The 49,593-nt window shown below is 65.8% G+C and carries 29 protein-coding genes (1 of these 29 cut by a window edge); 24 read left to right on the top strand and 5 right to left on the bottom strand.

What is annotated here, in order from left to right; translation table 11 throughout:
* Positions 1-293: 293 nt before the first annotated feature.
* Positions 294-650, top strand: a complete 357-nt coding sequence (locus tag EJV47_RS15560; RefSeq protein ID WP_126694080.1) for a hypothetical protein — start codon at positions 294-296, stop codon at positions 648-650.
* A 134-nt stretch (positions 651-784) separates the two neighbouring features.
* On the opposite strand, the gene EJV47_RS15555 is transcribed toward EJV47_RS15560, so the two are convergent.
* Positions 785-1,429 (bottom strand): hypothetical protein, encoded by a 645-nt coding sequence (locus EJV47_RS15555; protein ID WP_126694079.1) that lies wholly within the window; start codon positions 1,427-1,429, stop codon positions 785-787.
* A gap of 347 nt (positions 1,430-1,776) precedes the next feature.
* Between EJV47_RS15555 and EJV47_RS15550 the strand changes: the two genes are divergently transcribed.
* The 4 genes from EJV47_RS15550 to EJV47_RS15535 all read left to right on the top strand — a co-directional run bounded on the left by EJV47_RS15550 (position 1,777) and on the right by EJV47_RS15535 (position 6,290).
* Positions 1,777-2,553, top strand: a complete 777-nt coding sequence (locus EJV47_RS15550) for a DUF6683 family protein (protein WP_126694078.1) — start codon at positions 1,777-1,779, stop codon at positions 2,551-2,553.
* 31 nt (positions 2,554-2,584) lie between these two features.
* Positions 2,585-3,313: a hypothetical protein gene (locus EJV47_RS15545; protein WP_126694077.1), complete on the top strand. Its 729-nt coding sequence runs from the start codon at positions 2,585-2,587 to the stop codon at positions 3,311-3,313.
* 28 nt (positions 3,314-3,341) lie between these two features.
* The gene (locus tag EJV47_RS15540) at positions 3,342-4,133 is read left to right on the top strand and encodes a hypothetical protein (protein WP_126694076.1); all 792 of its coding nucleotides are present in this window, start codon (positions 3,342-3,344) and stop codon (positions 4,131-4,133) included.
* Between the two features lie 108 nt (positions 4,134-4,241).
* The gene (locus tag EJV47_RS15535; RefSeq protein ID WP_126694075.1) at positions 4,242-6,290 is read left to right on the top strand and encodes a HelD family protein; all 2,049 of its coding nucleotides are present in this window, start codon (positions 4,242-4,244) and stop codon (positions 6,288-6,290) included.
* 82 nt (positions 6,291-6,372) lie between these two features.
* Here the strand turns inward: EJV47_RS15535 and EJV47_RS15530 are convergent, their stop codons facing one another.
* A complete protein-coding gene (locus EJV47_RS15530; RefSeq protein ID WP_126694074.1) occupies positions 6,373-7,551 on the bottom strand; it encodes a LacI family DNA-binding transcriptional regulator in 1,179 nt (392 codons plus the stop codon).
* 336 nt (positions 7,552-7,887) lie between these two features.
* On the opposite strand from EJV47_RS15530, the gene uxuA reads away from it, so the two are divergent.
* From uxuA to kduI, 13 genes are all read left to right on the top strand, one after another.
* The gene (uxuA, locus tag EJV47_RS15525; protein WP_243651180.1) at positions 7,888-9,141 is read left to right on the top strand and encodes a mannonate dehydratase; all 1,254 of its coding nucleotides are present in this window, start codon (positions 7,888-7,890) and stop codon (positions 9,139-9,141) included.
* A 97-nt stretch (positions 9,142-9,238) separates the two neighbouring features.
* On the top strand, positions 9,239-11,359 hold the full coding sequence (locus EJV47_RS15520; RefSeq protein WP_126694073.1) for an alpha-glucuronidase family glycosyl hydrolase: 2,121 nt from the start codon (positions 9,239-9,241) through the stop codon (positions 11,357-11,359).
* Between the two features lie 44 nt (positions 11,360-11,403).
* A complete protein-coding gene (locus EJV47_RS15515; protein ID WP_126694072.1) occupies positions 11,404-12,231 on the top strand; it encodes an SDR family NAD(P)-dependent oxidoreductase in 828 nt (275 codons plus the stop codon).
* Positions 12,232-12,288: 57 nt separating this feature from the next.
* Positions 12,289-15,393, top strand: coding sequence for a SusC/RagA family TonB-linked outer membrane protein (locus EJV47_RS15510; protein ID WP_126694071.1), 3,105 nt, complete (start codon positions 12,289-12,291; stop codon positions 15,391-15,393).
* 12 nt (positions 15,394-15,405) lie between these two features.
* The gene (locus EJV47_RS15505) at positions 15,406-17,340 is read left to right on the top strand and encodes a RagB/SusD family nutrient uptake outer membrane protein (RefSeq protein WP_126694070.1); all 1,935 of its coding nucleotides are present in this window, start codon (positions 15,406-15,408) and stop codon (positions 17,338-17,340) included.
* Positions 17,341-17,616: 276 nt separating this feature from the next.
* Positions 17,617-19,557, top strand: a complete 1,941-nt coding sequence (locus EJV47_RS15500) for a sialate O-acetylesterase (RefSeq protein WP_126694069.1) — start codon at positions 17,617-17,619, stop codon at positions 19,555-19,557.
* 469 nt (positions 19,558-20,026) lie between these two features.
* Positions 20,027-22,222, top strand: coding sequence for a glycoside hydrolase family 3 N-terminal domain-containing protein (locus EJV47_RS15495; RefSeq protein ID WP_126694068.1), 2,196 nt, complete (start codon positions 20,027-20,029; stop codon positions 22,220-22,222).
* Positions 22,223-22,357: 135 nt separating this feature from the next.
* Positions 22,358-24,247, top strand: a complete 1,890-nt coding sequence (locus EJV47_RS15490; RefSeq protein WP_126694067.1) for an endo-1,4-beta-xylanase — start codon at positions 22,358-22,360, stop codon at positions 24,245-24,247.
* A 142-nt stretch (positions 24,248-24,389) separates the two neighbouring features.
* Positions 24,390-25,937, top strand: a complete 1,548-nt coding sequence (locus EJV47_RS15485) for an alpha-N-arabinofuranosidase (RefSeq protein WP_126694066.1) — start codon at positions 24,390-24,392, stop codon at positions 25,935-25,937.
* 150 nt (positions 25,938-26,087) lie between these two features.
* Positions 26,088-27,188, top strand: coding sequence for an endo-1,4-beta-xylanase (locus EJV47_RS15480; RefSeq protein WP_126694065.1), 1,101 nt, complete (start codon positions 26,088-26,090; stop codon positions 27,186-27,188).
* A gap of 265 nt (positions 27,189-27,453) precedes the next feature.
* Positions 27,454-30,078 carry a glycosyl hydrolase 115 family protein gene (locus tag EJV47_RS15475; protein WP_126694064.1) on the top strand — a complete coding sequence of 875 codons (2,625 nt, stop codon included), beginning with the start codon at positions 27,454-27,456 and terminating at the stop codon, positions 30,076-30,078.
* 434 nt (positions 30,079-30,512) lie between these two features.
* Positions 30,513-31,283, top strand: a complete 771-nt coding sequence (gene kduD, locus EJV47_RS15470) for a 2-dehydro-3-deoxy-D-gluconate 5-dehydrogenase KduD (protein ID WP_126694063.1) — start codon at positions 30,513-30,515, stop codon at positions 31,281-31,283.
* Positions 31,284-31,385: 102 nt separating this feature from the next.
* On the top strand, positions 31,386-32,204 hold the full coding sequence (gene kduI / locus EJV47_RS15465) for a 5-dehydro-4-deoxy-D-glucuronate isomerase (RefSeq protein WP_126694062.1): 819 nt from the start codon (positions 31,386-31,388) through the stop codon (positions 32,202-32,204).
* Between the two features lie 76 nt (positions 32,205-32,280).
* On the opposite strand, the gene EJV47_RS15460 is transcribed toward kduI, so the two are convergent.
* The 3 genes from EJV47_RS15460 to EJV47_RS15450 all read right to left on the bottom strand — a co-directional run bounded on the left by EJV47_RS15460 (position 32,281) and on the right by EJV47_RS15450 (position 34,480).
* Positions 32,281-33,063 (bottom strand): hypothetical protein, encoded by a 783-nt coding sequence (locus EJV47_RS15460; RefSeq protein ID WP_126694061.1) that lies wholly within the window; start codon positions 33,061-33,063, stop codon positions 32,281-32,283.
* Between the two features lie 80 nt (positions 33,064-33,143).
* Positions 33,144-33,554: a hypothetical protein gene (locus EJV47_RS15455; RefSeq protein ID WP_126694060.1), complete on the bottom strand. Its 411-nt coding sequence runs from the start codon at positions 33,552-33,554 to the stop codon at positions 33,144-33,146.
* 5 nt (positions 33,555-33,559) lie between these two features.
* Positions 33,560-34,480, bottom strand: coding sequence for a pirin family protein (locus EJV47_RS15450; protein WP_126694059.1), 921 nt, complete (start codon positions 34,478-34,480; stop codon positions 33,560-33,562).
* Between the two features lie 560 nt (positions 34,481-35,040).
* On the opposite strand from EJV47_RS15450, the gene EJV47_RS15445 reads away from it, so the two are divergent.
* The 6 genes from EJV47_RS15445 to EJV47_RS15420 form a co-directional block, all read left to right on the top strand.
* Entirely contained in the window at positions 35,041-36,468 is a 1,428-nt protein-coding gene (locus EJV47_RS15445) for a carbohydrate-binding protein (RefSeq protein ID WP_126694058.1), read from the top strand.
* 599 nt (positions 36,469-37,067) lie between these two features.
* Positions 37,068-41,321, top strand: a complete 4,254-nt coding sequence (locus tag EJV47_RS15440) for an Ig-like domain-containing protein (RefSeq protein ID WP_126694057.1) — start codon at positions 37,068-37,070, stop codon at positions 41,319-41,321.
* A gap of 94 nt (positions 41,322-41,415) precedes the next feature.
* Positions 41,416-43,293: a cellulase family glycosylhydrolase gene (locus EJV47_RS15435; protein WP_126694056.1), complete on the top strand. Its 1,878-nt coding sequence runs from the start codon at positions 41,416-41,418 to the stop codon at positions 43,291-43,293.
* Positions 43,294-43,501: 208 nt separating this feature from the next.
* Positions 43,502-45,568, top strand: a complete 2,067-nt coding sequence (locus EJV47_RS15430) for a 7TM diverse intracellular signaling domain-containing protein (RefSeq protein WP_126694055.1) — start codon at positions 43,502-43,504, stop codon at positions 45,566-45,568.
* A 533-nt stretch (positions 45,569-46,101) separates the two neighbouring features.
* Positions 46,102-49,209: a SusC/RagA family TonB-linked outer membrane protein gene (locus EJV47_RS15425; protein ID WP_165903782.1), complete on the top strand. Its 3,108-nt coding sequence runs from the start codon at positions 46,102-46,104 to the stop codon at positions 49,207-49,209.
* A gap of 160 nt (positions 49,210-49,369) precedes the next feature.
* Positions 49,370-49,593, top strand: partial view of a RagB/SusD family nutrient uptake outer membrane protein gene (locus EJV47_RS15420; protein ID WP_126694053.1) — the 5' portion only. The gene runs 1,282 nt beyond the window's last position; the window shows 224 of its 1,506 coding nt (coding positions 1-224); its start codon is at positions 49,370-49,372; its stop codon lies off the right edge, out of view.

Here is a 49,593-nt window from a genome sequence, read left to right as displayed (position 1 = left end):
CCCAACGCCCCGCTGCTGGAGGCTGTGCCGGCCGGCTACCGCCCCGTCGACCGCCAAGACACCGTGGAAAGCTACTACGCACCCTACGAAGCGTTTGGGGACAGCACGTTTCAGTTTGGCGCCGCGCACCGGAGCCGGGGGCTGCTGCGGGTGCGCTTCGTGCCCGCGTCGGCCCCCGGCGCCGCGCCGGCCTCGATACGCTCCGGTTTCGCCACCTGCACCCCGGGTTCGAGGAACTCGACCAGACCGGCTATTTCTGGTACTTCCCTCTGCGGCTGGCCCCGGCCGACTCATTGGCCGAGGATGCCCAGGGTCAGCCGCGTCAGCTGTTCTCCACGGCCACTGCCCGCCTGATTCTGACCGAGCAGCGGCGCCGGCGGCGCACCGGCACGACGTATGAGCGCAACGCCTACCTGATGGACTATCCATTTCAACCCGTGGCCCTGGCCAAAGTCAGCGACTCGGTGGCGTACGTGCGCGCCTACCTGCTGCGGGCCCGCGTGCCGCAGCCGTCGGTAGTGTACCCCGATTACCCCAGCAGCCGCCCTAAACGCCGCATTCCCCGCGTCGCCGACCAGCCCGATACCACCCGCCTGGCGACGCTGCGCCTCAGCTTCTACCAGCTCAGCCGCTCCGCCGACGATGACTAACGCGGGCCTGCGCCCGTAAGGCTACGGGTGACAAAGCAGGTGCTTGAGGAGCAGAATGTTGCCCCGCTGCACAAAGCCAGCACCGGGCCGGCGCGGGTCCGACCAGGCTGGCCTGCCTGCGGCGCCGAAGCGCCTTAGTCGGCGCAGAACTGCTGGTGCGTACCGTTGGCGCGGCGCTGGGCCTGCATGTCGTCCCAGCCGGCGCGCAGCATCTCGGCCAGCTGCCCCAGCCCGTCGTTGACTTCCTGGTTCAGGGCCGGCCACTGCTCGGCGGGCAGCAGGGGCCGGCCGGGGTAAATCAGCGCGAAGTCGGGCGGGGAGGGGTTGTCCTGGCGCACCCGCTCGATGGTGCCCAGCCACCGCGGCTGCGAGCAGCCGGCGTAGCCATTGAAGTAGGGCCCGGCCAGCTCCATGAAGGCGCCGTGGGCACTGTTCAGCTCGAAAGCCGGGTCGAACATCTGCCCCACCTGGGCCGGATCGAGCAGGCGGTGGAGCAGGCGGGCGCGGTACTGAGCCTGGTAAAACCAGTACAACCCTTCGTCGCGCTGGCCCAGGTCGAACAGGCGCAGGGCCAGCACGAACAGCGTGGTGGCCGGCTGGTAGGCCAGGGCCGGGCGTAGCCCCTCGGCAATGGGCAGGATGGTGTCGGCGGTGGCGTGCTGCAGCGCCGCACTCAGCGGCCCCACGTTGATTTCGGGGCCTTCCGAGCTGTAGTAGGGCGTGACGTAGATGGGAACGGGGGCCGCCAGGCCGGCGGGCAGTGCGGACGAATCAGCCATAAGACAGCGCGGTGAATTGCTGGCTATACGCAGGGCCGGGCGGCAGGATAAGCTGCGCCGTACCGGAGCCGGCCAGGCGGCGGCTGGGGCAGCGGGGCATGCGAGTGGGCCAACGGGCGCCGCCCCGCCCCGGCGCGCAACGCCGGGCTGCAAAAAGCCGTTAGCCCGAAGACGTTGGCGGCTTTGCCGGGCCGCGGCGGCAGCACTGAGGTCGATGCACATCGGGCGAGGAGCGGCGGCCCGATTCGGTGAAGCTGGACCGGGCTGCCGGGCCCGGGGGCGGGCCGTTTGGGCCGGGCCCCGGCGCGGTGGCGCGGGGTTACTCCGCTCACCTAACCTTCTCCGCCATGAATCGTCCCCGGATTTTTGCCTTGCTGCTGCTCGGCGGCTCGCTCCTGCTTACGGCTCCGGTTGTGCGCGCCCAGATGTCGCCCGACCTGATTATGGAGACGTACAACAGCAACATCTCGGTTATTACCAACGGCGCCATCAACAAGGCCGTGATGCGCGACGCGATGGAGCGCAACGGCAACCCCGGCGTCGGCCGCAGCAGCACGGCTACGCGCCGCGGCACCGCTACCACGACCAGCCGCTCGGCCGCCAGCACCAGCCTGGCCTACACGCCCACGCCGGCTCTGCGCCAGCAAACCGTGCAAAACCAGGTCAACCGCCTGAAAGCCAGCAACCCGGCCGCCTCGCAGGCGCTGGCGGCCACCTTCGGGCCCGGCAAATACGACTACGGGCAGGTGTACCGCGGCATCGTGGAGGACAGCGGCCTGCGCGACAACGACGCGGCCGACGCGCTGGCCTGCTACATGATTATGGGCTGGATGATTGTGCACAATGTGCAGGACGGCAAGGCCGTGACGCCGGCCATGGTACGCAGCGTGCGGGCCCAGCTGGCCCCGCTGCTGACCGGCAACCCCCAGGCTCGCAGTCAGGCCGCCCAGCTCGGCGAGGAGATGAAGCTGCAGACCGTCATCATCCAGGGCGGTTGGCAGTCGGCCGTCAAGGAAGGCAAGCTCCCGGCCTACCAGCGGGGCATTGCCAACCTGTTCCGCAACCAGTACGGCATGGACATGAGCCAGTTCAAGCTAACGGCTCAGGGCTTCGTGAAGGCCTAAGGGTATGTTTTTCCACCTGCGTAATCCACGCATGGCTACTTTTCTGAGCTTCAATGCCGTACGGCGGCTGGCTGATTGGCTACGGCCGGGCTTGGTGGCGGCTGCGCTGCTGCTGACCGTGCCCCTGGCCCGCGCGCAGGGCGTGTTCAACATGGGCTCCTTGACCAACACGCTCTCCATTCCGACCGACAGCAAGGGCAGTAGCACGGCGGCCACGACCAAAAAAAACGCAGCAATCAGCCGGCCCTACACGCCCACGCCCGCGCTCAAGCAGCAGACCGTCAAGGCCTACGCCGACCAGCTGCGGCCCAGCGACCCGACCACGGCGCAAGTCACGCTGGACACCTTCGGGCCTGGCAAGGTGGATTACGGGCAGGTGTACCGCGGCATGCTGACCGGCACCGGCCTGCGCGAAAACGACGCCGTCGACGCCATGACGCTCTACATGCTTGTCGGCTACGCCATCGTGCACAACGTGCAGGACGGCAAGGCCATTACGCCGGCCATGGCCCGGGGCCTGCGCACGCAGGTGGCCTCCACGGCAGGCGGCAGCGCGGCCTTTGCCTCGCCCGGCGGCGCGGCCAAGCTGGGCGAGGAGCTGAAGCTGCAGGCCGTTATTCTGCAGTTTGGCTGGGAAGGCGCCATCAAAGCCGGCACGCTGCCGGCCTACCGCCAGCGCATTGCCGGCATGTTTCGCCGCGACTACAACCTGGACATGGCCCAGCTCAAGCTGACCAGTCAAGGGCTGGCGCGGAAATAACGCGGTGGCCTTCCCCGAACGGTTGCTTATGACGATTCGCTTGCTTTCCAATGCCCCGGCCCGGGTATTGCTGCTGGTTTTGCTGACCCTTACCAGCCGGGCGCAGAACCCGCCGCCGGGCGTGGACTATTACGCCGCCCTCAAAAGCCAGAACCTGGCTTCGCTGTGGCTGGCCACCCGCCGCACCCATCCCGATGCGCAGATGGGCAAGCCCGCCGTTTTTCCCGACCCCATTGGCTTTATCGGGCCGAACTACCAGCGCTTCTACCTGCACTACACCAGCATCAAGAAAGACCCGGCCAACCCGTACGTGTACCGGGTGGCGGGCAAAACGCGGGTGAAAAACAACGTCTGCGCTTTCACCGGCACCATCACCGTGCTCAAGGCCCGGCTCTACAAAGCGCCCAACGCCGAGTACCCGCAGTTTCGGGAGGGCGAGCTGACGTGCCGGGTAGAGCTGGCCGAGGCCCGCAGCCAGCCCGGCAGCGGCACCATCCGCGGCACGCTCACCACCTATTTCTACCTCGACGCCCAGCAGCGCCCGCAGTACAACCTGCTGGAAATGCACGCCGACGGCTTCAGCAACAACGAGTGCCGCGGCACCTGGACCAGCTACGCCACCGGCCAGTCGAAGAAGTGCAACTGGGGCGACTTTTTCATCCCCGACGCCGGCCCGCTGCGCTTCAGCGACACCGAGTTTCAGATTGCGGAGCCGTACCGCGCCAACGGCTGGCAAACCTACCAGCTGGCCCTCATCGGCGACGACAACGAGGCCACCCGCAAGGCCCGGGCCGAGGAGCAGCGCGCCTGGTGGAAATAAGCCGCGCCGGGGGCTGCCGGCACCGCGCGCCGCGGCGTCGCGGCGGCCCCGACGTTCGGCGGCTGGGATTTTGGTGGCACCTTTGCGGCTTCCTTTCCTGCGCAGCCCGTGATAAACGCCACCGAACAAGAAGAACGCGAATACCTTGAGGAAATCAAGGAACAGCTGACCCTGGCCATCAAGCGCGTGGACGACGCCGTGCGGCAGTTTTCCGACGAGCTGCGCCAGAAAAAGCAGTACATCCACGAGCACCAGTCGGGCATGGACGAGGCCGACCTGGTGGCCGCCGACCAGTCCATCAACCGCATGGCCTTCACCGGCGACGCCGCCGTGGCCCGCCGGCGCCGGCTGCTCAAGCTGGGCCAGTCGCCGTACTTCGGGCGCGTCGATTTTGCGCCGGCCGGGGCCGCGGCCGCGCCGGTGTACATCGGGGTGCACTCGTTTTCCGACGAGCGGCAGCGCCAGAACCTGATTTACGACTGGCGCGCCCCGATTTCCTCCCTGTTCTACGACTTCGAGCTGGGCGAGGCCGCCTACGCCACGCCCTCCGGCACCGTGCCGGGCCGCATCGAGCTGAAGCGGCAGTACAAAATCCGGGACGGGCGCCTGGAGTTCATGCTCGACAGCGACGTGAACATCCACGACGACGTGCTGCAGCGCGAGCTGGCCCGGTCGTCGGACGATAAGATGAAGAACATCGTCGCCACCATCCAGCGCGACCAGAACGCGGTCATCCGCAACGAGGAAGCCACGGTGATGGTCATTCAGGGCGTGGCCGGCTCGGGCAAGACGTCCATTGCCCTGCACCGCATTGCCTTCCTGCTCTACCGCTTCCGCGACACCATTGCGGCCAAGGATATCCTGATTATCTCGCCCAACAAGGTCTTTGCCGACTACATTTCGAACGTGCTGCCCGAGCTGGGGGAGGAGCACATTCCCGAAATGGGCATGGAGGAGCTGGCCGCCGACTTGCTGGAGGGCCGCTACCAGTTTCAGACGTTCTTCGAGCAGGTATCGGCCCTGCTGGAAAGGCACGACGCGGCGTTTATCGAGCGTATCCGCTTCAAGTCCTCGTTTGAGTTTCTGAGCCAGCTGAACCAGTACCTGCTGTACATCGAGAACAACTACTTCAGCGTGGCCGACTTGCGGGTGGGCCGCACGGTGGTGCCCGGCGTGTTTATCCAGCAGAAGTTCAAGGCTTACCACCGCGTGCCGCTGCTCAAGCGCTTCGGGCAGGTGGCCAACGACGTGCGGGCCTACGTGCGCGACAAGGCCGACCGCAAGCTCACCGGCGGGGAAAAAGCCGCCATCGGGGAGGGCATTCCGCGCATGTTCCGCTACAGCAACGTGCTGGACTTCTACCGCGACTTTTTCCGCTGGCTCGGCCGCCCCGAGCTGCTCCGGCTCGATCCGCAGCGGCCCCTGGAGTACGCCGACGTCTTTGCCCTGATTTACCTGCGCATCCGCCTGGAAGGCCTCGCCGGCTACGACCAGGTAAAGCACCTGCTGGTGGACGAAATGCAGGATTACACCCCGGTGCAGTACGCCGTGCTGTCGCGCCTGTTCCGCTGCCGCAAGACCATCCTGGGCGACGTGAGCCAGACGGTCAACCCCTACAGCGCGTCCTCGGCCGAAACCATCGAGCGGGTGTTTCCGCAGGCCGACGTGGTCCGCCTATTCCGCAGTTACCGCTCCACCCTCGAAATCACGGCCTTTGCCCAGCGCATCACCCCAAACCCCGACATCATCCCCATGGAGCGGCACGGGCAGCCGCCCGCGGTGCTGCGCTACACTGGCCCCGCCGAGGAGCTGGCGGCCATCGGGCAGCTGATTACGGCCTTCCGCAGCTCCGGCCTCCACTCGATGGGCATTATCTGCAAAACCCTGCGGCAGGCCACGCAGCTCCACCAGGCCCTGCAGGCCCCGGGCGTGCACCTGCTCACGGAAGAGTCGACCACCTTCAAGGAAGGCGTCATCGTCACCACGGCGCACCTGGCCAAGGGCCTGGAATTCGACGAGGTCATCGTGCCCTTCGTCACGGCCCGCCACTACCACACGGAAGTCGACCGCAGCATGCTCTACGTGGCCTGCACCCGCGCCATGCACCAGCTCACCCTGACGTATGAGGGCGAGCTGACGGAATTTTTATTGGCCTGAGGAAGTGTCAGCCGAAAGCAGCCCGGCCCCCAAAGCAGCTGCGACGTTGAGGGGCCGGGTCGACGCTAAACCGGGCTGGTCTTTAGATTTCCAGCTGAAAGCCGCCGCCCTGGCCCTTGAGCGAGGATTTGCGGATGATCAGGTCGCCGGTGATGACGAAGGTGCGGGGCTGAAAATGCTCCTTCTGCCGCACTTGGTCGAGAAACAGCCGCGCCGCCTGCTGCCCGATTCGGTGCGGGTGCAGGTTGACGGTGGTCAGGCCCGGCTCGATCATGGCCGCCATAAACTCATCGCCGAAGCCCACTACGGCTATTTCCTCGGGCACGCGCACTTGGCGCTCCTTCAGGGCCACCAGCAGGTCGAAGGCGTTGGTGTAGTTGATGGCGAAAATAGCGTCGGGCGGCTCGGGCAGCGCCAGCCAGCCATCCAGCGCCGCCACCGCCGATTCGGGCTGGAAGTTGCTGTGCACCTCGTACTCAGGCCGCACCGGCAGGCGGTAGCGCTTCAGGGCGTTCTGGTAGCCGCTGATGCGCTGCCGGCTGATGAGCAGGGGCTCGGGCCCGGCCAGGATGGCAATGCGGCGGCAGCCCTCCTGAATCAGGTGCTCGGTAATGGCGTAGGCCCCGCCCCAGTCGTCGATAACTACCTGGGCGCTGTTTACCTCGTTGCACACGCGGTCGAAGTGCACGATGGGCGTGCCCTTGTGGGCGTGCTGCTTCACGTGGTCGAAGTTCTGCGTGTCGCGGGAATGGCAGATGAGCAGCCCGTCGACGCGCGAAGCCATCAGGGCCTGCACGTTGCTGACTTCCATCTCGTACGACTCCTTCGACTGGCAGATCATCACCCGGTAGCCAGCCTCGGCGGCCACTTGCTGAATGCCGCTCACGCAGGTAGCGAAGAACGGCCGCTCGATGTCCGGAATGACCACGCCGATGGTGTGCGTGGCGCTGCTTTTCAGGCTCTGGGCCAGCAGGTTAGGCTGGTAATCAAGCCGGCGGGCTACTTCCAGGATGGCCTCGCGCGTGTTCGTATTGATGTCGGAGTGGCCGTTGAGGGCCCGCGACACGGTGGAGGGGGCCACGCCCAGCTCCCGGGCTACGTCGCTGATGGTGGGCTGGTGCCGGCGGCGCTCCGGGGTCCGCAGCGTTTTCTGGTCGACGAAGTGGTAGTCGCAGATCTTGCAGAAGAACCGCTGGCGGCCGCGGATAAATCCAGCGCGCTGCACTCCGTCGGGGGAGTGGCACTTGCTGCACTTCATCATGGCAAAAATGGGAATGGGATTTTTCGAAAATCCGGTGGGAAAGCGGGACAGCAGAGCCGATAGGTAGCCCTTTATTGGATGAAGATAATCCTAGGGAAAAAAATATTTTCATCCAATGGGGAAAGATACCTATCGAAAACGTTTGTGAAAACGGTTTCGGTATTTTTATTTCGAAAACAAGCTTCCAAGGCATTTTTTTCGGTGGCTTTTCCGCTCGGCGCTGACCTATCTTCGGCCATAAGTCAGTAATCACTTACCCCCGCAACATTCCCACATAGGTTGTGGACACACCATCGGTAGGTTACTGATTAATTGTATTTTTCCTTTGGCGCGCGTATGCTTCCCACCATGCGCTGGTTCGGTCCGTCCGACCCGGTTTCCCTTTTCGATATTCGCCAGGCCGGCTGCGTTGGCGTCGTCTCGGCCCTGCACCAGATTCCCGTCGGGGAGGTGTGGTCGGTGGCCGACATTCAGGCCCGGCAGCAGCTCATCGAAGCCGGCAATAGTGAGTACTCACCCCTGAATTGGCTGGTGGTGGAAAGCCTGCCGGTGCACGAGGCCATCAAGAGGGGCCTGCCCGAGCGGGGGCAGTACATCGAGAACTACAAGACCTCCCTGCGCAACCTGGCCGCCTGCGGCCTGCGCACCGTCTGCTACAACTTCATGCCGGTGCTCGACTGGTCGCGCACCAACCTGAGCTACCAGATGCCCGACGGTTCGCGGGCCCTGCGCTTCGTGTGGCAGGACTTTGCCGTGTTCGACCTGTGCATCCTGCGCCGCCCCGGCGCCGCGGCCGATTACGAGGCGGACGTCGTTGAAGCCGCCCGCGCCCAGTTCGACGCAATGAGCGAAACGGAGCGCACCGAGCTGACCAATACCGTGCTGCTGGGTTTGCCCGGCTCGGAGGAGGCCTTTGAGCTGGCGGGCTTCCAGCAATTGCTCGACGGGTACGCCCACATCGACGCGGCCCGGCTGCGCGACAACCTGCACTACTTCATCCAGCAGGTGGGGCCGGTGGCCGCCGAAGCGGGCGTGAACCTCTGCATTCACCCCGACGACCCGCCCTACCCGCTGCTGGGCTTGCCGCGGGTGGTGAGCACCGAGGACGACCTGACGGCGCTGCTGGCCGCCTACGACCACCCCGCCAACGGCATTACCTACTGCACCGGCTCGTTGGGCGTGCGCCCCGACAACGACCTGCCGGGCCTGGTACGCCGCCTGGCCCACCGCATCCACTTCGTGCACCTGCGGGCCACCAAGCGCGAAGAAAACCCGCGCAACTTCCACGAGGCCGACCACCTCACCGGCGACGTGGACATGTACGCGGTGGTGCGGGAGCTGGTGCGGCAGGAGCAAGGCCGCGCCCTGCAGCTGCCCATGCGCCCCGACCACGGCCACCAGATGCTCGACGACCTGAACAAGAAGACCTATCCCGGCTACTCCGCCATCGGCCGCCTGCGCGGGCTGGCCGAGCTGCGCGGCCTGGAGCTGGGCATCCGCCGCAGCCTGGAAACCGACGACGCTACCCCGGCCGATTCGGCCCCTGCGCATATTCCAGCGGCCCACGCGGCCGCCCGCCTGCTGGTCTAGGCCCGCCCCGCCTACCCCATCCGCCTGCCGCCCGGCCGGCACCCCGCTGGCCTCGCCGGGCCGGTTTTCGCCCCGAATTCCTCTGCATTCCCACGTCATGGCCCTTCGTACCTCTTTGCTATTGCTCTGCCTGCTCCTCGGCGCCGCCCTCCCGGGCCGGGCTGATGACGGCTACCGGCTGTGGCTGAAGTACAACCTGATTGCGGACGCCGCCCAGCGCAAAGACTACCAGAAAGCCGCGCAGTTCGTGGCCGTAAGCGGGCAGTCGGCGACGCTGAAAGTGGCCGCCGAGGAGCTGCAAACCGGCCTGCAGGGCCTGCTGGGCCAGTCGGTGCCGATGCTCAGCGACGCCAAGGGCAAGAAGGGCGGCATCATCCTGCAGGTGGATGCCGCCGCGGCCGATAAGGCCGGACTGGGCCCTGATGGCTACCGCATCTACTCCGATAAGCAGAACCTCATCATCAGCGGCCGCCGCGACGTGGCGGTGCTCTACGGCGCCTTCGCCCTGCTGCGGCAGCTGACGACGCGGCGGACGCTCAACAACCTGAATATCAGCAGCGCGCCGAAGATTCAGCACCGGCTACTCAACCACTGGGACAACCCCAACGGCACGGTGGAGCGCGGCTACGCGGGCTCCTCGATCTGGAAGTGGTACGAGCTGCCCGAAACCATCGACCCGCGCTACCGCGACTATGCCCGCGCCAACGCCTCCATCGGCATCAACGGCACGGTCATCAACAACGTCAACGCCTCGGCCCGCTACCTCACGGCCGAGTACCTGCAGAAAGTGGCCGCCCTGGCCGGCGTGCTGCGCCCCTACGGCATCCGGGTGTACCTCTCGGTGTTCTGGGCTGCCCCCAAAGTCATCGGCGGCCTGCCCACCTCCGACCCGCTCGACCCCCGGGTAAAGCAGTGGTGGACCAGCAAAACCGACGAGGTGTACAAGGCCATTCCCGACTTCGGCGGCTTTCTGGTGAAGGCCAACTCGGAGGGGGAGCCGGGCCCGCAGGACTACGGCCGCACCCACGCCGACGGGGCCAACATGCTGGCCGCCGCCCTCGGCAACCACGACGGGCTGGTGATGTGGCGGGCCTTCGTGTACAAAGCCGACCCGAAAGGGGACCGGTTCAAGGCCGCCTCGGAAGAATTCCTGCCCCTCGACGGCAAGTTCGCGCCGAAAGTGCTGGTGCAGGTGAAAAACGGGCCGATTGACTTCCAGGCCCGGGAGCCGTTTCACCCGCTGTTCGGGGCCATGCCGCGCACCCCGCTGGTGCTGGAAGTGCAGCTCACGCAGGAGTACCTGGGCTTTGCCACCCACGCCGTGTACCTGGCCCCGCTCATCAAGGAGGTGCTGGATGCGGATACTTACGCCAAGGGCCAGGGCTCGACGGTGGCCCGGGTTATCGACGGCTCGGTGGATAAGCACAGCGTCAGCGGCATGGCGGGCGTGGCCAACATCGGCTCGGACCGCAACTGGACCGGGCACCTGATCGGGCAGGCCAACTGGTACGCCTACGGCCGCCTGGCCTGGGACTACGCGCTGACTTCCAAGGCTATTGCCGAAGAATGGACGCGGCAGACGCTCACCACCGAGCCGCAGGCGGTGCAGACCGTGGCCGGTTTGATGCAGCAGACGCGCAGCATCTATGTGCGCTACACCACGCCGCTGGGCCTGCACCACATCATGGGCGAGAGCATCCACTACGGCCCGCAGCCCTGGCTGGAGCGCAGCGCCCGCCCCGATTGGACTTCCATCTACTACCACCGCGCCGACTCCGTGGGCCTGGGCTTCGACCGCACCGCCCGGGGTTCCAACGCGCTGGCCCTGTACAAGCCCGAGGTGCAAAAAATGTGGGGCAATGCGCAAACGATTGCACCCGATTACCTGCTCTGGTTTCACCACGTGCCCTGGCAGCAGCGGCTGAGCACCGGCCGCACGCTCTGGGACGAGCTGTGCCAGCGCTACTACACCGGCGCCGACTCGGTGCTGTGGCTGCAGCGGCAGTGGGCCGCGGTACAGCCGCAGGTCGACCCGGTGCTGCACGCCGACGTGGCCGCCCGCCTGCTCACCCAGCACAAGGAAGCCCTCTGGTGGCGCGACGCCTGCGTGCTCTACTTCCAGACCTACAGCCGCCGGCCCATTCCGGCGCCCTTCGCGCCCCCGCAGCGCACCCTGGCCGACGTGAAACGGCTGGTGGACCTCTACCAGCTGCGCTAGGGCCGCTTTTCCACCGACTCAACCCTTCTAATTACCGCTTACGCATGGAAAATATCGTCGAACTCCTCCGCCCCGAAGGTCAGTCCGACCCGCACACCAGCGGGCAGGCGGCGCACCAGCAGGCGTTTTCGCTGGAAGGCCGGCTGGCGCTGGTAACCGGCGGCGGCAGCGGCATCGGGCTGGAAATAGCGCGCTGCATGGCCCAGGCCGGCGCCACCGTCATCATCACCGGCCGCCGCGAAGAAGTGCTGCGCGAGGCCAAAGAAGCCCTGGGGGAGCGGGTGGAATACCTGGTCAACGACATCTGCGACCTGCCTTCCCTCGACGGGCTGGTGGAGCACATCGAAGCCACCTACGGCCCGCTCGACGTGCTGGTGAACAACGCCGGCATCAACCTCAAGAAGCCCGCCCTGGAGGTGTCGGACGAGGAATTTTCGCGCATCATCCACACCAACCTCAACGCCGTCTTCGCCCTCACCCGCGCCGTGGCCCGGGGCATGGTGCAGCGCCGCCACGGCGTCATCCTGATGATTTCGTCGATGGCGGCCTACTACGGCATCGATAGGGTAGTGGCCTACGCGGCCTCCAAATCGGCGGTGGAGGGCATGGTGAAGGTGCTGGCCTCCGAGTTTTCGGCCCAAGGCGTGCGCGTCAACGCCCTCGCGCCGGGCTTTATCGAAACGGCGATGAGCCGCACGGCCATGAACGCCGACCCCGACCGCAAGAGCCGCGCGCTGCGCCGCACCCCCATGGGCACCTTCGGGCAGCCCGAGCACATCGGCCGCGCCGCCGTGTTCCTGGCCTCCGACGCGGCCGGCTACATCACCGGCGCCTCGCTGCCCGTCGACGGCGGCAACTCTATCGGCTTCTAGTCTTCCACTGGAAGCCCCCTGGCAAGAACCTACCTTTCCAACAATTCCCACTCTCCCATGTCAACACCTCTACGCAGAACGGTCCTGCAGCTCAGCTGGCCGCTGCTAACGGCCGCGGCGCTGCCGCTATCCTTTGTCGGGGCGCCGCTGAGCGCCCTGGCCCAAGCCAATCAATCCGTATCGGGGCGCGTGACCGGCGCCGACGGCGGCGGCCTACCGGGCGTGAGCGTGGTGGTGACCGGTACCACGCAGGGCACTACCACCAACGCCGAAGGCGTGTACAACCTGACGAACGTACCCGCCGGGGCAACGCTCACTTACTCCTTCGTGGGCTACGCCTCCCAGCGCATTGAGGTGGGCGGCCGCAGCGCAGTGGACGTGAAGCTGCTCGAAGATGTGCAGAACATCAACGAAGTAGTGGTAATTGGCTACGGCACCCAGCGGGCCGAAGCCGTAACGGGCTCGGTGGCTTCCATCAGCGGCAATGCCATCCGCGAAGTGCCGGCGGCCAACATCTCGCAGGCCCTGCAGGGCCGCCTGCCGGGCGTGCAGTTCCAGCAGGCGTCCTCGCAGCCGGGCGCGGGCATGCAAATCCGCATCCGCGGCACCCGCTCCCTGGGGGCCACCAACGACCCGCTGGTGGTACTCGACGGCATTCCGTTCCCGGGTTCCATCGGCGACATCAACCCCAACGACATTCAGTCGGTCGACATCCTGAAGGACGCCTCGGCCACGGCCATCTACGGCTCGCGCGGCGCCAACGGGGTTATTCTGGTGACGACCAAGCAGGGCAAGGCAGGGCAGAAGCCGCAGGTATCCTACGACGGGTTCGTGGGCGTGAAGACGGTGTTTGCGAAAACCCCGATGATGAACGGGCCCGAGTTTGTGGCCCTGCGCAAGGCGGCCAACCTGTACCCCACCAACGGGGTGGATGAGGCCGACGACGTGGATACCGACTGGCAGGACCTGCTCTACAAGAAGGGCCGGCAGATGAACCATAACGTGGGCATCAACGGCGGCACGGATAAGGGCCGCTACAACTTCAACGCGGGCTACTACCAGGAAGACGGGGTGGTGCCCACCCAGAAGTACACCCGCTACACCGTGCGCGGCTCGCTCGACCAGGGCGTGGGCAAGTACGTGCGCCTGGGCTTCACCGTCAACAACAGCTACAGCCGCACGGAAGGCTCCAACATCGGGCTGTACCCCACGCTGAACTCCTCGCCCATCGCCAATCCCTACAACGCCGACGGCTCGATCAAGCGCATCATCAAGATGGCCGCGGACGACCAGTGGGTGTACACCCGTGACATAATTGAGGCCAACAAGGACAACTGGCTGAACGAAACCAAAGCCCTGGCCAGCTACAACACCCTCTTCGGGGAGCTGCAGATTCCGGGCATTGAGGGCCTGAAGTACCGCCTCAACCTGGGCGTGAACTACCGCCAGAGCCAGAACGGCTCGTACACCGGCCGGGGCATCAACGCGCTGGACCCGGCAACCGTGTCGTCGGCCGCCATCCTCAACCAGGTGACGACCGACTGGACGGTGGAAAACCTGCTGATGTACGACCGCACCTTCGGCGGGAAGCACAACATCAGTGCGGTGGGCCTGTACTCGGCTTCCAGCAACATCTTCAACCAGTCGCAGGTGGCGGCCCGGGACATTCCCTCCGACGCCCTGCAGTACTACAACCTGGGCCTGGCCGCCGGCGCCGTCACCATCGACCCCAACAACCAGCAGTACCGCAAGTTCGGCCTGCTCTCGTACATGGGCCGGGTGATGTACTCCTACGACGACCGGTACCTGCTGTCGGCCACGGTGCGCTCGGATGCCTCGTCGGTGCTGGCCCCGGGCCACAAGTGGAACACCTACCCGGCCGTGTCGGTGGGCTGGAACGTGGCCCGCGAAGGGTTCATGCAGAACGTGGCGGCCGTCAACATGCTCAAGCTGCGCGCCGGCTACGGCCAGACGTCCAACCAGGCTATTGGTCCGTACTCCACCCTGGGCTCGTTGTCGCCCCGCCCCTACAACTTCGGGCCGACCGACTTCCAGACGGGCCTGTACGTGAGCCAGCTGCCCAACCCCGAGCTGGGCTGGGAATTCTCCAAGACCTGGAACTACGGGGTGGATTTCGCCCTGCTGAAAAACCGCCTGTCGGGCACGGTGGAGTACTACGTGACCAACACCGAGGACGTGCTGCTGCCGCTGCCGCTGCCCTCCACCTCCGGGGCGGATGGCTTCACCAAAAACATCGGCTCGACCCAGAACAAGGGCGTTGAGCTGTCGTTGAACGGGCTCATCCTGGACAACGTGGGCGGCTTTACCTGGGAAGCGGGCGTCAACTTCTACACCAACCGCAACAAGATTACGTCCCTGGCCGGCGAGCAAACCCGCGACGAAGGCAACTGGTGGTTTGTGGGCAAGCCCATCAACGTGATTTTCGACTACGAGAAAATCGGCCTGTGGCAGCAGGACGACCCGTACCGCAACATCCTGGAGCCCGGCACCAACACCTTGGGCATGATCAAGGTGAAATACACCGGCGGCTTCAACCCGGACGGCACCCCCGTCCGCGCCATTGGGGCTCAGGACCGGCAGATCCTGGACATCAACCCCAAGTTCCTGGGCGGCTTCAACACCCGGCTGGCCTACAAGGGCTTCGACCTGACCGCGGTGGGCGCCTTCCAGAGCGGCGGCCTGCTCAACAGCACCCTCTACGGGGCCTCGGGCTACCTGAACCTGATGAACGGCCGGCGCGGCAACGTGAAAGTGGACTACTGGACGCCCGACAACACCGACGCCAAGTACCCCAACCCGGCCAGCATCCGCAGCGGCGACAACCTCAAGTACGCCTCCACGCTCGGCTACTTCGACGCGTCCTACCTGAAGATTCGCACCATCTCGCTGGGCTACAACTTCGACCAGGTCGACTGGCTGAAGAACAACGGGGTGAGCCGCTTGCGCCTGTACGTGACGGCGCAGAACCCCTTCGTGTTCTTCTCGCCCTACAAGAAAGAGTCGGGCATGGACCCGGAAACCAATTCGTACGCCGACCAGAACGTGGCCGTGACGTCGGGCGTGCCGCGTCGCCTGCTCACCATCGGCACCAACGCCCCGGCCACCCGCACCTTCCTCGCCGGGCTCAACGTCACCTTCTAAGCACCGCCAGTCATGAAACGCTTCAACTTAACTTTTCTAATCGGGGCGGCCGTTATTTCAATGGCTGCGCCCGGCTGCAATAAACTGCTGGACGAACAGCCCCGCGCCACCTACGACCCGAACTACTTCCAGACGGAGCGGGGCGTAAGCGGGGGCCTGACGTCCTTGTACGCCCACCTGCGCTACATCTACGGCAACGCTTACTACTACAACACCACCCTCACCGGCACGGATGAAGTAACCTACGGGCAGAGCGCCGACGAAAACTTCCTGGCCATGGATTACTCCGGCCGGGCCCTGCTGACGGCCAACAACAGCCGCGCCGATGCGCTGTGGACCACGGCGTTTCCCAACATCAACACGGCCAACGGCATCATCAAGAATGCCACCGCGGTGGGTACCATTTCGCCGGCCCTGATTGCCGAAGCCCGCTTCTTCCGCGCCTTCGACTACTTCCTGCTGGTGCAGACCTTCGGCGGAGTGCCGCTGGACCTGGGCTCGGGCGAGCTGCAGTTCAACACCAACCCGGTGCGGACCTCGACCCGCAACACGGTGCCCGAAGTCTACACCAAAGCCATTTTCCCGGATCTGCTGCAGGCCGTCAACGACCTGCCGGCCAATCCGCGGGTAACCGGCGGCGTGACCAAAACGCTGGCCCGCCTGCACCTGGCCAAAGCCTACCTGACCTACGGCTGGTGGCTGGAAAACCCGAACAACATCCCGACCTACCCGGCCGCCCAGCGCGTCGACCCGGACGGGCACAACGCGCAGTGGTACTACCAGAAGGCCTACGACGTAGCCGCCGACGGCATCGACAACCCGGGGCCGTTCCGCCTGCAGCCCACGTACTACGACGTGAACGTGGCCACCAACGACCGGAACCTGGAGCTGCTGCTGTACGCCGACCACACCGAGGCCAGCGAGCAGTACAACGGCGGTAGCCTGACCTTCGGCAGCGGCGGCGCCCCCGACAACTTTGCCGGCTGGATGCTGACCTGGAACTACACCGCCATCCGCAGCAGCGGGGTATCCTCGGTGCAGCGCGAAGCCGTGCAGCCGCTGGGCCGCCCCTGGGTGCGCATGGCCCCGACCATCGGCGCCATCGAAAACACCTTCGCCGACAAAACCAACGACTCGCGCTACGACGGCACCTTCACCACGGTGTACCGCGGCAACTGGCCGAAAGCGGGCGTGACGGCGGCTACTCTGAACAACGCCAACGGCCTGCCCGTCAGACCGGGTGAAGCAGTGCTGACGTTCCTGGATGCCGAGCCCACCGGGACGCCCATTACCTACCCCTCCGGGGCCGGGGCCAGCGGTGTCGGGGCCGGCACGCTGCCCGGCCGGGCCGACTACGTGATTGGGCCGCGCGGCATCAGCCGCATCGTGTACCCGGGCCTGTGGAAGTTGGGTCCTTACCGCACCGATAACGGCACCGGCCTGGGCCAGCCCAACGCCGGCAGCACCCGGCCGTTCAACATCGCCAAGTTCTCGGAGCTGTACTTTGTAGCGGCCGAGGCCGCCGTGAAGGGCGCCACGCCCCGCTCCGGCAAGAGTGCCCGCGAGCTGATCAACGTGATTCGGGCCCGCGCCGGCAAGTGGCGCTTCGACAACAACGGCAACGTCGTCAAGAACCAGGACAACAGCGCCGCGATGGTAGCGGCCACCCCGGCCACCATCACCATCAACTACATCCTGGCCGAACGCTCGCGGGAATACTTCGGCGAAGGCTACCGCTGGTTTGACCTGGTGCGTACCCAGAAGTGGAACGAGCTGGCCGGTACCTACAGCATCGGCGGCAACAACTACGGCGACCATACCCCCGTCACGGTGACGCGCACCATCCAGCCCTACCACTACCTGCGCCCCATTCCGCAGGTCCAGCTCGACCGCATGGACGTGTCGGCCGACGTGAAAGCAACTTACCAGAACCCCAATTACCAATAGGCGAGTGAAAAGCGAGTGGCTGCTCGTGCTGAGCAGCCACTCGTCTTACCGCCACCTGCCCGCTCCCGGTGCCAACCGCTCGTTGGCACCGGGCTAGCAGGCCAGCATAACCGGCGCTCAGCCCGAACCAGGCCGGTGCCACCGCTCCCGCGCCGACCGGCAAATCGTGCCGGCGCCAGTTCTCTACTGCCATCCGTCCGCAAGGCGGCCCCCGGCCGGCTCACTCGGACAAACGGCTACCCGCCGCGCTACCACCGCTCCAATTCCCAACCGCCCATGCTCAACTCGTTTCGTCTGGTTTTCTGCGCCGCCGCCCTTACTACCACCGCCCCGGTTTACGCCGCCGTGCGCCTGCCCCGCCTCATCAGCGACGGGATGGTGCTGCAACGCGGTACGACGGTGCCGGTGTGGGGCTGGGCCGACAAGGGCGAAGCCGTAACGCTGAGCTTCCAGGGCAAAACCTACCGCGCCACCGCCGGCCAAGACGGCAAGTGGCAGGTGCAGCTGCCCGCGCTGAAGCCGGGCGGCCCCTTTACGATGACCATCAAGGCCAGCAACCAGCTGGACCTCAAAGATATCCTCGTCGGCGACGTGTGGCTGTGCTCGGGCCAGTCGAACATGGAGCTGCCCATGGCGCGGGTGCGCGACAAGTACCCCGAGGTGGTGGCCCAGGCTACCAATTCGCAGATCCGGCAGTTCGACGCGCCGACCCGCTACAGCAACCGCGGCCCGGCCGCCGACTTGCCGAGTGGGCGCTGGACCGCTGCCGACCCTAAATCGGTGCTGCAGTTTACGGCCGTGGGCTACTTCTTCGCCAAGGAGCTGCACGCCAAGTACAAAGTGCCCATCGGCCTGATCCGGGCCGCCGTGGGCGGCTCCCCGGCCGAGGCCTGGCTGAGCGCCGACGCGCTGAAAGCCTTCCCGCCCTACGAGCAGCGCGCCCGGCAAATCAAGGACAGCCTGTACGTGGAGGGCATCCGCCAGCAGGAGCGCGCCCGCGACGTGGCCTGGTACCGGCAGGTGCGCCAGCAGGACCAGGGTTCCGCCAAGGGCCAGACGCCCTGGTACACTCCCGGCCTCGACGTGAGCAGCTGGCAGCCCTTCACCGTGCCCGGCTACTGGGCCAACCAGGGCCTGGGCCCCGTGAACGGCGTGGTGTGGCTGCGCCGGGAAATCGAAGTGCCGGCGGCTATGGTGGGCCAGCCCGCCCGGCTGGAGCTGGGTACCATCGTCGATGCCGACTCGGTGTACCTGAACGGGCAGTTCGTGGGCACGACCTCGTACCAGTACCCGCCGCGCAAGTACGATCTGCCGACCACGGTGCTCAAGCCGGGCAAGAACGTGCTGGTGGTGCGCGTGATTAACAGCGCGGGCCGCGGCGGCTTCACGCCCGACAAAACCTACGAGCTGCAGGCCGCCGGCCAAAAAGTGGACCTGCGCGGCCAGTGGCTGATGCGCCTGGGCGCGAAGATGGAGCCGCTGGCCGGCCCGACCTTCTGGCAGTGGCAGCCCGGCGTGCTCTACAACGGCATGACGGCCCCGCTGGCGCCCTACGCCGTGAAGGGCGTCATCTGGTACCAGGGCGAGTCGAACACCAAGGCCCCCAAGGAATACCTGCCGCTGATGTCCAGCCTGATCGGGGACTGGCGCCGGGCCTGGCAGCAGCCTCAACTGCCCTTCCTGTACGTGCAGCTGGCCAACTTTATGGCCGTGAAGGAGCAGCCCACCGAAAGCAGCTGGGCCGAGCTGCGCGACCAGCAGCGCCGCACTCTGGCCGCCGTGCCGCACACCGGCATGGCCGTAGCCATCGACCTGGGCGAGTGGAACGACATTCACCCGCTCGACAAGGCTTCCGTGGGCCACCGCCTGGCCCTGCAGGCCCAGCGTGAGGCCTACGGCGAGAAAAACCTGGTGGCTTCCGGGCCGCTCTACCAGGACCTGAAAATCAGCGGCAACAGAGTCACGCTCAGCTTCGCAGGCGTGGGCGGCGGGCTGGTGGCCAAGGGCGGCGGGGAGCTGAAGCAGTTCGCCATTGCCGGCCCCGACCAGCAGTTCGTCTGGGCCCAGGCCCGCATCGAGGGCGACAAGGTGGTGGTGTGGAACGAGCAGGTATCCAACCCCGTAGCCGTGCGCTACGCCTGGGCCGACAACCCCCAGGGCGCCAACCTCTACAACCGGGAAGGCCTGCCGGCCTCGCCCTTCCGCACCGACAAGTAATCTGACTTACCGGCGCCGCTGAGGCGCCGACAGGAAGCCGGCCCGCTGCGGGTCGGTTAGCGGCCCCCGGAACCGGGGCTGCCCGGGCTGACAGTGGGCGTGGGAACCTGCTGCCGGCTACGCGCACCGGCGCTTTGTGGGCGCTGGGAACAGGGGAATGTGGCGTCGCGGCGGCCGAAACGACGGGTTTCGGCTGCTTCCGCGGCGGGCACCCTACCTCCGGTGGACCGCGGCAAAGCCGGGCCTTTGGTGGCCCGCGCTGGCTGCCGGCAGTTCGCGCCAACCGGGTTTTGGCCCGGTTGGCGGGGCTGCCGGCCTTGCCGCCGCGCTGCCCGCTGCAGCTGACTTATGGCCTTTTTCCTGAAGCAGTATAGGTCCTCCCGTTGATGTTAGCCCCGCTGACCTTCGGTTCAACGACGCCCGCGCGGTAGCGCGGTTCTACACGCTCCGCATACCAATCTGCCCTCCTATGAACCACCGGAATTTGCTGCGCGCCGCCCTGCTAGCCTTACCGCTGGCCGCGCGTGCCCAGGCCCCGGCCCAGGTGGCCCCGCTCTACCTCGACCCTGCCCAGCCGCTGAGCGTGCGGGTGAACGACTACATCAGCAAGCTGACCTTGGAAGAAAAGGCCGACCAGATGATGTACAACAGCAAGGCCATCGAGCGGCTGAACGTGCCGGCCTACAACTGGTGGAACGAGGCCCTGCACGGCGTGGGCCGGGCCGGCGCGGCTACGGTGTTTCCGCAGGCCATCGGCCTGGGCGCCAGCTTCGACGAGGACCTGGCCCTGCGCGTGTCGACGGCCGTGTCGGACGAGGCGCGGGCCATGTACAACGCGGCCGTGGCCAAGGACTACCGCCGGCAGTACGGCGGGCTGACCTTCTGGACGCCCAACGTGAACATCTTCCGCGACCCGCGCTGGGGCCGCGGGCAGGAAACTTACGGCGAAGACCCTTTCCTGACCTCGCGCATCGGCCTGGCCTTCGTGCGCGGCCTGCAGGGGCCCGACCCCACGCGGCTGAAAGTAGCGGCCTGCGCCAAGCACTTCGCCGTGCACAGCGGCCCCGAGAAGCTGCGCCACGAGTTCAACGCCCTGGCTTCGCCCCAGGATTTGCGCGAAACCTACCTGCCGGCCTTCCAGACGCTGGTGCAGGAGGGCAAGGTGGAAGCCGTGATGTGCGCCTACAACGCTACCAACGGCGAGCCGTGCTGCGGCAACCAGTACCTGCTGCAGGACGTGCTGCGCAAGGAGTGGAAATTCCGCGGCCATGTCGTGTCGGACTGCTGGGCGCTGGTGGACTTCTACCAGGGCCACAAGGTGGTGAAAACGCCCGCCGAAGCCGCCGCCCTCGCCCTGAAGCGGGGCGTGAACCTGAACTGCGGCAGCGTATACCCCTACCTGCCCGAGGCGGTGAAGCAGGGCCTGGTTACCGAAACCCAAATCGACAGCTCCCTGGCCGTGCTGCTGCGCACCCGCTTCCGCCTGGGTTTGTTCGACCCCAAGGACTCCTCGCCCTACGAGAACATTCCGGCCTCGGTGGTGAACAGCCCGGCGCACCGGGCCCTGGCGCGGGAGGCGGCCCAGAAGTCCATCGTGCTGCTCAAAAACAACGGCGTGCTGCCCCTGCGCAACGACCTGCCCATGTACTTCGTGACCGGCCCGAACGCGGCCAACCTCGAAGCCCTGCTGGGCAACTACTACGGCGTCAACCCCGACATGAGCACCATGCTGGAGGGCCTGACCAAGGGCGTGCAAGCCGGCAGCCAGATTCAGTACCGCCCGGGCGCGATGCTCGACCGGCCCAACCAGAACGGGGTGGACTGGGTGACCGGCACGGCCCGCAATGCCGATGCGACCTTCGTGGTGCTGGGCATCAACGGGCTGCTGGAAGGGGAGGAGGGCGAGTCCATTGCCTCGCCCAGCTTCGGCGACCGGCTCGACTACAACCTGCCGGCCAACCAGCTGGAGTTCTTGCGCCGCCTGCGCAAGGACAACAAGAAGCCCATCATCACCATCGTCACCGGCGGCTCGCCCATGAACCTGCAGGAGGTGCACGAGCTGTCGGACGCGGTGCTGCTGGCCTGGTACCCCGGCGAGGAAGGCGGCAACGCCGTGGCCGACCTGGTGTTCGGGCAGGCCTCGCCCTCGGGCAAGCTGCCGATTACCTTCCCCAAGAGCCTGGACCAGCTGCCCGCCTACGAAAGCTACGGCATGCAGGGCCGCACCTACCGCTACATGACGGCCGAGCCGATGTACCCCTTCGGCTACGGGCTGAGCTACGCCAAGTTTGAGTACTCCGGGCTGAAGCTGCCCAAGAAAGCGGCCAAGGGCAAGCCCGTGGAAGTGGAAGCCACCGTGACGAACACCGGCAAGATGGCCGGCGAGGAAGTGGTGCAGCTCTACCTCACCCACGCCGCCCAGAAAGGCCAGCAGACGCCGCTGTACTCCCTGAAAGGCTTCCAGCGCGTGAAGCTGGCCCCCGGCGCCAAGCAAACCGTGAAGTTTACTCTCACGCCCGAGCAGCTGGCCCGCATCAACGCCCAGGGCCAGGCCGTGGCGCCCGGCGGCCCGCTGACCATTGCCGTGGGCGGCGCCCTGCCCTCGGCCCGCAGCCAGCAGCTGGGTTTGGCCGCGCCCGTCACGGCCCAGCTGAGCGTGAAGTAGAACGGCCTCTGCGCACCTCCGCGTCTCTTCTGCGGACCTCTGCGGGAACCTGACGCCCGCGCCGCCCGGCGCAACATTCTTTCCGACTACCAACCACCGGGGCCGCTGATTACGGCCCGCATTCCCAACACCAATATGAACTCAAAAACTACGCTATTCCTGGCCGCGCTCGGGCTACTGAGCCTGGGGGCCACCACCGCGCAGGCGCAGAACGCGCCGGTACTCCAGCAAGCCGAAGGCGGCACCGCCGGCGCCGACTGGCTGAGCCAGACTGCCAGCGGCGTGCAGTACGTCACCGTCACGCCCACGGCCACCATCAACGCCCAGAACCCCGGCACGGCGGCCCGCGTCATCACCTACTCGGTGACGTTTCCGGGCGCCGGCTCCTACGACTTGTACGCCCGGGTGCGGGTGGGCTCGGCCGGGGCCAACGACGACAGCTTTTACTACGCCAACGGCTTCGGCCAGAAGCTGCCGGCGGATGACTCCAACTGGATTACCGTCAACAACCTGAACGCGGTGGGCTACCCCAGCGGCAGCGGCAACGTGGCCGTGGAAGGCGCCGGCGGGGCTGGCTCGGGCGTGTGGAAGTGGCTGAACCTGTCGAGGTTCAACGGCGGGGAAGCGCCCATCAGCTTTACCGTTTCGGCCGGGGCGCTGACGCAGACCTTCCAGCTCGGGGCGCGCGAAGACGGGCTCGACATCGACAAGCTGGTGTTCGGGCAGACCGGCCTATTCTTCACCACCGACCAGCTCGACAACAACCAGCAGGGCACGGCCACGCCGCCGGTGACCTTCGTGCCCGCCGGGCCGCCCATGGCCCAGGGCAAGCCGAAGTTTCTGGGCGGGGTGTGGAGCACGCCGCAGAAAGTGTTCTTCAACAAGTACTTCAACCAGGTGACGCCCGAAAACGCGGGCAAGTGGGGCTCGGTGGAGGGCACCCGCAACCAGATGAACTGGGCCGAGCTGGACTCGTCCTACAACCTGGCCCGGCGCAACGGCTTCCCCTTCAAGATGCACACGCTCATCTGGGGGGCGCAGCAGCCCATCTGGATTGAAAACCTTTCGGACGCCGACCAGCTGGCCGAAATCCGGGAGTGGTTTCAGGCCGTGGCCCAGCGCTACCCCAACATCGACCAGATTGAGGTGGTGAACGAGGCCCTGAACGATTTGCCCCTGAACGGCTCGACGGGCAACAACGGTCCGAACACGCCCGGCAGCGGGGCCGGCAATTACTACAACGCCCTCGGCGGGGCCGGCGCTACGGGCTGGGACTGGGTCATCACCTCCTTCCAGCTGGCGCGCCAGTACTTCCCCAACGCCCAGCTGCTCATCAACGACTACGGCGTCATCACCAACAACACCAACGCCCAGCGCTACCTCAACCTGGTGAACCTGCTGGTGGCCCGCAACCTGGTCGACGGCGTCGGGATTCAGGGCCATGCTTTCGAGACGCGCGGCATCCCGGCCGCCACGCTGGCGGCCAACCTGACCACGCTGGCCTCGGCCGGTAAGCCCCTGTACATCACGGAGCTGGACATCGACGGGGTGAACAGCAGCGGCCAGCTCGACGACGCCATTCAGCTGGCGGAGTTCCAGCGCATCTTCCCCTCGCTGTGGGAGCACCCGGCCGTGCGCGGCGTCACGCTCTGGGGCTACCGCCCGGGCCACTGGCGCAGCACCCAGGGCGCCTACCTGGGCATGACCGATAACACCGAACGCTCGGCCTTCGTGTGGCTGCAGAACTACGTGCGCACCACCGTGCTGGGCACCCGAACCAGCGCCGCCGCGGCCGCAGTGCGCCTGTTCCCGAACCCCGCCGCCGACGGCCGCTTCACCCTTACGGGCACCGAGCAGATGACCCACCTGCGCATCACCGACCGCCTGGGCCGGGTGGTGCACGAGCAGGCGCTGCGCGGCCAGGCCACCGTGCCGCTGCAGCTCAAGCTGGCCGCCGGCCTCTACGCCGTGCAGCTGCTCGATGCCCAGGGCGGCCAGGCCACCAGCAAGCTGCTCATCGAATAAACCCCGCAAGTGGTACTACGACTCCAAAGTCGTAGTACCACTATCGTTGAACGACCCCGCCAGACCAGCCTCTGCGTCGTCTGCGCAACCTTCCGCGTCCTCTGCGGGCTAAACTAATCCAAGCCCGGACTGCTTCTTCCTCATGCGCTTCCGCCACCTCGCCCTCGGCCTACTCCTAACCGCCACCGCCGCCCAGGCCCAGCAGCCGGTGCAGCTCACCGTGCAGCCCGGCAACCCCAAGCTCATCATCAGCAAGCACATCCAGGGCCATTTCGCCGAGCACCTGGGCCGCTGCATCTACGACGGCTTCTGGGTCGACGAGAAGCTGAACGTGCCCAAGCAGGGCCGCATCCGCATGGACGTGGTGCAGGCCCTCCAGAAAATCAAGGTACCCAACCTGCGCTGGCCCGGCGGCTGCTTCGCTGATACCTACCACTGGCGCGATGGGGTGGGCCCCACGGCCCAGCGCCCCAAGATGCTGAACCTGTGGTGGGGCGACGTGGTGGAGGACAATAGCTTCGGCACGCACGAGTTTCTGGAGCTGTGCCAGCTGCTCGGCACCGAGCCCTACCTGGCGGCCAACGTGGGCAGCGGCACGGTGGAGGAAATGGCCGGCTGGATGGAGTACCTCAACGCCAGCCACGACACCCCGCTGGTGCTGCAGCGCCGCCAATACGGCCACCCGGAGCCCTACAAAGTCAGTTGGTGGGGCATCGGCAACGAAAGCTGGGGCTGCGGCGGCAACATGACGGCCGAGTACTACACCGACGTGTACAAGCGCTACGCCACCTTCGCCCACGACTACCCCGGCACCAAGCTCAAGCGCATCGTGAGCGGGGCCAACGGCGACGACGCGCACTGGACCGAGACGTGCATGAAGCAGATTCCGCTGAACATGATGTGGGGCCTGACGCTGCACCAGTACACCCTGCCGACGGGCAGCTGGACGGGCTCCAAGGGCTCGGCCACGCAGTTCGACGAGCAGCAGTACTTCAACACCCTGCGCAACGGGCTGAAAATGGACCAGGTGGTGACCCGGCACGCGGCCATCATGGACAAGTACGACCCCGACAAGAAGGTGGCCCTGCTGGTGGACGAGTGGGGCGTGTGGACCGACGTGGAGCCGGGCACCAACCCGGGCTTTCTGTACCAGCAAAACACCCTGCGCGACGCCCTGGTGGCCGCCAGCACCCTGAACATCTTCAACAACCACTGCGACCGGGTGCGCGGGGCCAACCTGGCCCAGGCCGTGAACGTGCTGCAGGCCCTGGTGCTGACTGACAAGGAAAAGATGCTGCTGACGCCCACCTACCACGTTTTCGACCTCTACCAGGTGCACCAGGACGCGGAGTACCTGCCCCTGCAGTTCCAGAGCCCCGACTACGTGCGCGGCACCGAGAAAATTCCGGCCCTGAACGCCTCGGCCTCCAAGGACAAAACCGGCACCATGCACCTGTCTTTGGTGAACCTGGACCCCAATAAACCGCTGACGCTGGAAGCCGGCCTGCCCGGGCAGAGCTGGAAAACGGTGAGCGGCCGGGTGCTGACGTCGGCCAAAGTCAACGACTACAACACATTCGACAAACCCAATGCCGTGCAGCTGGCCGACTTCAAAGGAGCCAAGCGCAAGGGCGACAAACTGAGCGTGACGCTGCCGCCGAAATCGGTGGTGGTGCTGGCGCTGAACTAACGGGCCGCGCGGTCCGCATAAGCAACGTCGGGACCGGCTGGCTGGGGCCGCGGGCGGAATAAGGGGCGCATTTGGTGAGTGAATGGCGCCCCTCAACTCCGAAACGCGGCTTCGGCCGGCTGGCCTGACCATTTTTTACCACCCAACACGATGACGCTTACTTCCCGGTTTCCCTCCCGCCGCCTGCTTGGCGCCGCGGTGCTGCTGAGCGCCGCCGGCCTGCTCGGCAGCAGCCGGCGCCCCGCGGCCGACAAAGGCCTCAAGGACTACTACAAGGACTACTTTCCGGTGGGCGTGGCCGTGGGGCCGCAGTCCATCAAAGGCCCGGAGGCGGCGCTGATCAAGGCGCAGTTCAACAGCGTGACCCCGGAAAACGCCATGAAAATGGGCCCGATTCACCCGGAGGAAAACCGCTACTTCTGGACCGATGCCGACGCCATTGTGGATTTCGCGCAGGCCAACAAGCTGCGGGTGCGCGGCCATACCCTGTGCTGGCACGAGCAGACGCCCAAGTGGCTCTTCAAAGACGCGCAGGGCAAACAGGTATCGAAAGACGTGCTGCTGGCGCGGCTGAAAAGCCACATCGAAACGGTGGTGAAGCGCTACAAGGGCCGGATTTACGCCTGGGACGTGGTCAACGAGGCCATTGACGACAACCCCCAGGCGTTTCTGCGCAACTCGGAGTGGTACCAGATCTGCGGGGAGGACTTCATCGTGAAGGCCTTCGAGTACGCCCACGCCGCCGACCCCAAGGCGGTGCTTTTCTACAACGACTACAACACCGAGCGGCCCGAGAAGCGGGAGCGGGTGTACCGCCTGCTCAAAAAGCTCAAGGACGCGGGCGTGCCCGTGCACGGCGTGGGCCTGCAAGGGCACTGGTCCATCTTCGAGCCCACGGAGCAGGAGCTGCGCACGGCCATCGAGCAGTTTGCCTCCCTGGGCCTGCAGGTGCAGATTACGGAGCTGGACGTGTCGGTGTACCCCTGGGAAAAGGAGCGCCGGGCCCGCCGCCCCGACGAATCGGACGCCTACACGCCGGAGCTGGAGCAGAAGCAGGCGGCGCAGTACCAGATGTTCTTCCGCGTGTTCCGCGACTACAAAAAGCACCTCACCGGCGTCACGTTCTGGAACGTGTCGGACAAGTACACCTGGCTGGACACCTACCCCGTGCCCGGCCGCAAAAACTACCCCCTGCTCTTCGACCAGAACCTGCAGCCCAAAAAGGCCTACCAGGCGGTGGTGAAGTTCTAGAGCTGGTACGAGCCAATAACAAAGAACGTCATCCTGAGCAAAGCGAAGGACCTTCCTCGCACCCCGCACCGCCTCTGCCTACGAAGTGCAGACGCTTTTCACTGGCCGGTTGATTAGCCTCAACAGGTGTCATTGCCCACACGAAGAACGTCGGAGCTAAGACTTAAACGGCGGTGCAGGATGCGAGGAAGGTCCTTCGCTCTGCTCAGGATGACAGCAAGCGGCCCACTGCGCTGTTACTGCTTACTTCGCGTTTCGCATTCCTATGATTTTCCGTTCGACCTTTCCCCTCCGCCTGCGCTGGCTGCCGCTGCTGCTCCTTCTGCTGACGGCCGCCGGCTCCTCCCTGGCCGGCCCGGCCGTGCCCGGCGCCGAAGCCTACGTCTCGCCCGACAAGGGCAAGGGCCGCTTCCCGCTGGTGGCTGGCGGCCAGGCGGCCCCGCTCTTCGCCAGCGCCCAGGACTGGCCCGGCGTGCTGCGCGCCGCCCGCGACCTGCAGGCCGACATCAACCGCGTTACCAGCCTGCAGCCCGCGCTGACGACCGATAAAGCCCCGAGCGGCAAGCAGGTCGTTATTATCGGTACCGTCGGCAAGAGCCCGCTCATCGACGGGCTGATCCGCAGCAAAAAGCTGGATGCCAGCGGGTTGGCGGGCAAGTGGGAAACCTTCGTGGTGCAGACTGTGGAGAAGCCCCTGCCGGGCGTGGAGCAGGCGCTGGTGGTGGCCGGCAGCGACAAACGCGGCACCATCTACGGCATCTATGATTTGTCGCAGCAGATGGGGGTGTCGCCCTGGTACTGGTGGGCCGACGTGCCCGTGACGCCGCAAAAGGCGCTGTACGTGCTGCCCGGCCGGCACAGCCAGGGCGAGCCGAAAGTGAAATACCGCGGCATCTTCCTGAACGACGAAGCGCCGGCGCTCAGCGGCTGGGCCAAGGAAAAGTTTGGCGGCATCAACTCCAAGATGTACGTGCACGTGTTCGAGCTGATTCTGCGGCTCAAGGGCAACTACCTCTGGCCCGCCATGTGGGGCAACGCCTTCAACGACGACGACAAGCAAAGCCCGGTGCTGGCCGACGAGTACGGCGTGGTAATGGGCACCTCGCACCACGAGCCCATGGTCCGTTCGCAGCAGGAGTGGAAACGCTTCGGCTCGGGTGCCTGGAACTACCAGACCAACCAGAAAACCCTGGCCGACTTCTGGCGGCAGGGCATCGTGAACATGGGCACCAAGGAGAGTATCGTCACCATCGGCATGCGCGGCGACGGCGACGAGCCCATGAGCGAGGACAGCAACATTGCCCTGCTGGAGCGCATCGTGGCCGACCAACGCAAGATACTGGCCGAAGTAACCGGCAAACCCGCCGAGCAGACGCCCCAGCTCTGGGCCCTCTACAAGGAGGTGCAGGACTACTACGACCGCGGCATGCGCGTGCCCGACGACGTGACCCTGCTGCTCTGCGACGACAACTGGGGCAACCTGCGCAAGCTGCCCAAGGCCGGCGAAAAGCCCCGCTCTGGCGGCTACGGCATCTACTACCACTTCGACTACGTAGGCGGCCCGCGCAACTACAAGTGGCTGAACACGAACCCGCTGCCGCGCATCCGGGAGCAGATGAGCCTGGCCCACCAGTACGGCGCCAACCAGATCTGGATTGTGAACGTGGGCGACCTGAAGCCCATGGAGCTGCCCATCAGCTTCTTCCTCGATTACGCCTGGAACCCGGCCCGCATCAGCCCCGGCCAGGAGGCCGACTACGCCCGCCGCTGGGCCGCGCAGCAGTTCGGCCCCAAGCACGAAGCCGCCATCGGTGAGCTGCTGGCCCGCTACGGCAAGTACGCCGGCCGCCGCAAGCCCGAGCTGCTCGACGCCGACACCTACAGCCTCAGCAACTACGCCGAGTGGCCGCGCGTCATGGCCGAGTGGCAGCAGCTGCGTCAGCAGGCCGAGGCGCTGGAATCCCAGCTGCCCGCTGCCCAGCGCGACGCCTACTTCCAGCTGGTGCTGCACCCCATCGTGGCCTCGGCCAACCTGCATGAGCTGTACTACACCGTGGCCCTGAACCGCGCCGCCGCCAAAGCCGGCGCGGCCAACACCAACGAGCTGGCCGATAAAGCCAAGGCCCTGTTTGCCAAGGACGCCGACATCAAGCAGCGCTACCACGCCCTGGCCGGCGGTAAGTGGAACCACATGATGGACCAGACCCACATCGGCTACACCTACTGGCAGCAGCCGCCCGTGGACAAGATGCCCGAGGTGCAGACCCTGGCCCAGACTACCGCCGCCGCGCTGGCCCTGCCGGCCGCCCCGGCGCCCCGGCCGCAGTCGGCCGCTGGGAATGAACCATTCATGGAAACCGACGGCTACGTGAGCATCGAAGCCGCGCACTACAGCCGGGCGGTGGACGCGGGCGGGGTGAAGTGGCAGCTGCTGCCCGATTTGGGCCGCACCCTTTCGGCCGTGACGACCACGCCCGCCACCGCCCCGGCCGCGCTGCCCACGGCCGGCTCGCCCTGCCTGGAGTACCGCGTGCGCTTGAGCAGCCCCGGCCCCGTAACAGTGCAGGCCTATTTGGCCCCCACACTGGATTTTGCCGGGCAGGGCGGACTGCGCTACGCCGTGTCGTTCGACAACGAGCCGCCGCAAGTCATCAACCTGCACCCCGGCCTGGTGGCCGACAACGGCAACCGCCCCTGGGAGCAGGCCGTGGCCCGCAACATTCTTATTAAGGAGTCGAAACACGCCGTGGGCGCCGGGGAGCACACGCTCCGGTTCTGGCGCGTCGACCCGGGCGTGGTGCTGCAGAAGCTCGTCATCGACTGCGGCGGGCTGCAGCCCAGCTACCTCGGTCCGCCCGAGAGTGCCCGCGGCGCGGTGAAGAATCCGTAGGGGCTCCGACTGCTGGTGAGGCTATTTAGGAAATAGAAGCCTACAGAACGTCATGCAGAGGCGCAGCCGAAGCATCTCGCGTGCTGAAGCTCGATAGAAATACTACCGAGCGAGACGCTTCGTCTCTGCTTGATGCGCAGAATGCTCTGCATGACACTTTCCAGCGAGCTACTACACGACGTCTCCCGCTTCGGCGAAGCCTCGGCCACTTTTGTGGAAGGGGACTTTGCCGGAGCGGGAAGCTGCTTTCAGGACAGCGCTACACGGCCATTCAGGAACGCTGAGAACCTCGCGAAACGGTTAATGCGTCCCCAATCAGTGGCTTTTGCGAAATGCAGGAGGCCGCAGTAGGGTTGTTTGCCGGGGCCTGCCTAAGTTTGCCCGCCAGCCTGACCAAACGGGCTGGTCTTCGCACCTAGCCCCGTTTTCGCTTGATGAGTACACTTCCTGCCTTCGACCTGACCGGAAAAATTGCCCTGGTGACGGGCTGCAACAAGGGCATCGGCCAGGGCATGGCGCTGGGCCTGGCCGCCGCCGGCGCCGACATCATCGGCGTATCGGCCACGATGGCGCTGCAGGGCTCCGAGACCGAGCAGCAGGTGCAGGCCCTGGGCCGCCGGTTCACCGCCTACCAGTGCGACTTCAGCCAGCGCGCCGCCACCGACGCCTTCGTGACCCAGGTCATGGCCGACTTCCCGCAAATCGACATCCTGGTCAACAACGCCGGCACCATCAAGCGCGCCCCGGCCGCCGAGCACGCCGACGAGCTGTGGGATGAAGTCCTGAAAATCAACCTTGACGCCCCGTTCCGGGTGGCCCGGGCCATCGGCGGGCGCATGGTGCAGCAGGGCGCGGGCAAAATCATCTTCACCGCCTCGCTGCTGACCTTCCAGGGCGGCATCAACGTGCCCGGCTACGCGGCGAGCAAAGGCGCCATCGGCAGCGTGGTGAAGGCCCTGGCCAACGAATGGGCCGGCAAGGGCGTGAACGTCAACGCCATTGCCCCCGGCTACATCGCCACCGACAACACCGAGGCCCTGCGCAACGACCCGGACCGCTCCCAGAGCATCCTGGGCCGCATTCCCGCCGGCCGCTGGGGCACCCCCGCCGACTTCGCCGGCCCCACCGTCTTCCTGGCCTCCGACGCCAGCAGCTACGTGCACGGCACCATCCTCACCGTCGACGGCGGCTGGATGGGACGATAAGGCGGTGATTTAGTGATTTAGCGACTTAGTGAATTGATGTTCAAGAATTTGCTAAGCCACTAAATCACTAAGTCGCTAAATCACCACCTCACTAAATCACACATGGAACAACGCTTTGCCGTGAGCCCGCGCGAAACCGCGCAGCTGAATACCGCCGAGTTGCGGGAGCATTTTCTGATTGAGCAGCTTTTCGTCACGGGCGAAATTACGCTCGTGTATACCCACTACGACCGCATGATTGTGGGCGGAGTGGTGCCCACCAGCCAGGCCATCAGCCTGCCGAACCCCGGCGAGCTGAAAGCCAACTTCTTCCTGGAGCGCCGGGAGCTGGGCATTCTGAACGTGGGCTCGGCCGGGCAGGTCACCGTCGACGGGCAGACCTACGAGCTGGGCAACCAGGACTGCCTGTACGTGGGCCGCGGCTCGAAAGACGTGCAGTTCGCAGGCGAAGGGGCGCGCTACTACGTGCTATCGGCGCCGGCGCACAAGGAATACCCCACCACCCGCCGCACCCAGGCCGAGGCCACGCCGGTGGAAATGGGCGCGCTGGAAACCGCCAACCAGCGCACCATCTACAAGTACATCTACAACGAGGGTATTCAGAGCTGCCAGCTGGTCATGGGCCTCACGCAGCTCAAAACCGGCTCGGTGTGGAACACCATGCCCTCGCACACGCACACCCGGCGCATGGAGGCCTACCTGTACTTCAACCTGCCCGAAAACCAGCGCGTGTTGCACCTGATGGGCCAGCCCTCGGAAACCCGCCCGCTGTGGGTGTCGAACGAGCAGGCCATTCTGTCGCCGCCCTGGTCCATCCACACGGGCTGCGGTACCTCGGCCTACGCCTTTATCTGGGGCATGGCCGGCGAAAACCTGGAGTACACCGACATGGACCCGGTAGGCATCTACGATTTGCGCTGAGCCGAAATCGGCCAACTATCAACGGCCCCACCGTAGCTGCTCCGGCTGCGGTGGGGCCGCTGGCATTTCGGGGTGGTTAGCGCATCAGCCAGGCGCCGAGGCGCTGCCACCAGGGCCGGACGGCCCGCTCGGTGGCCCATTGCTGCGCCTGCTGCTGGGTGGCCTGGGTTCGTTCGCGCATACTGGGGGCGTTGGTGTAGGTGGCCAGTAGCTGCTCCCCGCGGGCGGCTACATCATCGGCGGGCTCGGTCAGGCTGAACACCATGAGCTTGTCGGCGGAGCGGCGCACCACCAGCTGCTCGTTGCGGCCCCAGTAGATGAGGTCGGGCGGCAGGTCGGGGTAGGGGGCCACCTGGAAGGCTTCGGCCAGGGCCGCCACGGGTATGGCGCCCTCCTCGAAGTAGCCGAAATACACTCGCTCGTAGGGCTGCGCGCGCAGTTCCGCCCATACGGCCTTGTCTTCGATGATGGCGTCGAAGCTGTTGGCGTGCAGCTGCCAGTTTTCGTAGTAGCGGCCCTGCTCATCAAGGTGGAAATCCATCTGGTAGAGTGTATCGGCGCAGGCAAACAGGTGGTGGCTGCGGTCCTCGTCGGGCGGCTCGTGGATCAGCGTATCGGCTTTGTGGGGCGGGCTAAAATCACCGCGGGCGAGTTTGCCGTGCAGCAGGCCGAAGCAGATGGGCTCCAGGCCCGCGTAGAGCATCAAGCCGCCGTAAGTCAGCTGAAAATCCAACAGGGCGGGGGAGGGCTGCAGCCCCAGCCGGGTAAATGCCCGCGCCACCACAGCCGGGTCGCGCACGGCGTCGGCCCGCCACTGCTGCTGCGCCAGGAAGGCGGCGGCTCGTTTGCTGAGGTGCATCGAAGGAAGGGAAAGCTGAGGCTGGGCGAGAATAGCGGAAGATAGAGGCTAGGTTGGGCTTGGCGGCGTGCTGCGCCGGATCAGGCCAGTCGGGCGCCCTCCAGCACCGTTTCAAACTCGGCGGGGCTCAGGCCGGTGGCGCAGAGCATCAGCTGGGCTGCGGGCAGTGGCAGGTGCGTGACCAGGGCCCGTTGCGCCCAGCCCATAAACAAATCGGTTTCGTGGACCTGCACCGGCTGCCCGGCCAGCTGCGCCGGCCAGGTACGCACGCTGCGCATGGGGCCACCGGGCCGGGGCGCGCGGGGCTGCCAGTAGAACAAGTGCAGGGCCGCGCCACCGGGGGCCTCCCAGCGCCAGAAATCCTCCTGCACCAGCGTTTCGGGCGGGAAGGGCAGGGGCACCCGCTCCGTGGAGTGGTGGGCCAACTGGTAAGCAGCGGGCAGGGCCAGCACCAGCGGCCCGGCGGGCCAGTCGGTCAGGGCAGCAGCCATAGCCGTTAGGACAGCGCCTGCGGGGGCGGGGTGCCGGTGCCGGCGGGGCGCGTTTTGTCCTCGGGCAAGGGCACGAACTCGGCGTTGTCGTTGGGCGGCAGCTCGATGCGGCCGGCTTTCCAGTCGGCCTTGGCCTGCTCAATCCGCTCCTTGCGCGAGGACACGAAGTTCCACCAGATAAACCGTTCCCCCAGCGGCTCGCCGCCCAGCAGCATCAGCGTGCTGGCTTCCAGGGCCACGATAACCGGGTCGATGCCGGGGGTGAAGACCAGCAGCTGCCCGGGGCCGTAGCGGCGGCCGGCCACTTCCACCAGGCCCTTGGCCACGTAGGCGCCGCGCTCGGGGTAGCCGCGGGGCGGGCCAAACCTGGCGCCGGGCTGCAGCACCACGTGCAGATAGAACAGCGGGGAGTGCGTGCGCACGTCGTTGCGCAGGCCGAAGGCGTCGCCGGCAATCAGGCGCATCCACACGCCGGTGTCGGTGAAGATGGGCAGCTCGTGGGGCTGGTAGTTGGTGAACGAGGGCGCGTCTTCCTCGGCCGATTCGGGCAGGGCCACCCAGGTCTGAATCATTTCCAGCTGCCCGCCGGCCAGCGTGGCCGGGTCCTCAAACCGCTCGGAGTGGGCTATGCCGCGGCCGGCCGTCATCCAGTTGACCTCACCGGGCCGGATAATCTGCTGCACACCCAGGCTGTCGCGGTGCGTGACCTGCCCGCCGAACAGGTAGCTGACCGTCGACAGCCCGATGTGGGGGTGGGGCAGCACGTCGAGGTCGGGCAGGCGCTCGGGGGCCAGCTGCACGGGACCGGCGTGGTCCATGAAAATGAACGGGCCCAGCATGCGGCGCAGGCGGTAGGGCAGGATGCGGCGCACTTCAAAGCCCGGGCTGAGGGCAGCCTGGCGGGCGTCGATAACTAAATCCAGCATGGCGGCAAGGCTTGGATGAGGGAGAAGAGTGAGGCGTTGGCGGGCCCAAAATACACGTTGCCGCGGATTACGGCAGCGAGGCAGAGCCAAGGCAAAACTGCCGGCCGGCGGAATAGTTGGGGCCGCTCAACGGGTGGCCAAAGGCGCAGCCGACCGGAGGCGGTAGGGGCTACCGGATGAGAGCAAACGGTGTAGCTACTTGAAAAAAAGTTAGGTCGGGGCCGGCTTTTTCTGATTGTTTCTTAACAGTAGCAAACGTTTGCGGTAGATGGTAGCAATGCCGCTGGCAGGGCGGAATTTTGGGGCCGGCGCGTGTGCCTTAGGTGTACAACGCTGATGTGATTAAAACTAGAAAAGCTTGATTAGGCGCTGTTTGGGCGGTTTGTGGGCTTGCATTTACGCCGCTGGGTAGGAATATTTGGTTGCACAAGCAGCGCCGACTGGCCTAAGCGGCCGACGGTTTTCGCCCGGCAACTCCGGCTGCCCGCTGGGGTTGACGTTTTTGCATTCCGCCCGGCTGGCCTTTCCCCCGACCATTCCATTCCCAACCCAAACACCTTATGAAGAACCTGTTTACCTCGCTCCTGAGCGCGGGGGCCGTGGCCGCGCTTTGCCTCTCGGCCACCCCCGGCGCTACCGCCCAAACCTACCAGCAGGTCTGGGCCGACGAATTCAACGGCAGCATCAGCTCCAGCTGGGTATTTGAAACCGGCGGCGGCGGCTGGGGCAACAACGAAAAGCAGTACTACCAGCGCGCCAACGCCACCACCACCAGCACCGACCTCGTCATCACGGCCCGCAAGGAAAGCGTGGGGGGCTACCCCTACACCTCGGCCCGCATGAAAACGCAGGGGCTGAAGCAGTTTACCTACGGCAAAATGGAAGCCCGCATCAAGCTGCCGCTGGGCCAGGGCCTGTGGCCGGCGTTCTGGATGCTGGGCGCCAACATCGGGCAGGTAGGCTGGCCGGCCTGCGGCGAAATCGACGTGATGGAGCAGGTGAATGCCGACAGCCGCGCCTACGGCACCGTGCACTGGGACAGCAACGGCTACGCCAGCTACGGCGGCAATACGCCCGTGGCGGCCAACGTCTACCACGTGTATTCGGTTGAGTGGGAGCCGAGCTACATCCGCTGGTTTGTGGACGGGGTGAAGTACCACGAAATCAACATTGCCGGCAATGCCGGCGGCACGGAGGAGTTTCAGCGGCCCTTCTTCCTGCTGCTAAACCTGGCCGTGGCCGGCAACTGGCCCGGCCAGACGGTGGACGAGAGCAAGCTGCCGGCGGCCATGTACGTCGACTACGTGCGGGTATACCAGAAAACCAGCACGCCGCCCAGCTCCACGCTGATTCAGGCGGAGAGCTACTCGTCGATGAACGGAGTGCAGGTGGAAGCCTGCTCGGAAGGCGGTCAGAACGTGGGCTACGTGGACGCGGGGGACTGGATGGCCTACAACAACATCAACTTCCCCACCTCCGGCTCCTACACCATCGAGTACCGCGTGGCCAGCCCGAGCGGGGGCACCCTCTCGTCGGATTTGAACGCGGGGGCCATCCAGCTGGGCAACACGGCCGTGCCGGCCACCGGGGGCTGGCAGACCTGGACGACCGTCTCGCGCACGGTGAACGTGAATGCGGGCACCTACAACTTCGGCGTCTTCGCCCAGACCGGCGGCTGGAACCTGAACTGGATTCGCATCACCAAAAACGCCGCCCGCGGAACTTCGGTCACGGCTACCGCCCGCGCGCAGGAGCTGGGCGGCGTGGAGCTGTTTCCGAACCCGGTGCGGCACGAGTTGCGCGTGAAGCTGCCCGCCGCCCCGGCGCAGCAGCTGACGGTGACCAACCTGGTCGGGGCGGTGGTGCTGCGGCAGCCGGCCACCGGCAGCGAGGCGCGGCTCGACGTGGCGCAGCTGCCCGCGGGCGTGTACCTGCTCACGGTGGAATCGGCGGCGGGCAAGGCGACGCAGCGCTTCGTGAAGGAGTAGCTACGGGCCGCCCTGGGCGGCAACGGAAAGGGGCCAGGGCCGGTCGTGCGGAAGCGCGGCCGGCCCTGGTTTTTACTGGCCAACGGTGCCCGAAACAGAGGTCGGGCTGCAGCATCCGCGGGAAGCTGGTGGGTGCCTGGACGGAGTCGCCGCGGGCCGGAAAATATTATGCGTCTGGATACAGTTTTTTCATTGTTTGTTATCCGCCCGGTGGTGCGAGTCCGGAGCTGATGCAGCAGCGGCCCCACTGCAAATACGTCGCAAAACGGTGTGCGCTAAGCGTACAGTAAGGATAAAAAACGGCGCATATAGCGCAATTAGGCGGTTTTTGACGCTTGCTTTTAGCTGACAACGCCTATAGATTTGACCTACTTCCGGGTGGCTGCTGACCAAGCCCAGCCGGCCGCGCTACTCCCCCCGCGCCGCTGACGGCCCCCGGCAAAATTCCCCGCTCTTCCTGCTCCGCACCGGCGCGGCTTCCTCCGGGAAGCCCGGTCCGGTGGCCTGCCGGCCGCTCACGCCGACAGTGGTTGACTCCCCCGATCCGCCGGGGGAGCGGCCGGCTATTGCCCGCTCATTCCCCAACCAACACTCCTTTTATGAAGACATCAATACTCCCTGGCGCGGCCGGGCAGTGGTTGCGCCGCGGCGCCCTGCTGCTGGGTGCCGGCGCGGGCCTCGCCCTGCTCACGCCCGGCACCGCCCGGGCCCAATGCAATCAGCTGGTGTGGCAGGACGAGTTCAACGTCGCCGGCGACCTGAGCAAGTGGCGCGTGTACGAGGGCGACGGCTGCGCCGAAAACCTCTGCAACTTCGGCAACGCCGAGCTGCAGGCCTACAAGGCCGCCAACGCCGTGGTGGCCGGGGGCAACCTCACCATCACCACCCGCTACGAGCCGGCCACCGTGGGCGGGCGCAGCTACAACTACACCTCGGCCAAGCTCTACTCCAAAACGGCCGCCGGCGCGCTGCAAACCTTCAAGTACGGTCGCATCGAGGCCAGCATCAAGATTCCCTCGGCGCAGGGCGTGTGGCCCGCCTTCTGGATGCTGCCCGACCCGAGCAACTGGCCCTCCACCGGCGAAATCGACATCATGGAGGCCAAGCACAAGAACCCGACCTCCGTGGCCGGCACCATTCACTACGACGACAACGGCTGGCACTTCACCGGCCGCGAAACCACCGGCACCGTCGACCTGAGCACCGGCTTCCACACCTACGCGGTGGAGTGGAGCCCGAACCAGATCAAGTGGTTTATCGACAACACGCTGTTCAATACGGCCTCGCCCAAAACCACCTCGGGCGGCGCCTGGCCCTTCAACGACGGCAACTTCTACCTGATGCTGAACTCGGCCGTGGGCGGGCCCGGCACCGGCTTCACCGGCCTGGGCCTCAATCCCAACCCGGCCGACTACCCCACCACCATGCAGGTGGATTTCGTGCGGGTGTACCGCGGCAGCTACAACTACGCCGTGCTCGGCGACGAGACGGTGTACCAGAACGACGCGGGCAAAACCTACCGTATTGACGCGGTATCGGGCGCTACCTACAGCTGGTCGGTGCCGGCCGGCGCGACGATTACGGCCGGGCAGGGCACCAACGCCGTGCAGGTAAGCTGGGGCAGCTCGGCCGGGGGCAACGTGACGGTGACGACGGCCGTGAGCGGCTGCCCGACTGGTACTTACTCGTTGCCCGTAACCGTGAGTCCCGCCCTGCAGCTGGAAAAGGTGTACGAGGATTTTGAGGCCAACCGCTTTATCACCTACGCCTCGGCCACCGGCACGCTCACGCAGGCGCTGACCAACCCGGTGAGCGGCGGGCAGAACACCTCGGCCAAAGTGGCCCGCTACGTGCGCAATTCGTCGGAGCAGTACGACGTCATTTCTATGCGCAACCTCACCGTCGGCAACGCCAACGACTTCGTGGCCGGGCGCAAGAAAATCTACCTCGACGTGTACTCCACCGCGCCGGTAGGCAGCAAGGTGACGCTGCAGCTGGAAAACAGCTCCGTCACGACGGCCACCAACTTCCCGCTGGGCCGCCACAGCGCATACCGCGCTTACACCAGCCGGCAGAATGCCTGGGAAACCCTGGAGTTCGACCTGGAGCGCAGCATCGACGCGGGCACCAGCATCTACAGCATCGACAACGTGACTTTGCTGTTTCAGCCCGCCAGCAGCTCCGGCGCCACCTTCTACTTCGACAACCTGCTGGTGAAGCAGCAGCCCGTGCCGGCCGTGGTGAGCACCGACGTGCTGATCAACTACGACGGCGCGGCCCGCATCAAGCAGAACGCCGCCAAGACCAACGGCGCCTACACGGCCAACTTCACCAACCCTTCGGCCTCGGGCGTGAACACCTCGGCCCGGGTAGCCCGCTACGTGCGCAACAGCTCGGAGCAGTACGACGTGCTGTTTTTCGACGCGACGCCGGCCGGCACCATCATCGAGGACGCGGCCCTGTTTAAAAACCAGACTTATCAGATTCAGGCCGACGTGTACACGGCCGCGCCGGTGGGCACCGCCGTGCTGCTGAACCTGCAGAACAAAGCCGCCGCCGCGGGCACGTACCCGGCCGGCCGCAACAGCACCTACGAGGCCCGCACCACGGTGCAGAACCAGTGGCAGACGCTGACCTTCAACTACGTAACCTCGCCCGACGCGGGCACGGCCAACGTGGCCATCGACGAGCTGGCCTTCCTGTTCGGCAATAATTCGCTGACCGGCGACACGTACTACGTCGACAACATCCGCATCATCAAGCGGGCCGCCGCGCCGACCTACGCGGCCGGCACCGTGTTCGAGAACTACGACGCGACGCGCAACCTGACCTTCCTGAGCGGCACCGGCACCTACGCGGCGGCCGTGAACAATCCGTCGGCTACGGGCATCAATACTTCGGCCAAAGTGGGCCAGTACGCCCGCAACGTGACCGAGCAGTACGACGTGCTGGCCTTCCGCAACCAGCTGACCAAGGACGGCGCGGCCTACAAAAAGGGAGACAAGGTGTTTGCCATGGACGTGTACACCGCCGCCCCGGCCGGCACCGTCATCAGCTGGCAGCTGGAAAGCAGCGCCGCCTCCCGGCCCCAGAACTACCCCACCGGCCGCCACAGCATCTACCAGGCCGTGGTAAAGCAAACCAACGCCTGGCACACGCTCATCTTCACCTTCGCCAGCGCCCCCGACCCCAGCACCCCCGACGCCGACGTGGACAACTCCGTGTTCCTGTTCGCCCCAAATACGCTGACCGGCCACACTTTCTACGTGGATAACCTGCGCAGCCTGACCAAGAACGGCGCGACGAACGTGGCCCCGTCGGTTAGTCTGACTTCGCCCGCGGCCGGTGCTTCGTTCACGGCCCCGGCCACCATCAGCCTGGCGGCCAATGCCTCGGATTCGGACGGCTCGATCAGCAAAGTCGACTTCTACCAGGGCTCGACGCTGCTCGGTACCGACACCAGCAGCCCCTACAGCTACAGCTGGACCGGCGTAGCCGCCGGCACCTACTCCATCACTGCCCGCGCCACCGACAACGCCGGCGCCGTGACGACCTCCAGCGCCGTATCGGTGACGGTGGCGGCTGCGCCGACGGGGCAGGCCATTCCGGGCAAGATTGAGGCGGAGTCGTTTACTACCCAATCGGGCATTCAGACGGAAGCCACCACCGACACCGGCGGCGGCCTGAACGTGGGCTGGATTGACGCCGGCGACTGGATGGACTATGCCGTGAATGTGGCCTCGGCCGGCACCTACACCGTGAGCTTCCGGGTGGCCAGTGCCACGGGCGGCGGACAGCTGCAGCTGCGCAACAGCGCCGGTACCACCTTGGGCAGCGTGAACGTGGCCAACACCGGCGGCTGGCAGACCTGGGCCACGGCGACGACCAGCGTAACCCTGCCCGCCGGCGCCCAGACCCTGCGGGTGTACGCCCCCGCAGCGGGCGCCAACCTCAACTGGCTGTCGTTTGCCGCCGGCACTACCAACGCCGCCCCGAGCGTCAGCCTGACTTCGCCCGCGGCCGGCGCTTCGTTCACGGCCCCGGCCACTATCAGCCTGGCCGCCAATGCTTCGAATTCGGACGGGACCATCAGCAAAGTCGACTTCTACCAGGGCTCGACGCTGCTCGGTACCGACACCAGCAGCCCCTACACTTACTCCTGGACCGGTGTAGCCGCCGGCACCTACTCTGTTACCGCCCGCGCCACCGACAACGCCGGCGCCGTGACGACCTCCAGCGCCGTATCGGTGACGGTGAACGGCAGCAGCGGCGGCAGCTACTGCGCCACCACCACCGACTTCAGCTACGGGGCGGTGAGCAGCGGCGGTAACGTGACGTTTACCTTCCATCCGCTAGGAGCCACGGCGGGCGGCAACCTGGCCATCCTGTACCTGCGTGTGGGCAGCTCCGGCACCTACCCCGGCTACAGCATGACCAAAAACGCCGCCGGGGACTTCACCTACACCCTGGCGCTGGCAAGCGGCACGGTTACCAGCCTTTACTTCACCTACCAGGTAGGGGCTGGGGGCCCCGAGCGCAACAACGCGGCCTCGCCCTTCACCTACACCGCGGGCCAGAGCTGCACCGCCGCCCGCACCGCCCTGGCTACCACCGCCGCCCGCGCCAGTGCCGCCCTGGCCTTCCCGAACCCGGCCACCGAGGAGCTGACCGTAGTGCTGCCCGGCGGCCCGGCCACCCTCACCCTGACCGATGCGCTGGGCCGCACCGTGCTGGAGCAAGCCGCTCAGCAGCAGTCGGCTACCCTGGACCTGCGGGCCCTGCGCCGGGGCGTGTATTTCCTGACCGTGCGCGGCAAGGCCGGCGTGCAGATGCAGCGCATCGTCAAACAGTAAACTCAATGAAGTGAGTGAATGCGAGGAAAACAGGGTGGGGCTTCCCCATCCTGTTTCTCGCTTTACAGGGCTTCCGTTTTCCCTTTCTGAGGCTATGAATCCAACTTTTTTCCCCAACCGCCCGACCCGTAGTATCCGCCTGACTGCCCTGACCGGGGCGCTGGCCCTGCTTGCCTGCACCGCTTCGGCCCAGCAAATGAGCCGCTTAGCAGCCCGCGGTCCGCAGATTGTGAATGCCCAGGGCCAGCCGGTGGTGCTGCGCGGCGTGAACGTGGGCGGCTGGCTGCTGCAGGAAAGCTACATCCTCAAAACCGACACCCTCGACTGCCAGCGCCGCATCCAGCAGGGCCTGCTGCGCACCATGCCCGAGAAGGACGTGGAGGAGTTCTACCGCCAGTACCGCGCCGGCTTCGTCACCAAGGCCGACATTGATTTTATTGCCAAACAGGGCTTTAACTGCGTGCGGCTGCCCTTTCACTACGATTTGTTTCTGACCCAGCAGCAGCGCTGGGCCCGCACCAAGGCCCTGCAAAGCCCCAAGAGCGACGCCGCCCTGACCGCGTACGTGCAGACGCTCAGCCAGTGGTACGATGCGGGCCAGCTCTTCACCGACCTCGACCAGCTCGACGGCATCCGGGCCATCGACAACGTGCTCGGCTGGTGCGCCGCCGACCAGCTGTACGTGGTGCTCGACCTGCACGCGGCCCCCGGCGGCCAGGGCACCGACCCCAACATCAACGACAACTTCCGCCCCCTGGATTTGTGGAAGCGCCGCGACGCCAAGGGCCGCCTCATCTACCAGGACGTGACCGTGCGCCTCTGGGAACAGCTGGCCCGGCGCTACAAGAACGACCCGCGCATTGCCATGTACGACCTCATCAACGAGCCGCACAACCTGAACGCCGAGCACGGGCTGTCGGCTGACAACCAGGAGCTAAGCGCCTTTTACAGCCGGCTTATCGACGCGGTGCGGGCCCAGAAGGATGAGCACCTGCTGCTGCTGGAAGGCAACGGCTACGGCAACGAGTACACCAACCTGACCCCGGACAAGTTGCGCGTCAAGGACAAAACCGGCTTGGTGTATAATTCGCACCGCTACTGGTGCCCCAACGACGCGCAGGCCGCCGACCCCAACCCCAACCAGATCAACCTGGTGCGGAACCTGGCGGCCTTCCGGGACCGGTGGCAGGTGCCGGTGTGGGTAGGGGAGACGGGCGAAAATTCCAACGAGTGGTTTGCCGCCGCCGTGCAGCAACTCAACGCCCAGAACATCGGCTGGTGCCACTGGAACCTGAAGCGCGTCGACGCCGGCACCAGCTTTCTGCGGGTGAAGCCCTACGGCAGCATCCTGACGGCGGAGGGCCGCGCCAAGCTGCTGCAGAACAGTAAGTTTGAGAACTGCGAAGTCAACCGCGACGCCCTCTTCGCTCTGCTGCAGCCCGCCGACGCCCGCCAGCCCTTCGCCCGCCACACCCTGCCCGCCACCATTCCCGCCGCTGCCTACGACCTCGGCCGCGACGGTGTGGCCTACCACGATACCTACTCGGCCCGGATAGACTACCGCGAGCATAAGCCCACCAACACCGGCGACCAGTACCGCAACGACGGCGTTGATATTCAGGCGTCTACCGAAGCCGGCGCTGGTGGCTACGCCGTAGCCCACACCGAAGCCGGGGAGTGGCTGAGCTACACCGTGACGGTGCCCAAGGCCGGCCAGTACGCCCTGCAGCTGCGCGCCACCAACTCCGGCCCGGCCCCGGCCCGGCTGCAGTTGAAGCTCGGGGAGGCTACCGTGGGCACGTTTACTGTCGCCGCCGACCCGGCAACGACAGGCTGGCAAACCGTGGCCGGCGGCACTGCCTCCCTGCCGGCCGGCACGCACACGCTGCGGCTGCTGGTAGAGCAGCCCGGGGCCGTGCTGGGCTGGCTGCGCTTCGCCGAAACCAAAGCCGCGGCGCAGGGCGGCCAATAGCCTAAGCTGGGCCATTGGGCCCGGCGAACTACTACGCATTGGGTGACAGTGAGCTAGTACTTACTTTTGGTAGGCTACGGCCTCATTGTCACCTGATCTTTTTTAGCCGAATATCTTGACGATGAGCTGCTAGCCAACCGCTACCGCTCCGGTGAGCTGCCCCTGGCAGCCGCCGCGCGGGCAGCTTCCAGCCTCTCTGCCCACCACCATGCGCCCCACCACCAAGCTTCCCAACATAGCCATTCTGCCGCCGCTGGCCCGCTGCCTCGGCTGGCTCACCTTGCTACTGCTGCTCTGGCGCCCCGCCGCCGCGGCCCCGCCCGGACCCGAGCAGCAGCTCACCGTGCGCGCCGACCAGGAAGAAGTGCTCATTCTGCCCCAGCACTACAGCGTACTCGAAGACCCGAGCGGCCGCATGACGCTGAGCGACGTGCAGCTGGGCGTAAATGCCGCCCGTTTCGTGGCCGGCTCTACCATTTCCACCAACATGCAGCACCCCGGCTCGGCCTACTGGCTGCGCCTGACGGTGCGCGCCCTCGGCCCCCAGCCCCAGCACTGGTACCTGGAGCTGTACGACTCCCACATCAGCGAAGCCGTTTTCTTCCCCGACGCAGCCACCGGCCAGGGCGCCGTGCGCACCGGTGCCGACCACGCCTTTTCCTCCCGCGCCTACGGTTACAAGAACTTCCTGCTGCGCCTGCCCCAGCACCCCGACGGCACCCGCACCTACTACCTGCGGCTGCAGGCCAATTCCAAAACCAGTTTCCTGGCCCGCCTGCGCACCGAGCAGGGCCTCGTCGAGAACTTCCAGATGGAGTACGGCCTGCTGGGCGGCTTCTACGGCATCCTGCTCATCATGGTGGTGTACAACCTCTGCCTGTACTTCTTCACCCACGAGCAGACCTACCTGCGCTACGTGCTCTACGTGCTCAGCTGCAGCCTCGTGTTCTTGTCCGAAGACGGCCTGGGCTTCCAATACCTCTGGCCCGATTACCCGTGGTTCAACCAGCTGATTACCAATCTGTCGGCCCCGCTGCTGCTGCTCACCTTCAGCTACTACGCCCGCCACTTCCTCGACGCCCCGCAGCGCCTGCCCCGCTACGACCCCTGGGTACGCAACGTGGTGCTGCTCAGTGCCGCCGCCCTGCTGCTCGACGCCTTCTGGTGGCAGTCGGACCTGAGCTTCTGGCTGTATCTGCTGCCCTACGGCATGCTGTTCGTGGCGGCGGTGCGGGTGTGGCGCCGCGGTTTCCGGCCGGCCCGCTTCTTTCTGTTGTCCCACACGCTGGTCGTCGTCAGCGTGGGCTTCCTCATTCTGCGCAAGCTCGGCATTGACACCTTCACCAACGCCTTCACGGTGTATAGCATGAACGCGGCCTTCGTGCTGGAAGTGGTGATTCTGTCCTACGCCCTGGGCGAGAAAATCAAGGGTATCCAGGATGCGACGCTTAAAGCCCAGCAGCGCCTGGTGAAGCAGCTGCGCAAAAAGCACGAGGTACAGGAGCAGCTGGTGGAGCAGCTGCGGCAGAACGATGAGCTTAAGGATCAGCTCAATACCGAGCTGGAAAACCTAGTGGCCCAGCGCACCGAGGAGCTGCGCCGCCAGGGCGACACCATTGCGGCCCAGAACCGGGAGCTGCTGCAGGCCAACGGTCTGCTCGCCTTGCAGTCGGCCGCCATCGAGAAGCTCAACGGTGACCTGCAGCGCGACCTGCAGAAGGCCCAGGCCGCCCGCGTGTTGTCGCAGGAGGTGGATTTCGGCGAGTTCAGCCAGATTTACCCCGATAAGGACGCCTGCCTGAGCTACCTGGCCGACCTTAAGTGGGCCCAGGGCTACCACTGCCGCAAGTGCGGGCACGATAACTACTGCGAGGGGCGGGAGCCGCACTCCCGCCGCTGCACCCGCTGCCGCTACGTGGAATCGGCCACGGCCTACACCCTGCTGCAGAAGTGCAAGTTTCCCATCGTGAAGGCCTTCTATGCGGTGTTTCTGCTGCACACGCACAAGGGCAGCTACTCGGCCCAGGAACTCTCGCGGGTGCTGGAGCTGCGCCGCGCCACCTGCTGGAGCTTCAGTCAGAAGGTGCTCGAAGCCATGCGCCGGCAGGCGGGTGATGCGGCCGAAGACGAGAGCTGGACCCAGCTGCTGCTCGACGATACCAGCACCGAAGCCGAGGAAGTAGGAGAGGAGGAAGCCGCCGTGGCGCCGGGACTGGCGCGCAAAGTGGAGGCCTGGGTCGGCAAAGCAAAAACCACTGAAAAAAAAGTGGGCTAAACGCCCATTTTTTTTCGTGTTTTTTACCCGTCACCCCGGATTCGGGGGAATGCTGCAATCGATTGCAGTAGGGCATAAATAGGCGAAAAAAGTGGGTGGGCTAAGCGTACAGCTAAACGTGCGACGTAGGCGAAAAACGCTGATTTTGGGCTGTATGGGCATTTTTGGCTCTTGATTTTTAGAAAACAAGGCCGATATATTTGACCCAATCCCACCGCTCTTATGACTGCTCCAATAGCTGGTTGCGCCGCTTCTCCGCGAGGCGCCAACCCCGCGGCTCCGGCCGCCCGCCTGGCGCCCCCGTGCGCCGCGCCCGCGCCGCCGGGGCACGCCCGGCCAACTAGGGCGCCGCTGCCCGCCGTCGGCCACTAGCCGCCCCTGTTCGGCCCCCATTTACAAGAGTACCTGACTGCACCTGCGTTCCGGGCCCGCCTGGCCCGGAGCCCGGCTGCCTCATGCCGTTGCCGAAGCCCTCGGGCCGGCCCTGTTACACGCCATTTCTCTCAACCACACTCAACACCATTCCCACACACATGAGCTACCACTTTTACCCGTTTTCCGTACTGCGGCGGGCCGTGCCGCTAGCCGCCTGCGGGCTGCTGACGCTGGCCGCCCCCGCCCTGGCGGCTGCCCCGGCCGGCCCGGCCGCCGGGCGCGTCGTGGCCGATGTGCCCGTATCGGGCCGCGTCACGCAGAGCGACGGGGCGCCTATGCCCGGCGTCACCGTTATTGTGAAGGGCACCAGCTTGGGCACCAGCACCAACGCCGACGGCGTCTTCGCGCTGAATGTGCCCGATGGCAGTACTCTGGTTATCAGCTCGGTGGGCTACATCAAGCAGGAAGTCACCGTGGCGGGCCCCACCTCGGGGCTGACGGTGAAGCTAGAGGAAGACCTGCAGGCGCTGAGCGAAGTGGTAGTAGTGGGCTACGGCACCCAGGAGCGCGGCAGCGTGACCGGGGCGGTGTCGTCGGTGTCGGCGGAGGCAGTGAAGGCCCAGCCCATTGCCGATGCAGCCCAGGCCCTGCAGGGCCGCGTGGCCGGCGTGACGGTAACGGCCGGCGGCGGTGACCCGGGCGGTGCCGCCGGCACGGCGGTGCGCATCCGCGGCCTTACCTCGGCCGGCAACAACGCCCCGCTGTACGTGGTCGACGGCTTCCCGCTGCCCTCCGACCAGGGCGAAAACCAGCTGAACGCCATCAGCCCCAACGACATCGAGAGCATCGACGTGCTGAAGGATGCCTCGGCCACGGCTATCTACGGCCTGCGCGCCGCCAACGGGGTGGTTATCATTACCACCAAGCGCGGCAAGGCGGGCAAAACCAACATCAACTTCGAGGCTTACCGCGGCGTGCAGCAGGTGTGGCGCAAGCTGGACATGCTCAACGCTGAGGAGTACGCCGTCATCAACAACGAAAACCGCCTGGCCGCGGGTCAGCCCATCGTGGTGGACAAGCTGCGCGACCCGGCCGCGCTGGGCGAGGGCACCAACTGGCAGGACCTTATTTTCCGCCGCGCCGCCATTCAGAACTACTCCCTCTCGGCCCAGGGCGGCAGCGAAAAGGCCCGCTACGCCGTGTCGGGTACGTATTTCCAGCAGGACGGCACCATCGTCGGCTCGCACTTCGAGCGTTTCACGGTGCGCGCCAACGGGGATTTGCAGCTGGGCCGTATGCTGAAAGTGGGCAACAACATCTCGCTCACCCACCTGAATGACCGCCGCGTGGACGCTGGCGGCTCGGAGTTCGGGGTTATCAGCTTCGCCTCGCAGATTCCGGCCACCATCCCCGCCTACCGCCCCGACGGCACCTGGTACGAGCCGCTGGGCAACGTGGACAACTTCGTGGAGGAGAACCCGCTGGCCGTGGCGCTGATCGACAACAAGAAGTTCACCCGCAACCGCGTCATCAGCACCTTCTTCGCCGAGCTGGAGCCGGTGAAAGGCCTGCGCTTCCGCACCAACGTCGGCACGGACCTGATTTTCGACAACTACCGCTCGTTCCGGCCCAAGCTGGCCAACTCCCAGCGCTACACCCTGGCCGGTGCCGTGGCCAACAATACCTACGCGCCGAGCTACCTGATTGAAAACACCCTGACCTTCGACCGGCTCTTCGCCGAGAAGCACCAGGTGACGTTCCTGGCCGGCCAGTCGGCCCAGCAGTTCGACCGGCAGTTCGTGGAAGCGGCCCGCTCGGGCTACTCCCGCAACGATTTGCAGAACGTCAACAACGGCCCGATCAACGAATTCCGCGGCGCCAGCGGCTACATCGCGCCGCCCCAGCGCCTGGCTTCGTACTTCGGGCGCCTCAACTACGAGTTCGGCGGCAAGTACCTCTTCCAGGCCATTGCCCGCTACGACGGCACCTACGCCTTCGACCAGGGCAAGAAGTTCGGCTTCTTCCCGGGCGTGTCGGCTGGATGGCGCATCTCGGAGGAGGCGTTCCTGAAAGACCAGAGCACCGTGAGCAACCTGAAGCTGCGCGGCGGTTGGGGACGGGTGGGTAACGCCCTGAACGCAAACCCCTTCCAGTATCTGTACGTCATCAACTCGGGCATTCAGTACCCCTTCGGGCCCGACGGCGCCGTGAACGTGGGCGCCGCCCCGACGCGCCTGGCCAACGGCAACCTGAACTGGGAAGACAACAACCAGACGAACATCGGCCTGGACCTGGGCCTGCTCGACAACCGCATCGAGGCCGCCATCGACGTGTACAAGCGCACCTCGCCTAACCTGATTGCGCCGGTGACGCCCTCGCTCGTGTCGGGTACCTACGAGTCGGTGTCGACCAACGCGGCCAAGGTCACCAACAAGGGCATCGACTTCTCCTTGACCTCGCACAACGTGCGCGGCGAGGGCGGAGCCTTCAGCTGGACGACCACCCTGAACGTGTCGCACTACAAGTCCAACCTGGAGTCCTTGGGCCTGGGCAAGCCCTACGACGGCTACAGCTCCCGCGGCGGCGTGATTGTGCGCTACAACGTGGGCCAGGCCCCGGGCAACTTCTACGGCTTCCAGGCCGACGGGCTGTTCCAGACGCCCGAGGACGTGCGCAGCCACGCCACCCAGAACGGCGCCGCCCCCGGCGACCTGCGCTTCAAGGACTCGAACGGCGACGGGCTGATCAACGCCGACGACCGGGTGTACATCGGCTCCCCGGTGCCCGATTTCACCTACGGCATCACCAACACCGTGAGCTGGAAGGGCTTTGACCTGAACGTGTTCATCCAAGGCTCGCAGGGCAACGACATCTACAACCTGAACCGCTTCTACACCGAGGGCGCCCTCTACGGCAACGGCAGCGGCATCTCGCGGGTGCTGAACCGCTGGACCGGCCCCGGCACCAGCAACGACGTGCCCCGCGCCATTGCCGCCGACCCCAACCAGAACCTGCGCGTGTCGTCGTACTTCGTGGAAGACGGCTCCTACGCCCGCCTGAAACTGCTCACGCTGGGCTACACCCTGCCCAAGACGGTGATGCAGAAGATTTCGGCCTCGCAGATTCGCGTGTACGTCTCGGCCCAGAACCTGGTGACCTTGACCAACTACTCCGGCTACGACCCCGAAGTGGGCGCCGCCGGCATCGACCGCGGCATCTACCCCCAGCCCCGCGTAGTGCTGGTCGGCCTGAATTTAGGCTTTTAGGGTCTTGGGGGCTTAGGGTCTTAGGGACTTGGTTTATCGACCATAACCTGACGCCTCTAAGCCCCCAAGCCCCCAAGCCCCCAAGCCCCCAAAAAACAACCGGGTGAGCTTTCGTGCCCCAAGCACCTAAGCCCCCAAGACCCTAAGACCCCAATTTCTGATGATAACGGTAAAACAAACCCTGGGTACGCTGGCGCTGCTGGGGCTGCTGACGGGCTGCGGCGAGAAATGGCTCGACGTGTCGCCCAACGACTCGGTCACCGAGGAAAACTTCTACCAAACCGAAACCGACGCCATTCAGGCCACCAACGCCGTGTACAGCGAGCTGGGCAAGGCCGGGCAGTACAACTACGCCCTCTGGGGTATCGGCGACATCATGGCCGA

The organism is Hymenobacter gummosus (genome assembly GCF_003970915.1).
Taxonomy (GTDB): domain Bacteria; phylum Bacteroidota; class Bacteroidia; order Cytophagales; family Hymenobacteraceae; genus Solirubrum; species Solirubrum gummosum.
This window is presented reverse-complemented; position numbering and strand designations above follow the sequence as displayed.

Bases quoted from the DNA above. Each gene is read 5' to 3' on its own strand.
- EJV47_RS15545 (WP_126694077.1), top strand. From the start codon at position 2,585: ATGGCTACTTTTCTGAGCTTCAATGCCGTACGGCGGCTGGCTGATTGG.
- EJV47_RS15510 (WP_126694071.1), top strand. From the start codon at position 12,289: ATGTCAACACCTCTACGCAGAACGGTCCTGCAGCTCAGCTGGCCGCTG.
- uxuA (WP_243651180.1), top strand. From the start codon at position 7,888: ATGCTTCCCACCATGCGCTGGTTCGGTCCGTCCGACCCGGTTTCCCTT.
- EJV47_RS15485 (WP_126694066.1), top strand. From the start codon at position 24,390: ATGCGCTTCCGCCACCTCGCCCTCGGCCTACTCCTAACCGCCACCGCC.
- EJV47_RS15460 (WP_126694061.1), bottom strand. From the start codon at position 33,063: ATGCACCTCAGCAAACGAGCCGCCGCCTTCCTGGCGCAGCAGCAGTGG.
- EJV47_RS15520 (WP_126694073.1), top strand. From the start codon at position 9,239: ATGGCCCTTCGTACCTCTTTGCTATTGCTCTGCCTGCTCCTCGGCGCC.
- EJV47_RS15555 (WP_126694079.1), bottom strand. From the start codon at position 1,429: ATGGCTGATTCGTCCGCACTGCCCGCCGGCCTGGCGGCCCCCGTTCCC.
- kduD (WP_126694063.1), top strand. From the start codon at position 30,513: ATGAGTACACTTCCTGCCTTCGACCTGACCGGAAAAATTGCCCTGGTG.
- EJV47_RS15455 (WP_126694060.1), bottom strand. From the start codon at position 33,554: ATGGCTGCTGCCCTGACCGACTGGCCCGCCGGGCCGCTGGTGCTGGCC.
- kduI (WP_126694062.1), top strand. From the start codon at position 31,386: ATGGAACAACGCTTTGCCGTGAGCCCGCGCGAAACCGCGCAGCTGAAT.
- EJV47_RS15530 (WP_126694074.1), bottom strand. From the start codon at position 7,551: ATGATGAAGTGCAGCAAGTGCCACTCCCCCGACGGAGTGCAGCGCGCT.
- EJV47_RS15480 (WP_126694065.1), top strand. From the start codon at position 26,088: ATGACGCTTACTTCCCGGTTTCCCTCCCGCCGCCTGCTTGGCGCCGCG.
- EJV47_RS15540 (WP_126694076.1), top strand. From the start codon at position 3,342: ATGACGATTCGCTTGCTTTCCAATGCCCCGGCCCGGGTATTGCTGCTG.
- EJV47_RS15450 (WP_126694059.1), bottom strand. From the start codon at position 34,480: ATGCTGGATTTAGTTATCGACGCCCGCCAGGCTGCCCTCAGCCCGGGC.
- EJV47_RS15440 (WP_126694057.1), top strand. From the start codon at position 37,068: ATGAAGACATCAATACTCCCTGGCGCGGCCGGGCAGTGGTTGCGCCGC.
- EJV47_RS15495 (WP_126694068.1), top strand. From the start codon at position 20,027: ATGAACCACCGGAATTTGCTGCGCGCCGCCCTGCTAGCCTTACCGCTG.
- EJV47_RS15435 (WP_126694056.1), top strand. From the start codon at position 41,416: ATGAATCCAACTTTTTTCCCCAACCGCCCGACCCGTAGTATCCGCCTG.
- EJV47_RS15475 (WP_126694064.1), top strand. From the start codon at position 27,454: ATGATTTTCCGTTCGACCTTTCCCCTCCGCCTGCGCTGGCTGCCGCTG.
- EJV47_RS15550 (WP_126694078.1), top strand. From the start codon at position 1,777: ATGAATCGTCCCCGGATTTTTGCCTTGCTGCTGCTCGGCGGCTCGCTC.
- EJV47_RS15500 (WP_126694069.1), top strand. From the start codon at position 17,617: ATGCTCAACTCGTTTCGTCTGGTTTTCTGCGCCGCCGCCCTTACTACC.
- EJV47_RS15515 (WP_126694072.1), top strand. From the start codon at position 11,404: ATGGAAAATATCGTCGAACTCCTCCGCCCCGAAGGTCAGTCCGACCCG.
- EJV47_RS15430 (WP_126694055.1), top strand. From the start codon at position 43,502: ATGCGCCCCACCACCAAGCTTCCCAACATAGCCATTCTGCCGCCGCTG.
- EJV47_RS15490 (WP_126694067.1), top strand. From the start codon at position 22,358: ATGAACTCAAAAACTACGCTATTCCTGGCCGCGCTCGGGCTACTGAGC.
- EJV47_RS15445 (WP_126694058.1), top strand. From the start codon at position 35,041: ATGAAGAACCTGTTTACCTCGCTCCTGAGCGCGGGGGCCGTGGCCGCG.
- EJV47_RS15505 (WP_126694070.1), top strand. From the start codon at position 15,406: ATGAAACGCTTCAACTTAACTTTTCTAATCGGGGCGGCCGTTATTTCA.
- EJV47_RS15425 (WP_165903782.1), top strand. From the start codon at position 46,102: ATGAGCTACCACTTTTACCCGTTTTCCGTACTGCGGCGGGCCGTGCCG.